Source organism: Arthrobacter sp. TMN-50, assembly GCF_054511125.1.
Map to the genome: position 1 here is coordinate 171,790 of NZ_JBTNDG010000003.1, position 57,671 is coordinate 229,460.

Annotated in this window: 52 protein-coding genes, 1 tRNA gene and 2 riboswitches (2 of these 55 only partly in view); of the genes, 19 read left to right on the plus strand and 34 right to left on the minus strand. The window is 64.5% G+C overall.

Features of this window, described 5'->3' with window-relative positions:
* The 4 genes from ACX80A_RS07090 to ACX80A_RS07105 all read left to right on the plus strand — a co-directional run.
* Nucleotides 1–216 carry the 3' end of an SRPBCC domain-containing protein gene (locus tag ACX80A_RS07090; RefSeq protein WP_459258985.1) on the plus strand. It extends 255 nt beyond the left edge of the window, so only the last 216 of its 471 coding nucleotides appear in the window; its start codon lies beyond the left edge, outside the window; its stop codon occupies nucleotides 214–216.
* Nucleotides 217–279: 63 nt separating this feature from the next.
* On the plus strand, nucleotides 280–1,410 hold the full coding sequence (locus tag ACX80A_RS07095) for a type III polyketide synthase (RefSeq protein ID WP_459258986.1): 1,131 nt from the start codon (nucleotides 280–282) through the stop codon (nucleotides 1,408–1,410).
* Nucleotides 1,411–2,130 carry a class I SAM-dependent methyltransferase gene (locus ACX80A_RS07100; RefSeq protein WP_459258987.1) on the plus strand — a complete coding sequence of 240 codons (720 nt, stop codon included), beginning with the start codon at nucleotides 1,411–1,413 and terminating at the stop codon, nucleotides 2,128–2,130.
* Entirely contained in the window at nucleotides 2,123–3,250 is a 1,128-nt protein-coding gene (locus ACX80A_RS07105) for an FAD-dependent oxidoreductase (RefSeq protein WP_459258988.1), read from the plus strand. The genes ACX80A_RS07100 and ACX80A_RS07105 overlap by 8 nt, the downstream gene beginning before the upstream one ends.
* Nucleotides 3,251–3,438: 188 nt before the next feature.
* Here the strand turns inward: ACX80A_RS07105 and ACX80A_RS07110 are convergent, their stop codons facing one another.
* The 4 genes from ACX80A_RS07110 to speB all read right to left on the minus strand — a co-directional run bounded on the left by ACX80A_RS07110 (nucleotide 3,439) and on the right by speB (nucleotide 7,993).
* A complete protein-coding gene (locus ACX80A_RS07110; protein WP_459258989.1) occupies nucleotides 3,439–3,579 on the minus strand; it encodes a hypothetical protein in 141 nt (46 codons plus the stop codon).
* 28 nt (nucleotides 3,580–3,607) lie between these two features.
* Complete coding sequence (locus tag ACX80A_RS07115) at nucleotides 3,608–5,158, minus strand: HNH endonuclease signature motif containing protein (protein ID WP_459258990.1); 1,551 nt, start codon at nucleotides 5,156–5,158, stop codon at nucleotides 3,608–3,610.
* Nucleotides 5,159–5,329: 171 nt separating this feature from the next.
* The gene (locus tag ACX80A_RS07120) at nucleotides 5,330–7,000 is read right to left on the minus strand and encodes a thiamine pyrophosphate-binding protein (RefSeq protein ID WP_459258991.1); all 1,671 of its coding nucleotides are present in this window, start codon (nucleotides 6,998–7,000) and stop codon (nucleotides 5,330–5,332) included.
* A complete protein-coding gene (speB, locus tag ACX80A_RS07125; protein WP_459258992.1) occupies nucleotides 7,001–7,993 on the minus strand; it encodes an agmatinase in 993 nt (330 codons plus the stop codon). It abuts the gene before it with no gap.
* 348 nt (nucleotides 7,994–8,341) lie between these two features.
* Between speB and ACX80A_RS07130 the strand changes: the two genes are divergently transcribed.
* Nucleotides 8,342–10,150, plus strand: coding sequence for an APC family permease (locus ACX80A_RS07130; RefSeq protein ID WP_459259046.1), 1,809 nt, complete (start codon nucleotides 8,342–8,344; stop codon nucleotides 10,148–10,150).
* Between the two features lie 28 nt (nucleotides 10,151–10,178).
* On the opposite strand, the gene ACX80A_RS07135 is transcribed toward ACX80A_RS07130, so the two are convergent.
* From ACX80A_RS07135 to ACX80A_RS07155, 5 genes are all read right to left on the minus strand, one after another.
* Complete coding sequence (locus ACX80A_RS07135) at nucleotides 10,179–10,757, minus strand: cupin domain-containing protein (protein WP_459259047.1); 579 nt, start codon at nucleotides 10,755–10,757, stop codon at nucleotides 10,179–10,181.
* A 151-nt stretch (nucleotides 10,758–10,908) separates the two neighbouring features.
* Entirely contained in the window at nucleotides 10,909–12,150 is a 1,242-nt protein-coding gene (locus ACX80A_RS07140) for an AI-2E family transporter (RefSeq protein ID WP_459258993.1), read from the minus strand.
* A 35-nt stretch (nucleotides 12,151–12,185) separates the two neighbouring features.
* A complete protein-coding gene (locus tag ACX80A_RS07145; RefSeq protein ID WP_459258994.1) occupies nucleotides 12,186–13,892 on the minus strand; it encodes a long-chain-fatty-acid--CoA ligase in 1,707 nt (568 codons plus the stop codon).
* An 83-nt stretch (nucleotides 13,893–13,975) separates the two neighbouring features.
* A complete protein-coding gene (locus tag ACX80A_RS07150) occupies nucleotides 13,976–14,311 on the minus strand; it encodes a DUF202 domain-containing protein (RefSeq protein WP_459258995.1) in 336 nt (111 codons plus the stop codon).
* A 9-nt stretch (nucleotides 14,312–14,320) separates the two neighbouring features.
* The gene (locus ACX80A_RS07155) at nucleotides 14,321–14,716 is read right to left on the minus strand and encodes a YidH family protein (RefSeq protein WP_459258996.1); all 396 of its coding nucleotides are present in this window, start codon (nucleotides 14,714–14,716) and stop codon (nucleotides 14,321–14,323) included.
* Between the two features lie 329 nt (nucleotides 14,717–15,045).
* Between ACX80A_RS07155 and ACX80A_RS07160 the strand changes: the two genes are divergently transcribed.
* Nucleotides 15,046–16,143: a VIT1/CCC1 transporter family protein gene (locus ACX80A_RS07160; RefSeq protein WP_459258997.1), complete on the plus strand. Its 1,098-nt coding sequence runs from the start codon at nucleotides 15,046–15,048 to the stop codon at nucleotides 16,141–16,143.
* Between the two features lie 22 nt (nucleotides 16,144–16,165).
* On the opposite strand, the gene ACX80A_RS07165 is transcribed toward ACX80A_RS07160, so the two are convergent.
* The 10 genes from ACX80A_RS07165 to ACX80A_RS07210 all read right to left on the minus strand — a co-directional run bounded on the left by ACX80A_RS07165 (nucleotide 16,166) and on the right by ACX80A_RS07210 (nucleotide 29,588).
* A complete protein-coding gene (locus ACX80A_RS07165; RefSeq protein WP_459258998.1) occupies nucleotides 16,166–16,603 on the minus strand; it encodes an SRPBCC family protein in 438 nt (145 codons plus the stop codon).
* Between the two features lie 42 nt (nucleotides 16,604–16,645).
* Nucleotides 16,646–17,908, minus strand: a complete 1,263-nt coding sequence (locus ACX80A_RS07170; RefSeq protein WP_459258999.1) for an alkaline phosphatase family protein — start codon at nucleotides 17,906–17,908, stop codon at nucleotides 16,646–16,648.
* The gene (locus ACX80A_RS07175; RefSeq protein ID WP_459259000.1) at nucleotides 17,905–19,566 is read right to left on the minus strand and encodes an alkaline phosphatase D family protein; all 1,662 of its coding nucleotides are present in this window, start codon (nucleotides 19,564–19,566) and stop codon (nucleotides 17,905–17,907) included. Before ACX80A_RS07175 ends, ACX80A_RS07170 begins: the two co-directional genes overlap by 4 nt.
* Before the next feature lie 61 nt (nucleotides 19,567–19,627).
* On the minus strand, nucleotides 19,628–21,259 hold the full coding sequence (locus tag ACX80A_RS07180) for an MDR family MFS transporter (RefSeq protein ID WP_459259001.1): 1,632 nt from the start codon (nucleotides 21,257–21,259) through the stop codon (nucleotides 19,628–19,630).
* Entirely contained in the window at nucleotides 21,256–21,744 is a 489-nt protein-coding gene (locus tag ACX80A_RS07185; protein ID WP_459259002.1) for a helix-turn-helix domain-containing protein, read from the minus strand. The genes ACX80A_RS07180 and ACX80A_RS07185 overlap by 4 nt, the downstream gene beginning before the upstream one ends.
* A 133-nt stretch (nucleotides 21,745–21,877) precedes the next feature.
* Nucleotides 21,878–22,933: a zinc-dependent alcohol dehydrogenase family protein gene (locus tag ACX80A_RS07190; RefSeq protein WP_459259003.1), complete on the minus strand. Its 1,056-nt coding sequence runs from the start codon at nucleotides 22,931–22,933 to the stop codon at nucleotides 21,878–21,880.
* Nucleotides 22,934–23,152: 219 nt separating this feature from the next.
* Entirely contained in the window at nucleotides 23,153–24,055 is a 903-nt protein-coding gene (gene sucD / locus ACX80A_RS07195) for a succinate--CoA ligase subunit alpha (protein ID WP_459259004.1), read from the minus strand.
* Between the two features lie 59 nt (nucleotides 24,056–24,114).
* Nucleotides 24,115–25,284, minus strand: coding sequence for an ADP-forming succinate--CoA ligase subunit beta (gene sucC / locus ACX80A_RS07200; RefSeq protein ID WP_459259005.1), 1,170 nt, complete (start codon nucleotides 25,282–25,284; stop codon nucleotides 24,115–24,117).
* 144 nt (nucleotides 25,285–25,428) lie between these two features.
* Entirely contained in the window at nucleotides 25,429–27,918 is a 2,490-nt protein-coding gene (pcrA, locus tag ACX80A_RS07205) for a DNA helicase PcrA (RefSeq protein ID WP_459259048.1), read from the minus strand.
* Between the two features lie 125 nt (nucleotides 27,919–28,043).
* The gene (locus ACX80A_RS07210; RefSeq protein WP_459259006.1) at nucleotides 28,044–29,588 is read right to left on the minus strand and encodes an alanine/glycine:cation symporter family protein; all 1,545 of its coding nucleotides are present in this window, start codon (nucleotides 29,586–29,588) and stop codon (nucleotides 28,044–28,046) included.
* Nucleotides 29,589–29,762: 174 nt separating this feature from the next.
* Between ACX80A_RS07210 and ACX80A_RS07215 the strand changes: the two genes are divergently transcribed.
* From ACX80A_RS07215 to ACX80A_RS07225, 3 genes are all read left to right on the plus strand, one after another.
* A complete protein-coding gene (locus ACX80A_RS07215) occupies nucleotides 29,763–30,380 on the plus strand; it encodes a hypothetical protein (protein ID WP_459259007.1) in 618 nt (205 codons plus the stop codon).
* A 45-nt stretch (nucleotides 30,381–30,425) separates the two neighbouring features.
* Nucleotides 30,426–30,502: transfer RNA gene (locus ACX80A_RS07220), tRNA-Arg, on the plus strand.
* Between the two features lie 15 nt (nucleotides 30,503–30,517).
* Nucleotides 30,518–30,988: a DUF6314 family protein gene (locus ACX80A_RS07225; RefSeq protein WP_459259008.1), complete on the plus strand. Its 471-nt coding sequence runs from the start codon at nucleotides 30,518–30,520 to the stop codon at nucleotides 30,986–30,988.
* Here ACX80A_RS07225 and yczR read toward each other — a convergent pair.
* The gene (gene yczR / locus ACX80A_RS07230; RefSeq protein ID WP_459259009.1) at nucleotides 30,985–32,397 is read right to left on the minus strand and encodes a MocR-like transcription factor YczR; all 1,413 of its coding nucleotides are present in this window, start codon (nucleotides 32,395–32,397) and stop codon (nucleotides 30,985–30,987) included. The genes ACX80A_RS07225 and yczR overlap by 4 nt on opposite strands.
* Before the next feature lie 62 nt (nucleotides 32,398–32,459).
* On the opposite strand from yczR, the gene yczE reads away from it, so the two are divergent.
* Entirely contained in the window at nucleotides 32,460–33,092 is a 633-nt protein-coding gene (gene yczE / locus ACX80A_RS07235; protein ID WP_459259010.1) for a membrane protein YczE, read from the plus strand.
* Between the two features lie 16 nt (nucleotides 33,093–33,108).
* On the opposite strand, the gene ACX80A_RS07240 is transcribed toward yczE, so the two are convergent.
* Nucleotides 33,109–34,992, minus strand: coding sequence for an ABC transporter ATP-binding protein (locus tag ACX80A_RS07240; RefSeq protein WP_459259011.1), 1,884 nt, complete (start codon nucleotides 34,990–34,992; stop codon nucleotides 33,109–33,111).
* 216 nt (nucleotides 34,993–35,208) lie between these two features.
* On the opposite strand from ACX80A_RS07240, the gene ACX80A_RS07245 reads away from it, so the two are divergent.
* The 4 genes from ACX80A_RS07245 to ACX80A_RS07260 are packed head-to-tail and all read left to right on the plus strand — an operon-like array spanning nucleotide 35,209 to nucleotide 38,353.
* On the plus strand, nucleotides 35,209–36,036 hold the full coding sequence (locus tag ACX80A_RS07245) for an amino acid ABC transporter substrate-binding protein (protein WP_459259012.1): 828 nt from the start codon (nucleotides 35,209–35,211) through the stop codon (nucleotides 36,034–36,036).
* A 27-nt stretch (nucleotides 36,037–36,063) separates the two neighbouring features.
* On the plus strand, nucleotides 36,064–36,723 hold the full coding sequence (locus ACX80A_RS07250; RefSeq protein ID WP_459259049.1) for an amino acid ABC transporter permease: 660 nt from the start codon (nucleotides 36,064–36,066) through the stop codon (nucleotides 36,721–36,723).
* Nucleotides 36,710–37,501, plus strand: coding sequence for an amino acid ABC transporter ATP-binding protein (locus tag ACX80A_RS07255; RefSeq protein ID WP_459259013.1), 792 nt, complete (start codon nucleotides 36,710–36,712; stop codon nucleotides 37,499–37,501). Before ACX80A_RS07250 ends, ACX80A_RS07255 begins: the two co-directional genes overlap by 14 nt.
* 36 nt (nucleotides 37,502–37,537) lie before the next feature.
* Nucleotides 37,538–38,353 (plus strand): DUF1684 domain-containing protein, encoded by an 816-nt coding sequence (locus ACX80A_RS07260; RefSeq protein WP_459259014.1) that lies wholly within the window; start codon nucleotides 37,538–37,540, stop codon nucleotides 38,351–38,353.
* Between the two features lie 137 nt (nucleotides 38,354–38,490).
* On the opposite strand, the gene ACX80A_RS07265 is transcribed toward ACX80A_RS07260, so the two are convergent.
* Together ACX80A_RS07265 and fdhD are read right to left on the minus strand one after the other, a co-directional pair.
* Entirely contained in the window at nucleotides 38,491–39,528 is a 1,038-nt protein-coding gene (locus ACX80A_RS07265; RefSeq protein ID WP_459259015.1) for an LLM class flavin-dependent oxidoreductase, read from the minus strand.
* A 33-nt stretch (nucleotides 39,529–39,561) separates the two neighbouring features.
* Nucleotides 39,562–40,401, minus strand: coding sequence for a formate dehydrogenase accessory sulfurtransferase FdhD (gene fdhD / locus ACX80A_RS07270; protein WP_459259016.1), 840 nt, complete (start codon nucleotides 40,399–40,401; stop codon nucleotides 39,562–39,564).
* A 64-nt stretch (nucleotides 40,402–40,465) separates the two neighbouring features.
* Between fdhD and ACX80A_RS07275 the strand changes: the two genes are divergently transcribed.
* Nucleotides 40,466–42,787 (plus strand): FdhF/YdeP family oxidoreductase, encoded by a 2,322-nt coding sequence (locus tag ACX80A_RS07275; protein WP_459259017.1) that lies wholly within the window; start codon nucleotides 40,466–40,468, stop codon nucleotides 42,785–42,787.
* A 76-nt stretch (nucleotides 42,788–42,863) separates the two neighbouring features.
* On the opposite strand, the gene ACX80A_RS07280 is transcribed toward ACX80A_RS07275, so the two are convergent.
* The 8 genes from ACX80A_RS07280 to ACX80A_RS07315 form a co-directional block, all read right to left on the minus strand.
* Complete coding sequence (locus ACX80A_RS07280) at nucleotides 42,864–44,186, minus strand: molybdopterin molybdotransferase MoeA (RefSeq protein WP_459259018.1); 1,323 nt, start codon at nucleotides 44,184–44,186, stop codon at nucleotides 42,864–42,866.
* The gene (locus tag ACX80A_RS07285; RefSeq protein WP_459259019.1) at nucleotides 44,183–44,479 is read right to left on the minus strand and encodes a DUF6457 domain-containing protein; all 297 of its coding nucleotides are present in this window, start codon (nucleotides 44,477–44,479) and stop codon (nucleotides 44,183–44,185) included. Before ACX80A_RS07285 ends, ACX80A_RS07280 begins: the two co-directional genes overlap by 4 nt.
* 15 nt (nucleotides 44,480–44,494) lie before the next feature.
* Entirely contained in the window at nucleotides 44,495–45,133 is a 639-nt protein-coding gene (gene mobA / locus ACX80A_RS07290; protein WP_459259020.1) for a molybdenum cofactor guanylyltransferase, read from the minus strand.
* Nucleotides 45,130–45,630 carry an HNH endonuclease gene (locus tag ACX80A_RS07295; RefSeq protein WP_459259021.1) on the minus strand — a complete coding sequence of 167 codons (501 nt, stop codon included), beginning with the start codon at nucleotides 45,628–45,630 and terminating at the stop codon, nucleotides 45,130–45,132. The genes mobA and ACX80A_RS07295 overlap by 4 nt, the downstream gene beginning before the upstream one ends.
* Before the next feature lie 231 nt (nucleotides 45,631–45,861).
* The gene (locus ACX80A_RS07300) at nucleotides 45,862–46,755 is read right to left on the minus strand and encodes an NlpC/P60 family protein (RefSeq protein WP_459259022.1); all 894 of its coding nucleotides are present in this window, start codon (nucleotides 46,753–46,755) and stop codon (nucleotides 45,862–45,864) included.
* Nucleotides 46,756–46,803: 48 nt separating this feature from the next.
* The gene (locus ACX80A_RS07305; RefSeq protein WP_459259023.1) at nucleotides 46,804–47,706 is read right to left on the minus strand and encodes an NlpC/P60 family protein; all 903 of its coding nucleotides are present in this window, start codon (nucleotides 47,704–47,706) and stop codon (nucleotides 46,804–46,806) included.
* Nucleotides 47,707–47,711: 5 nt separating this feature from the next.
* Nucleotides 47,712–47,876, minus strand: a riboswitch (cyclic di-AMP (ydaO/yuaA leader).
* Between the two features lie 124 nt (nucleotides 47,877–48,000).
* On the minus strand, nucleotides 48,001–48,801 hold the full coding sequence (locus ACX80A_RS07310; protein WP_459259024.1) for a M23 family metallopeptidase: 801 nt from the start codon (nucleotides 48,799–48,801) through the stop codon (nucleotides 48,001–48,003).
* 2 nt (nucleotides 48,802–48,803) lie between these two features.
* A riboswitch (cyclic di-AMP (ydaO/yuaA leader) is annotated at nucleotides 48,804–48,977 on the minus strand.
* Nucleotides 48,978–49,115: 138 nt separating this feature from the next.
* The gene (locus ACX80A_RS07315) at nucleotides 49,116–49,823 is read right to left on the minus strand and encodes a metal-dependent transcriptional regulator (protein WP_459259025.1); all 708 of its coding nucleotides are present in this window, start codon (nucleotides 49,821–49,823) and stop codon (nucleotides 49,116–49,118) included.
* A 246-nt stretch (nucleotides 49,824–50,069) separates the two neighbouring features.
* Here ACX80A_RS07315 and serC point away from each other — a divergent pair, with 246 nt between their 5' ends.
* A complete protein-coding gene (gene serC, locus ACX80A_RS07320) occupies nucleotides 50,070–51,194 on the plus strand; it encodes a phosphoserine transaminase (protein ID WP_459259026.1) in 1,125 nt (374 codons plus the stop codon).
* Between the two features lie 15 nt (nucleotides 51,195–51,209).
* On the opposite strand, the gene ACX80A_RS07325 is transcribed toward serC, so the two are convergent.
* The 3 genes from ACX80A_RS07325 to ACX80A_RS07335 are packed head-to-tail and all read right to left on the minus strand — an operon-like array spanning nucleotide 51,210 to nucleotide 53,418.
* Nucleotides 51,210–52,487 (minus strand): MFS transporter, encoded by a 1,278-nt coding sequence (locus ACX80A_RS07325; protein ID WP_459259027.1) that lies wholly within the window; start codon nucleotides 52,485–52,487, stop codon nucleotides 51,210–51,212.
* A gap of 48 nt (nucleotides 52,488–52,535) precedes the next feature.
* Nucleotides 52,536–53,027, minus strand: a complete 492-nt coding sequence (locus tag ACX80A_RS07330; protein ID WP_459259028.1) for a DUF3027 domain-containing protein — start codon at nucleotides 53,025–53,027, stop codon at nucleotides 52,536–52,538.
* A gap of 7 nt (nucleotides 53,028–53,034) precedes the next feature.
* Nucleotides 53,035–53,418 carry a cold-shock protein gene (locus tag ACX80A_RS07335; protein WP_459259029.1) on the minus strand — a complete coding sequence of 128 codons (384 nt, stop codon included), beginning with the start codon at nucleotides 53,416–53,418 and terminating at the stop codon, nucleotides 53,035–53,037.
* Between the two features lie 185 nt (nucleotides 53,419–53,603).
* On the opposite strand from ACX80A_RS07335, the gene ACX80A_RS07340 reads away from it, so the two are divergent.
* The 3 genes from ACX80A_RS07340 to ACX80A_RS07350 all read left to right on the plus strand — a co-directional run.
* A complete protein-coding gene (locus tag ACX80A_RS07340) occupies nucleotides 53,604–53,867 on the plus strand; it encodes a hypothetical protein (protein WP_459259030.1) in 264 nt (87 codons plus the stop codon).
* A gap of 75 nt (nucleotides 53,868–53,942) precedes the next feature.
* The gene (locus tag ACX80A_RS07345; protein WP_459259031.1) at nucleotides 53,943–56,441 is read left to right on the plus strand and encodes a helicase-associated domain-containing protein; all 2,499 of its coding nucleotides are present in this window, start codon (nucleotides 53,943–53,945) and stop codon (nucleotides 56,439–56,441) included.
* On the plus strand, nucleotides 56,434–57,671 hold the 5' portion of the coding sequence (locus ACX80A_RS07350; RefSeq protein WP_459259032.1) for a DNA repair helicase XPB. It continues 406 nt past the right edge of the window; only the first 1,238 of its 1,644 coding nucleotides appear in the window; it begins with the start codon at nucleotides 56,434–56,436; its stop codon lies beyond the right edge, outside the window. The genes ACX80A_RS07345 and ACX80A_RS07350 overlap by 8 nt, the downstream gene beginning before the upstream one ends.

Genomic DNA, 57,671 nt, shown 5'->3' on the forward strand with positions numbered 1-57,671 from the left:
GGGCTGACCGATCCGCAGGAGGACTCCGCCAGCCGTGTCACCGTCGATCTTGAAGAGATTAGCGGCGGCGGAATGCGTTTTCGTCTGGTGCACGACCGGCTCACGGCACCGTCCGATGTCGAGTTGGTCAGCGCTCAGTGGTCTCCCGTCCTCACAAACCTGCAGGCCCTTCTGGAGAACGACAACGCACAGTACCCGGCTCCCGGCAACAGCTAGGACTTGTTCGCCGGGGTAGCCGATCACATTGTCTTAACGGGCTCGCACCCCTAAGAATGAGCTATGACAGTAATCATGAGATCCCTCGAAACCGCCGTTCCCGAGACCGTCATGGTGCAGTCCGATGTGAGAGACGTCTTCGCCGCTCAACCCGGCCTGAGCCGGCTGGGCACGCGCCTGGTGGGTGCCGCGTTTGATTCGTCAGGAATCCAGACCCGGTATACGGCTGTCAAGGAAATGACCCTCGAAGCGCCGTCCGGGGATCCGGTGTTTTTCGACTCGACGGAACGGCGCATTCTGTCGCCCAGCACCAAGGTCCGCAACGAGGTGTACGCGGCGGAGGGCACCAAACTGTTTGTCGATGCAGCTAGCAGGGCACTCGCCGCCGCCGAGGGCATCGAGGCGTCCGACATCACTCATGTGATTACCGTTTCCTGTACCGGTTTTTTCAATCCCGGACCGGATTACAAGGTGGTTCGCGCACTTGGGCTGAGCCCCGCAACACAGCGCTACCACCTCGGCTTCATGGGCTGCTACGCTGCGTTCCCCGCATTGCGCGCCGCCAAATCCTTCTGCGAGGCCGAGCCGAACGCCGTCGTGCTGGTGGTGGCGGCCGAACTGTGCTCCCTCCACGTCAGATCGTCGAATAACCCGGACAGCATTGTGGGGTCGTCGCTGTTCGCCGATGGGGCGGCCGCTGCTGTCATCAGTGCCAGGGAATACACTGCCACGGCTCCCGCCCTCAGCCTTGACTTCTTCGAGACGGTCCTGACGCCGGTCGGAGAGGAGTCCATGGCGTGGAATATCGGCGATGAGGGTTTCGAGATGGTGCTTGGAACCTATGTGCCGCACATTATCGATGAGCACATCGTGGGGGCGCTGGAGCCGCTCCTGGCCCGGGATGAGACCCTCGCGGAGAAGCAGTACAAGGACATTGAGCATTGGGCCATCCACCCGGGCGGGCGCAGCATCCTGGACAAGGTGGAAGCCAAGCTGGATCTGAAAGAGGACCAGTTGGTGCCCGCCCGGGAAACCCTTCGCGACTACGGCAACATGAGCAGCGCTACGGTGATGTTCGTATTGAAGCACATTCTCGATCAGCCGTTCACGGGGCAAAATGAGCGGATTTGCTCGATGGCGTTCGGGCCTGGGCTGACCGTCGAAACCGCATTGTTCACCAAGGTGGGTCCCTGAGTGCAGTTCCTCGCGCATCGCGAGAATGGTTTCCTCGCGCACCGCGACGTTAACGCGGTTGAGGAAATGGACAAGCCGGATTGCGATCCGGTGCTGCTGGATCGAACGTACGCCCAGTTCGGCTTGATCAACGCGACGGTCGCCGGCTGGCGGCGCACCTGGGCGGCACAGATCCGCCCCCAGCTATCGGCCTCGGGCCCCTCGACCCTGCTCGACATCGGATCGGGCGGCGGCGACATGCCCCGGGCTTTCACCCGGTGGGCGGCGCGGGACGGCCTGCGGCTCTCCATCCTCGCCATTGACCCCGACGAGCGCGCACACGCATTCGCCACCTCCCGGCCGCCCCTGCCTGGGCTCACCTTCCGGCGGGCGTTCAGCGCCGAGTTGGTCGCCGAGGGCCAGCGGTTCGACGTCGTCACCTCCAACCATCTGTTGCACCATCTGACGCCGAGGCAACTCGGCGGGCTTCTGGCCGACTCGGAGCAGCTGAGCCGCGGTATCGCCGTCCACAACGACATTGAACGCAGCCGGCTAGCCTACCCGCTCTTCTCCCTGGGCACCCTCCCGCTCCGGCGGTCACTGATCCGCCAGGACGGGCTGACATCGATCCGGCGCAGCTACAGGGCAGCCGAACTCGGTGCGGTGGTCCCGCCAGGCTGGGAGGTCACGGGCAGGTTCCCGTTCCACAACCTGCTGATTCACCGCGCGTCCCGTGCCTGACCTGATTCTGGTGGGCGGCGGGCCAGTAGGCCTGTTTGCAGCGATCATGCTGTGTCAGGCGGGGATCGATGTGCTGGTGCTGGAGCAACGGACGTCGCGCAGCACTCATTCGCGCGCCATCGGCATCCATCCGCCCGCGCTGCAGGCGCTGGCTGGGGCCGGCGTCGCGGAGGACCTGATTGCCCAAGGCGTCACCATTCATCAGGGGGTGGCCCGCAGCGCTGGGCGGGAGGTAACCCGGCTATCCTTCGCCGGCCTGCCGTGCAACTACCCATTTGTCCTCGCCCTACCCCAGATTCAGACCGAGCAGGTGCTGGAAACCCGGCTCGCCGCCGTCGCGCCCTGTGCCCTCCGTCGAGGTGTGGCAGTGACCGATGTCCACGACGCTGGCGGGTCGATGCTGGTGACGACGTCGACGGGCGACGTACTGCAGGCGCAGCTGGTGATCGGGGCCGACGGCGGGAGGAGCACCGTGCGCACCAGTGCCGGCATCAGTGCGTCGTTGCGGCGGTACCCGGACACCTACCTCATGGGTGACTTCGCCGACGAGTCAGTGGACCGGTCGACGGCGGTGCTGTATCTCGAGCCCGATGGGATTGTCGAGTCCTTTCCGCTGCCTGACGGGGTGCGGCGCTGGGTGGTGCGGACACCGTCGTTGGTGTCAGCTCCCACTCCCGAGGTTCTGGCGGACCTCATCCGCGTGCGGACCGGCGTCGACGTAGAGGTTGCGAGCACCTCGATGCTGAGCGCGTTCGCGGTGCAGCGGCTGCTGGCCCGTCGCTTCGTTGCTGGCCGGACGGTCCTTATTGGCGACGCTGCCCACCAAGTCAGCCCGATCGGCGGGCAAGGGATGAATCTGGGCTGGCTGGATGCCACCGAGCTGGTGCCAATTGTCAAGGCTTCGCTGGTGGATGGCCGCGACGTCGGCCGGGATTTGGCTGCGTTCGACGCGCGCCGTCGTCGAGCGGCGGTGACGGCGGCCCGGCAGGCTCATCTGAATATGGCGTTGGGGCGGCCACTGCCGCAGCCTGTGCTGTCCGCACGCAATGCCTTGTTTGGTCGGGTCGCCGCTAGGCCAGCCGCCCACGACGCCATCGCCCGCGCCTTCACGATGCAGTAACCCATCCCGCACCCCTTTCCTTTCCGCTCACCCCTTCCGCTCATTTCCGCCGAGAAACGAGACCTGATGGGTCGGCCATGTTCTGGGTCACCAGATCCCGCACCTCGACGGCTGGGACCGGAACCGATTCTGGCTGTGCGGCTTCTGGCTATGCGGCGCATTGGAGCTGCGCCGGGCCACCGGGATGCTTAGAACGGTGGTGGGGTTTCCGGTGGTGGTGTTGGTGGTGGGTCTGGTTTGGTGAGGTAGGTTTCCCCGGCGGGGGAGATCGCGATGATGGTCCCGGGTTCGGGTTGGGTGTAGTGCCAGTAGCCTTCGGTTTTGAACATGTGGTGACGTTTACATAGGCAGGCGAGGTTACCGTAACTGGTTTTCCCGCCCCGCCCAGGGGATGGTGTGGTCGAGTTCGCAGAACACCGCCAACCGGTTACACCCCGGATGCCGGCACGTCCCATCCCGCACCCTCACCGCGTCCTGTAAGTCCTTCGGCACCCGATACGTGCCCGCATCAGCGCCGAGCCTGGCCCCGGTGAAGGGGTGAGTGAGGATCCTCGTGAACGAGGACGCATGCCCGGCAAGTTTCCGGGCGGTCTCCGGATCGATCGGCCCATACCCCTCCAACTCCCCCGGCGTATCCCCGCCCAACAGGGTAAGCACCGGGACGGTGACGAACACCCTCGCCTGAACACCCCAATACCCATCACCATCCCGCGACTGGACGGGTTCACCGTTCCCGCCGTTCGACCCGCTCGACCCGTGGCCGGCGTTCTTCCCGGCACCAGTACCCGCGTCGCCGTCGGACCCGCTAGCGGATTCCGACCCGGTGTCCCCGGCGGGTTCGGGTCCGTCTGTCAGGTGTCTGTCTGTCAGGTGTCCGCTGGTCATGTGGCCGGTGGTTCCGGCGCTGGTGAGGACGTCTACCAGGACGTCGGCGCGTAATTGGGTGAGGGTGCGGGGTTCGTCGGGGCCTTGCAGGTTCCGGGCCGCGGTATCGACCCGGTGGAAAATCCCTGCCGCCTGCTCGACGGGAAGATAGGCTTCGAACCAGGCCATCCCGTCGTGGACCGGGTTGAGGAAGACTCCGCGGTCCCTGACGGCCTTCCGGTGCCGGACCGTGATCGATTCCGGGTGGAGTTCCTCCCGTAACCGGAGGGCCTGGCGGCAGAACTTCGCCACCGTCGTCCGACCCGCCAACGTGATGGGCCTTTGTTCGTAGCCGGCGGCAAACTCGCCGGTCATGGTGTTGGGCATACTGCTGGTCTCTTCGGCGACCGCCCACGCGTGACGGCGTGAGAGCCTGCCCCGCTCCAGCGCGTTCAACGTCGTCGGGCAATGCCGGGTGAGCAGCACGCTGTGGTCCAGTAAGAACGCAGCGGTGCGTTCCGGCAGGTGCAGGGCGGCGCCGATCTCACTCGCGGCGAGGGTTTGTTCGTAGCCCAATTCTCCGCTGCCTGCGTGGCCCCGTTCAGTTTGAAGATCCAGGACCCGGGTGGCGAGCTTGGCTTCCTGCGCATCAAGCCAGGATCTGGCCTCGCCGATGTACTTCAACGCATCCAGTGCCTGGGCAGAGTCCAAACCGGCGACCGCCGCCAACCCGAGCCGACCAGTCAATGCTGGTGGTTCCTCACTGGAACGCGCCCGCTCATCCGGATCCGATCCGACCCTAAAGAAATTCAGAATGTCAGTCTGAGAATCAGTTAAATCCTTTTTCGGCAGGCGCTCCGGCGGCTTGACCACCGGCGCGGTCCATATGGCGTCGACGCTCAACGGGCCGCCGGGACCAAACACGCCAGATGTTCCGCCGGTAGTCCCAGCAGCCGTGTCCGTGGCCCCGCCGTCGTGGGCGGAACCCGGACCGGAATCGGCAGGGAATCCCGACCCGGCAGAAGAAGCGTTACTGCTTTCCATACCCCCATTCCATCATCGGGCTCTGACAAAATAAGGTCCCGGACCGGCCCTCCCCAAAAACTTTTTCAAGTTTTTTTTAGACGGAAACCGGGCCCCAGCACGCCTCAATCAGCCCCGCCGAACGTATTTGAAGATTCGAAAAAGGGTGGCAAGGACTGGAGGCATGCGGGCCTAGAGGTGCGTCGGGGCGAAGAGACGCAGCAAGGTTTCAACGACGACGACGTTGGGCCCCTCGGCCGCGAAACTGTCTTCCAGTGCCTGCCGCACATCGCCCGGGGCGACCTTGACCGCTGGCACGCCAAAGGCTTCGGCAAGCTTCACGAAGTCGGGCCGGGTCAGCTCGGTGGCAGTGGCCTTCCCGAACGCGCCCTCCATGTACTCGCGCAGGATCCCGTAGCCGCCGTCGTCGACAATCAGCCATGTGACCGGAAGGTTGTGTTGCTTGGCGGTGGCAAGCTCGGCAATCGAGTACATCGACGACCCGTCGCCGGACACGGCGAGCACGCGCTCCCCCAGCCCGACGGCGCCGCCAATCGCTCCAGGGAAGCCGTAGCCGAGGCCACCGGCACCCTGAGCGGAATGGAACTGGCCATCCTTGGCGTCCCAGCAGCTCCACGCCCAATACGCGGCGATTGTCATGTCCCAGAAGGTCTGCAACCCGGCGGGCGCAGCTGCCCGGATGTCGGCCATGAACGTTCGTTCCATGCCCAGATCCTGAGAATCCAGGCGGCCCTGCACCTTGGCGAGGGTCTCGGCGACCAGCGCGACGGCGTCGTACCCGGCGGTGCGATCGCGGGCCAGCACAGGCAGCGCCTCATCCAGGGCGGCGAGCGCCTGACCAGCGTCGGCACGGATGCCCAGGGCCGGACGGTTGGATTCGAGCACGCGAGGCTCGGCATCGATCTGGATGATCCGTCCACGCGGTTCCAGGGTGAAGTAGTTGCTCGTCACCTCGCCGAGGGATGATCCGATCACCAGGACCACGTCGGCGTCTTCAAGGACCTCAGTGATGTAGCGATCCTCCACCCACGCCTGAAGTGACAGCTCGTGGTTCCAAGGGAACGCCCCGTTTCCACCGGGTGAGCAGAGCACTGGCGCGCCGAGCTTCTCAGCGATGGACAGCAACCAGGCCTCGGCGTGGCCGCGACGGGTGCCGCCGCCGGCGACAATCGCGGGCCGCCTGGATTCGGTCAGCCATTTCACTGCCTCGCGGACCAGTTCGACCCTGGGCGGGTTGTCGAAGGGCTCGGCGAGAGCGTCCTCCACCTGAGGCACCATCACGGGGTCGAGCAGCACATTCTGCGGTACCTCAATCCAGACCGGCCCCTGGGGGGAGGACACAGCCTCGGTCCACGCGTCCTGAATGGCTGATGGTATACCTGAGGCGTGCTGGATGAGTCGCTGGCTCTTGGTGACGTTGGCCGCGGACGCCTTCTGGTCATCGAGCTGGTGCAGCATGCCCTTGCGGCGGGCACCAAGACCCTCCAGGGGAATCTGGCTGGCAATCACCACCATCGGCACTCCGGTGGCGTAGGCCTCCTGCAGTCCGGCGAGTGCCGTGAGCGCACCGGGTCCGGTGGACAGGAACAACACACCAACCTGCCCGGTCGCGCGGGAGAACCCGTCGGCGGCAAAAGCCGAATTGTTTTCCACCCGTGAGGACACAAAGCGCAGCTCCGACCGGGACAGCGCGTCAAACAATCCCAACGCGTGCTGACCTGGAATCCCGAAGACCGTGGTCGCCCCGAGGGCACTGAGGGTCTCGACGACGAGGTCCCCGCCATTACGCTCTCCGGTCAGGGGTTGTGGGGGTGCTGTTGCGACACTGTCACTGGTAACCATTTAACGTTCCTCTGTACGGGTGCTGGTAGTTGCCTGATCCGCCATCAGGCTCACCAGGTCGTAGGCGATGTGTGACGCGGCGACGCCGGTGATCTCCGCGTGATCATAGGCGGGGGCCACTTCGACAACGTCGGCGCCGATCAGGTTCATGCCGCGCATCCCGCGGAGAATCTCCAATAGCTCCCGGCTGGTGATGCCGCCGGCCTCGGGTGTCCCCGTCCCGGGGGCGTGCGCCGGGTCGAGGACGTCAATGTCGATGGAAATATAGAGCGGGCGGCTACCGATCCGGTCCCTCAGCTTGGCAATCACCTCGTCGACACCCTGTCGGAACACATCGGAGGAGGTGACAATGCCAAACCCGAACCGTCGGTCATCCTCTAGATCCTTCACCCCGTACAACGGTCCGCGGGTCCCCACGTGGGAGATCGCTTCGGTGTCGAGAATTCCCTCCTCGACGGCGCGGCGAAAGGGGGTCCCGTGCGTGTACTCGGCGCCGAAGTAGGTGTCCCAAGTGTCGAGGTGCGCATCGAAGTGCAGCATGGCCACGGGTGCGCCGGCGCGTTCGGAGGCAGCACGCAGCAGGGGCAGCGCGATGGTGTGGTCTCCGCCGAGCGTGACGAGTTTGGCGCCGTCGGCCGTCAGATCGAGTGCGTTCTGCTGGATGGTTTCAATCGCTTCGTTGATATTGAAGGGATTGACCGCCATGTCGCCGGCGTCGGCCACCTGCACCTGTTCGAACGGGGAGATATCCATGGCCGGGTTGTAAGGGCGGAGCAGGCGCGAGGACTCGCGGACGTGGTTCGCGCCGAACCGGGCGCCGGGGCGGTAGGACACCCCCGAGTCGAAGGGGACGCCGACGACGGCGATGTCCGCGCGGTCCACCTCGTCCAGCCGCGGTAACCGGGCGAAAGTCGCGACGCCAGCGTAGCGGGGGATCCGTGAGGAGTCGATGGGACCAACGTTTCCGTTGGCCGTGACGCGCGGCTGTTCCATGGGTACCTCCGGTTTGGGGCAGTGGCTGCCCACAGTGGTCGGTGAAGAATTAATAAGGAAGTTGCCATATAAGCATCAACTGTTTTTCACAAGGCTAATTGTGATGCTGATCCCGGTCAACACCGGCGGCAAAATATCCGCCGCAAGTGCCCCGTAAAGGATCCATAAAAACCACGCCATCCGCCACCCGCGCGGGCCTACAGTCAAGGCGTGACTACTACAACCTTGCGCAGCATCAAAGCCTCCCGTCGAGCCCGGCGGCTAGGCCATTGGCTGCTTGACGACGACAATCAGCGTAAACCCAAGCGGTCAAGCAGCAGCGCCGCAACCCACTCCTGGTGGAAGGTGATGTGCCTGACTGGCGTGGATTATTTCTCCACCCTGGGTTACCAGCCGGCCATTGCGGCCGTTGCCGCTGGAGTCTTGTCCCCCATCGCGACCATTGTCCTGGTCCTGGTCACCCTCCTCGGCGCGCTGCCCGTCTATAAGCGGGTGGCCGAGGAAAGCCCCAACGGGGAGGGATCCATCGCCATGCTTGAGCGACTCCTACCCCGTTGGAGCGGAAAAATGCTGGTACTCGTCCTCCTCGGATTCGCTGCCACCAGCTTCCTGATCACCATGACCCTGTCGGCCGCCGATGCCAGCGCCCATTTGATTGAAAACCCGTTTGCTCCCGGCTGGATGCACGGCCAGGAGGTCATCATCACCCTGATCTTCCTGGGTCTACTCTCGGTGGTGTTCCTGCGCGGCTTCCGCGAGGCGGTGGGCATCGCCGTCGCCCTGGTCGCCGTGTTCCTGGCACTGAACCTTGTGGTGATCGTGGTGGCACTCGGGCAGGTAGCCCTCCAGCCGCCGCTGGTCGAGGACTGGTGGACCGCACTGAACACCCAACACGGCAACCCCATGATGATGGTGGTCGTGGCCCTGCTGATCTTCCCCCGCCTGGCGTTGGGCCTGTCCGGGTTCGAAACCGGCGTCGTCGTCATGCCGCTGATTAAGGGGCACCCGGGAGACGAACGCGAGGACCTCGCCGGCCGCATCGCCGGCGCAAAGAAGCTGCTGACTTCCGCCGCTCTGATCATGAGCGGGTTTCTCATCACCTCAAGCATCGCCACTACCATCCTGATCCCTGCCAAAGAGTTCCAGGAAGGCGGCGAAGCCAACGGCAGGGCATTGGCTTATCTGGCACACAAGTACCTGGGCGACGGCTTTGGAACTGCCTACGACATCAGTACCATCGCCATCCTCTGGTTCGCCGGTGCCTCGGCCATGACCGGGCTCCTCAACCTGGTCCCCCGTTACCTTCCCCGCTACGGGATGGCACCCAACTGGTCCCGGGCGGTCCGCCCGCTGGTGATTGTCTTCACGGCCATCTCCTTCCTCGTCACCATTGCCTTCAAGGCCGACGTCGAGGCGCAGGGCGGCGCGTACGCCACCGGGGTGTTGGTGCTCATCACCTCGGCCTCGGCGGCGGTGACCCTTTCGGCGCGGCGCCGTAGCCAACCTCTGGCGACCCTGGGCTTCGGCCTGGTCACTGTGGTCCTAACGCTGACCACCATTATCAACATGGTGGAACGGCCCGACGGCGTCCGGATCGCTGGCCTGTTCATTCTCGGCATCGTGGTGGTCTCGCTCGCCTCTCGCTTCAGCCGTGCGTTTGAGCTACGCACCACCGGGATCCGCCTCGACGACGAAGCGCTCCGGTTCGTCGCTTCCACCAACGACGGCGACATTCTCCTCATCGCCCACGAGCCCGAGCGTCTCACCGCCGGTGCCTACCGCCGGAAACTCGAACATGCCTGCACAGTCAGCCACCTGACTCCGGCCGACAATCCGCTGTTCATTGAGGTGATCGTTGACGACTCCTCAGACTTTGAGACCGCGCTCCAGGTACACGGCGTGACCCGGCATGGCTATCAGATCCTGGAGGTCCACAGTTCCAACGTGCCCACCACCATCGCCGCAGTCATGCTGCATATCCGTGACATCACCGGACTCATGCCGCACGTCTACTTCCGCTGGACCGAAGGCCACCCGCTGACCAACCTGTTCAAGTTCCTTATCACCGGCGAGGGGGAGATTGCCCCGGTCACCCGGGAGGTACTTCGGGAGGCGGAGCCCGACGTGACCCGCCGACCATGGGTGCACGTCGGCTAGCTGTATCGACCTGAACTTTGCCGACGAATTAGCCGCCCGAGGCGGCAGGAACCAGGGTCCAGAGCACGACGGCCTGTTCATCGGTGGGATTCACCCAGGTGTGCGGCTCACGTCCGGGGAACGTCACGGTGTCTCCGGCTTCCAGCTCGTACCGGTCATTCGAAAAGATCAACACAAACTTGCCGGCCACCACATGGAGAGTCTCCACTTCGCAGTCAACCGAGTACAGCTCCGACTCACCGCGCCCATTGGGTTCGATGACGGCGCGAATCATCTGCAACCGGCGCTCCGAGCGGGCAGTCACCAGGCGCTCGTTGATCCCCTCGCCCCCCAGACTGATCCGGGGCGCCTCACCCAGCCGGGTGAGGTGGGTCTCCGGCACCAGGAACAGATCGCCAATCGACACCGACAGCACCTGGCAGAGCGTGACGAGGGAGGCGACCGACGGCGAGGTCAGATCCCGCTCGACCCGACTCAGGAAGCCCTTGGTCAGGGAAGTGGCAGCGGCGACCTGTTCGATGGTCATCCGCTGGGATTGCCGGGCAGCACGGATCCGTGATCCGATGGCTATCGGAGCGTTACTGGGTTCTACAGGCAGGGCCTTCACAGGGGTCCCATCTTTCTGTCCGGGGCACTCCCCCGGACGGACATCGGCTTTGAGCTTACCGAGAATTCCGCGGCCCTGGTCGGCAGCGCTAGCTCCCCGCAAGAACCCTCCCAGATCCGGGAGGGTTCCCCCTTGTCATACCGACGGAGACTTAGGGCTTGGCTATGGAGGCTCCGATTCGCCTGCCCGGCCTGCTGCTGCGGCCGCGGCCGACGGCGTCTGCCTTGGTATCCAGTTCGGCCTGCCTGATGTCCGCTGAAGTTATTGGGCCATCCTCTTCACCGGTCCAGGACTTGATGGCGCTCCAGGTAACCGCGGCGAGAGGCACCGACAGAATTGCTCCAACAATGCCCGCCAGAATGGTGCCGGCGGTCAACGCCACCAGGATCACCAGGGCATGCACGCTCAGCGACCGGCCCATCACCACCGGCTGCAGGAAGTTGCCTTCGATCTGGTTCACCGCGATGACGACGACGACGACGATCAGCGCCGTCGTCGGCCCTTCGGCGACGAGCGCCACCAACGCAGCAAGTGCTCCAGCTGCCGTCGCCCCAACGAGGGGAATGAACGCACCAACGAAGACGATGACCGCCAGTGGCAGAGCCAGTGGGATGCCCAGGAATAACAATGCAATTCCAATGAAGACCGAGTCCACCAGGGCGATGATCGCCGTTCCGCGCACGTATCCGCCCAGTACCTCCAGCCCATGGATACCCACCCGGCGGGCCTTGACGAGGCGTTCGCCCTTGAACGGGCGCAGCGTAAAGGCGAAGATCCTGTCGCCGTCCTTCAAGAAGAAGAACAGGATGACCACCATCAGCACTGCCCCAGTGAGGAACTCACCCGCAGCGGTGATACCGGTGACGGCGCCAGCGCCAACCGAGGCGCTGGTGGCAAAATCAACCAACGCCGCCTGCGCATCAGCGATCTGCTGCTCCTCGATTGGCAACGGGCCATTGAGAATAAACTCGTAAATCTGGTCGAAGCCGGTGGTCGCACTATCTACCAGTTCATCGGACTGGCTCTGGACGGCGAACACAATTCCGGTGGTCACACCGCCCAGCACCCCCAGCAGGAGGAAAAAGGAGAATGCTGTGGCGAGCGCGCTGGGCCAGCCCTTTCGCCGCAGCCAGTTCACTAGCGGGCCGATGGCCGCCGCGAGGATCAGGGCAATGATTAGTGGGATGACCACGAGTCGCACCTGGATCAGGCCGAAGATCACGATGACCGCCAGGATCAGGATCAGCAGGACCTGCGCGGCCCGGGTACTGCTGCGACCCAGCGAGTCCTTCCATGGGCTCCCGGTCCCTTGCTCGGTGTCGACGCTGGCGGTAACCGCGGGGCGTACTTCTCCGCGCGGCGCCTCCGCGGGACGCCTGAATATGCTAAACACAGTCACTATCTCCTTGTTTCCTCATGATGCCCAGCTCAGCTGTCGCCGGCAATCAGTCTGTCTCGGACCTGGCGACGCAGTACCTTGCCGATCAATGACCGTGGCAGTTCGTCTACCTCAACAATACGGCGCGGTATTTTGTAGGCCGCCAGCGAGCCCCGGCAGTGAGCCTTCAGCACGTCGTCGCTCAACTGGTGCCCCTCGCGTACGACGATGGCGGCCACCACCTCTTCGCCTCCCCCGGTCAGCGGCATCCCGACTACCGCCACGTCGGCGACGCTGTCATGGGTTAGCAGCGCTTCCTCCACCTCGGTGGGAGCCACGTTGAAGCCACCAGTCACAATAAGCTCTTTGATCCGGTCCACGATAGTGACGAACCAATCGGCGTCGACCCGAACAATGTCTCCGGTCCTGAACCAACCGTCGGTACTAAGGACCGCACGGGTGTCCTCAGCATTTCGCCAGTACCCCTTGAACACCTGGGGCCCGCGGATCAGCAGTTCACCGGCGTCACCGGGCTCGCGGTCCTGGTCCGAATCTTCCGGATTGACCACGCGAATCTCCGTGTTGGGGAACGGCACCCCCACAGTCCCCGGCTTCCGGCTGGGTCCGATCGGGTTGCCGAGGGAGATCGGTGACGTCTCGGTGAGCCCGTACCCCTCCACCAGATAGCCACCTGTCACGGATTCCCACAGCTCGATCGTTGCAGGCGGGAGATTCATCGCCCCGGAGATCGCGAAGCGAATGCTTTTCAGGCTGACCCCACGCTCTACAGCACGCTTCGCCAGGCGCTCGTAAATCGGTGGGACCGCGGGCAGGAACGTGGGCGGGCTGGTCTTCGCCGCGTCCAGCACCAGGTCTTCATCGAACTTCGGGAACAGCACCAGCCGGGCCCCAATGCTCATCGCGAAGGTCAGGCACAGGGTGAGCCCATAGGCATGGAACATCGGCAGGACCGCGTAGATGACCTCCTTGCCGTCGCCGAGACCCGGCACCCAGGCCCGTCCCTGAGCCGCGTTGACCAGTAGATTCCGATGCGTGAGGATTGCCCCCTTCGGGTGGCCGGTGGTGCCACTGGTGTACTGCAGTGCGGCGACGTCGGTGGCTACCGGGCCGGGATGGGCGGCCGTCAACGGCTTGTTGCCGACCAGGGATTCCCAAGAGGTGACGCTTCTGCTGCCGGACAGTTTGGCGCTGGTGGTCAGCGCACCCCGGGCCGTCCGTGCCTTCCGGAGGGGAAGCCGCAATGCAGCGCGTTTGGAGAACGGCATTGCCCGGGTCAGGTCGACGGTCACCATGGTGGTGACGGGAACGTCTGCCGGGAGATCCTGCACCCGCTGCGCGGCCTTGTCCCAAACGATCGCGACCCTCGCCCCGTGGTCCTCGAATTGGTGCCGCAACTCGCGGTCGGTGTAGAGGGGGTTATGTTCCACCACAATGGCTCCAAGCCGCAGGACAGCATAGAAGGCCACCACATGCTGCGGGCAATTGGGCAGCACCAGTGCCACCCGGTCGCCCGCAACCACACCGAGCCGGCGCAGCCCCTCGGCGGCCCGCTGGATCGCCTCACCGAGCTGACGGTACGTGGTCTCGGCCCCGAAGAACTCGAGGGCTATTTTCTTGCCGTACAGCCGCGCGGATTCCTCGACGAGGTTGACGAGGGAGCCATCAGGGATTGCGACGGCGGCTGCCACTCCTGGACCGTAGTTGCGCACCCAGGGGGCAGGGTTTTCAAAAGTCATCAGTCTACTTCCTGTCTAAGCCTGTTGAACTCTATCCTGATTGGCGGGGCAACCTGATCATGCACTGCCTACCAGATTACGTTTCACCCGTGAAGTGGCTGGAACAGGACCGCGTAGATTCCTGCGGCGCCCACTGCCATCACCACAGCCGATGTGACGATGATGGGTGCCACATCCGCTGTCAGGACCCCGCTACTCATGCCCTTCAGGCTGCGACGGTACCGGACCTGTTGGCTCACATAAATACCGAGGGCCGCCAGCAGCAACGCTGTGATGAGGATCAGTGCAAACCACCCGTATTGGGGCACCCAGCGCCCAAAGAGCACCCCGCAGACCACCAACGCCAGCAGGGTCCGCCCCCAGGCAAGGGTGGTGCGCTCGGGCTGCAAACCCGTATCGGTGGGCGTCGCGTGGCTCAATGGTTATCCTCAGGCCGGTCGGATGGCAACGACGACGACGACGGCGGCAGCCACCGCCGTCGCGCCAAGAGCCAGCAACGGAGCAACAAGCGGCAGCGGCAGCGGCGATCCGTGACGCATTGCCCGCTCAACGTTTAGCCACCGAAAGCAGGCTGTGGCGGCAATCAGCATGGCCAGCAACAACAGCAGGATAGCAATGGCTTTGCGGATCAACGGGTCAAACAGGTCGACGGCGAAGGCTTCGACGGCGATCCCCCCGGCCAGCAGCGCGAGGGACGTTCTGATCCAGGCGAGGAAGGTCCGCTCGTTGGCCAGCGTGAGCCTGGGATCTGGGTCAGTCCCACCACCCAGCAGCCGCTGTGTCAGGGACACACGGTGAGGCGACTTATCGGGTCTGGCGGTCATCCCCTCATCTTAGCGAGCGGCGCTCAGCCCTACCGCCCCTGCACCCCTTCCACCCCTTCCGCGCGTTCCTCCCTCCCGCCCGTTCCGCCGAAGGGTTGGTCTCGCTCCGGAACGCACTCGCGATAGGATTAAGTCTGCGAAGGGGAGTAGCTCCCGCTCAGCATCCTGTGCGCAGGGGGAACTGAGTAGCGGCCTGTCGACACACTGGCCATCGATGATGATGGCCCGGCAGTCCACCGGCGAAAGTTGCCGGCGAGCGAGACCTTCGGCCGCTTCAACGACGGCCGGAGCCCCGTCACGGCCCTGATCGCTACAGACCAGGAGACCCAGTGACACAACGGCAAGACAACCCTACAGCCGCTGATATTCGCCGTTGGCGGCAATATTTAGCGGACGAACGCGCCGAGGCAGCGACTTACCGCTATCTGGGCAGCCGCCGCGAGGGTGAGGAACGCGAAATTCTGCTCGCCCTTGCCAAAGCTGAGGGCCGGCACGAGGCGCACTGGCTGTCCCTGCTGGGCCCCGACGCCGGAAAACCGGCCCGCCCGTCCGTGCGTAACCTGGTGCTTGGATTTCTGGCCCGGCGTTTTGGCAGCGTGTTTGTGCTGGCCCTGGCCCAACGAGCCGAAAGCAGATCCCCCTATGCTGGGGATCCCACAGCAACGGACGCCATGGTGGCTGACGAACAGATCCATGAAGAGGTGATTCGTGGGCTGGCAACCCGGGGCCGCAACAGGCTATCCGGCAACTTCAGGGCTGCAGTCTTCGGTGCCAATGATGGGTTGGTCAGCAACCTGGCCCTCGTGCTCGGGGTCGGCGCCACCGGCGTCTCCGCCGGCTTTATCTTGTTCAGCGGCATCGCCGGCCTGCTGGCTGGCGCTCTATCCATGGGCGCTGGCGAGTATGTATCGGTGCGGTCGCAGCGTGAGCTACTGGCAGCGTCGCGGCCCACCCAGATCACCCTGACCGCTGCCAAAGAGCTCGATATCGATGCCAACGAGCTGGTGTTGGTGTACCGTGCCCGGGGGATGTCCCGCGAGGCGGCCGAGCACCGCGCCTCGGAGCGGCTGGGCCTGCTCGACTGCGATTGCGATCCGAGCCTGTCCCTCCAGCCGCAAAGCGCTGGCGAGCGGGATGAACACGAGCAGATTGGCACCGGGCTGGGCGCAGCCGCATCGAGCTTCTGCTTCTTCGCTTCCGGCGCGGTGATCCCCATCCTGCCGTACCTGGTCGGGCTCAGCGGGATGCCCGCCGTCATCCTCGCCTGCGTCCTGGTCGGTTTGGCACTGCTAGGAACCGGTGCCGTCGTCGGGCTCCTCTCGGGCGCCTCACCGCTGAAACTGGCATTGCGGCAGGTTGCGATTGGCCTTGGGGCGGCCGCCGCCACCTACCTGCTGGGGCTGGTGTTCGGCGTCGGGCTTCTCTGACCGGATCCCGCTCCGCCGGAAGTCATGCCTTGGTGACGTACCGTTCCAGTTTCACGAGGGTCTTCTCCATGGCAACGGGGTTCTTGCGAAGGAAGCCCATCGGCCGTAACACAATCCGCCCGGTCACCGAGCGGGCGTCCCACTGCTCGGTGACGAGGGTGCCGCCGTCGCGTGGTTCGAGGAGATAGCTCCAGGTGGCCTTGGTGAAGTGACGCCAGGTTATCCGTCGCCCCTCCTCGAACTCGGTGACCTGGTTGAGGATTTTGTACTTTGCCCCGATGCGCATGTCCATGCCGAACTTGGCGCCCTGGTAGAGGCGCTGCGGCCCGCCCGGCTGCTCTCCCCGGACGGTATCCGAGCCGTCGATCACGCTGTGCAACGCCGGGGTCGCCAGGACCTCGAAGATGTCGCTGGCGGGCGCGTTGATGAATCGTTCACGGGTGATCAGGTAAGAGTTCATGCATCTATTCTGCCTCGTCGGCTCGGGCTTGAACGGCTCACCCTAGCGAAACGCCAGGGTGCGAGCTGTCCCGTCATAACCCTGCTCCGGTGCTGCCAAGCCGAAGAGTGCCCCGACAGTGGGCGCAACGTCGATGGTGCGGGCCGGTTCGGATGAGACCCGACCGCGTTTCACCCGGGGGTTTCCACCGGAGATGAAGAACGGGATTGGTTCAGTTGCCGGGTGGCCGTGGTTTCCGGGGATGGGGTTGGACACCACCGCAGGATCCGAGAAGCGCCAACCGGCCCGACAGGTGGCAATCAGGTCCCCTGCTTCCGGCCCAAGCCTGAGTGTGGCGGGAACATCAACAGCAAGCACTCCCGGATGCGACACCACGAGACCCCGGATCTCCCTCAGCGCTGCATCCCGTACCACCGGATCGCCAATCCAGTACAGTAAGTCCGCGCCACCGTTCTGGGCAATCACCAGTTGCGAGCGCAGGTCTGGGCGGGTGCTGAGGATCGTGTTCACCGAGATGACGTTGGTGGGAATGGACCAGTCCATGGAGTGATCGGCCAGCACCAGAACCACGCTGGACTCCCATTTCCCCGTTTCTTTCAGACGTGCGATGAACCGACCCACCTGGAGGTCGGTCGATTTGAGGGCAGCCGTCCGTGCGGCCTTCACCGTGGTGCCACTCAGATCGCTGTGGCCCATCCGGTCCACATCACCCAGATTGGTGAAGACCAGGTCGGGATCCACCGAGTCCACCATGGCAATCAACGCGTCCATGGTTGCAACGTCCGGGGCATGGCCGCTTACGGGAATGATGGGTGTCGGCTCCCAGCGGTAGGTGGCCCGCTCGCCGAAAATACCGAACAGGTAGTCCTTACTAAGCACGGTACCGGTGGTGTGGCCCGCCGCATTCAGTCGTTCCAGCAGTGTGCTGAACCGTAGATCGGAGGGCCGGTCGAGATCGCGCAGCATCGACTCGGCGCGGTCATAGATCTTGTTCGCTGGCACGCCAGTCCGATCGGGCCGCGCACCGGTCATCATCATGACGTGATTGGGAATGGTTTCCATTACGGGCAGCGAGCGGGCGGCCGGGAAGTTGGTTCCCTGTGACCGCAACTGCGCCAACACCGGTGTGAGCGATGAGGAAATTTCGCTGGGTTTGCACCCATCTACCACCAGCACGTACACCCTGAGAGGATCGCTCACCGCGGTGGGCCGGGCCCAGGCCGCGCCGTTTGCCCCGGAGAGAACGACTGCGGTTCCACCAGCTGCGGCTATCCGCAGGAACTGTCGACGCGAGGACCCGCTCACAGGACACCGCCAGCAGCGGCGGTGACGCGTTGGGTGCCAGCGTCGACGCGCCACGAGGTGGAAATTCTACTGGTCGCTGCTTTGTCCGTTCGATCCGAGAGCACGTACCAATCCATTCGGGTACCAGCCGGGGTAACGTCCAGCACCGAGTAACCGTGGGAGTCAAAGTCGAGATACTTCACGTGCGGGTTGCTGGCCTTGAAGGACTCCTCCACCGCGATGGACGCTGTGCGAGGAGGAACGTTGAGGATGTCATCAAGGTTGTCGCTGGTCACCGAGGTGCAGACCAGTTCGGTGGCGACGGAATTCCCCGAAACCGGGTAGGTGAGGGGATCTGCCGGAAGATCACAGGCCCAACCCGAGTGGATGTCTCCGGTCAGAAATACCGTGTCGTTCACGGCGTTGTCACGCAGATGCCGAAGAACCCTCGACCGGTCAGCCGTGTAGCCGTCCCACTGATCGACGTTGTAAGGGATGCCGTCAATTGTGGTCGCGCCGAGCAGTTCCTGGACGGCACCCACCTCCGACGCGCTGAGCGTTGAAGGGAAGCGGACCGGGGTGATCATCACCGGATTACCCACCAGCTTCCACTGAGCTTCCGGTGCGGTCAATCCGTCCAGCAGCCACGACATTTGAGCTTCTCCGGTGATGGTGCGGTCTGGCCTGTTGACGGCGGGATCCACCACCGAGGATGCCTGCTCGCTGCGGTAGCTACGCAAATCCAGCATCGAGATGCTAGCCAGTGCCCCGAAGGTTAGCCGGCGGTATAGGTTGCCACCCGGTTCATAACGCACGGGCATCCACTCGGCGTAGGCCTGCTGCGAGGCGCCGAACCGATCCCGCCAGGCCCCCTCGACTCCCTCGGTATGGTTCTCCGCGCCATCCGACCAAGCGTCGTTAGCGGACTCATGATCATCCCAGGTCACCACAAACGGCGCAGCGGCATGAAGCACCTGGAGGTCGGGGTCCGTTTTGTACTGGGCGTGGCGCCGACGGTAATGCTCAAGGACCGTCATCTCCACCGGCGGGTCATGCGGCCGGACCACCACGTCACGCGCCTGATACTCACCAGGCGCATATTCGTAGAGGTAGTCGCCCAGATGCAGCACCAGATCCAGGTCACCGCGGGCGGCTAGATGCCGGTAGGAAGAGAACCATCCCGCCTGCAGATTAGCGCAGGACACAACGCCGATGCGCAGCTTTTCCACCGGCGCACCCACGGCGGGTGCTGTCCGGGTCCGGCCAACCGGCGAGACAACCTTTCCGAAGCTGAAGCGGTACCAGTAGGTCGTTGCTGAAGCCAACCCCCTGGGCTCAGCCTTGACGGTGTGGTCACGGGAAGCTCCCGTGGGTGTGGCTCCACGGGCCACCACGCGCCGAAAAGCTGGGTCCAATGCCACCTCCCACCTAACGGTCACGTCCACCCCTTTACCTGAACCGGGCGTCGCCGCAGCTTCCGGTGTCACCCGCGTCCACAGCAGTACGCCGTTCGGCAGGGGGTCACCGGACGCCACCCCGTACTGGAACTGAGGGTTGACCGCGGGGCGGTCCACACGGGCAGCCCAAGCCGAAGGGAGCACTGCCGGCCAGGCGACTGTCCCGGCAATAGCGGTTACACCAGCAGAGCGCAGCAGGGTTCGTCGAGTCAGGGGCGTCATGTCTCAATTAGATAACGAGGGTCAGGTTTTGCCGACCAATTGTGCTGCCTCTCCGGCAACGTTATCGCAATGTTTGAGTATTCGAAGCCGAATGTTCGCCGGAAGTTGGTTCCGGGTCCATAGCCCCGGTGTTGTCCTTTCCCGGGTGTGCGGATGAAAGCGGATCTGGCTCGATCACCGTGGACAGAGGGGTTTCCTTCACAAAATACAACAGCACGGCAGCCATCACTCCCAGCGGCGCGAGGTAGAGGAACAGCGGAGTGAGGGCGTCGTTGTAGGACTCGATCACCGCGCTCCGGGCGGCGTCCGGCAGCGTGTAGACCAGTTGGGGGGTGAGCGAGTTGGTGCCGCCCTCGGTGCTCACCGCACCGGCCGGGAGACGTTCGGTCAACAGGTCAGCGACCCGCGCGGTGAAGAGGCTGCCGACGATTGCCGAGCCCAGGGTCGCACCGATCTGGCGGAAGTAGTTGTTGGAGGCGGTGGCCGTTCCCACCATCCGGTTGGGGAACGTGTTCTGCACAATCAGCACCAGGATCTGCATGCTGAGGCCCAGCCCGGCGCCGAGCAGGCCGATGTAGGTGCAGATGATCCACAGCGCGGTGGCCGGCTGGATGGTCGAGAGCAGGAAGAGTGCGACGGCGACCATGAGGGCCCCCACGATGGGCATCCACTTATAGCGCCCGGTCCGGCTGACGACGATCCCCGATGCCGTGGAGGTGAGCAGGAGCGCACCCATCATCGGAATCATCAGCAGACCCGCGTTGGTGGCACTGGCTCCGGTGACCATCTGCAGGTAGGTCGGCAGGTAGCCGATGGCACCGAACATGGTGACGCCGATCAGCAGGCCACCCACGGTGGTGAGGTTGAAGTTGCGTTCCTGGAAAAGATGCATCGGCAGGATCGGCTCGGCAGCGCGTCGCTCCACCATGACGAAGGCGACACTGCTGATGATCGTTGCAGCGATGAGACCGAGGACGACCGACGAGGTCCAGTCGTACTGGGTTCCGCCCCACGTACCGACCAGCACTACCGAGGTGGTGGCGATGGCCAGCAGCATCATGCCGCCGATATCGAGCCGTGAGCTGTTGATCTTGCGGCTCGGCAGGTGCAGGAAGAACGCCACCACGAGGAGCGCAAGGACGCCGAGCGGCATGTTGATCCAGAACATCCAGCGCCAGCCGGGGCCCTCAGTGAAGAAGCCGCCGAGCAGGGGTCCAGCCACCGACGCGAACGCAAACACGCCACCCATAACGCCCATGTACTTGCCGCGTTCGCGGGCGGGGACAACGTCGGCGATGATCGCCTGGGAGAGGATCATCAGCCCGCCGCCGCCAAGACCCTGGATGGCGCGGCCCGTGATCAGCCATGGCATGTCCGGGGCGAGGCCGCCGACAATCGAGCCGACCATGAAGATGCCTATCGCGATGAGCAGCAGGTTCTTGCGGCCCATCAGGTCACCGAGTTTGCCGTAGATCGGCATCACGATAGTGGCGGTCAGAATGTAGGCGGTGATTACCCAGAGCATCTGGTCAACCCCGTTGAGCTCGCCGACAATCGTGGGGAGCGCCGTGCTGAGGATCATCTGGCTGAGGGCCGCCAGCAGCATGGAGAGCATCAGGCCGATGAACAGCAGGGGCATGCTGGTGGGTTTCCCGGCGACGGCAGCGGGAGTGGTTTTGGTAGTGGTACTCATTGGATTTCCGGGAGGACCTCTCTGAGGAGTGCGTTGGCGATGGTGAGGGCCGCGAACTGATGATCAAGGGTGGGGGCGTGTGCGGACTCCTGCATCGCGTAGCGCAGGGGTGCTCCGGCGATCAGCACGATCATCCGGGAAATGTCTTCGGACCGGTGCTGGTGAGCGACGTCGGCCCATTTTGCCGAGTCGGTGATGCCCGCGGTGACCACGTCGCGGACCAGCTGTTCCACCTTCAGGAAGTAGGCGAGGCGACGCTGCAGCCAGGTGTCGTCGGTGAATGGGTCCTGCAGGCCGAGGATCGCGTCCTCTTTGGTGCCGAAGTAGTTGAAGAAGGTGCGGGCCGAAACGTTGGCCTGGGCGGCGATCGTCTCGGTGGTGACCCGGTCCGGGCCGTTCTCGAGGGTGAGCCGGGCGGCGGCCTCACGCAACGCAGCCCAGGTCTCGGTTCGTTTTCGGTCCCGCAGGGAAAGTAGTTGACTCACCGAACCATTGTGGCACTGGAGCGCGTTTTACACGACTGCAAAATTGCGGCGCTGCACTTTTGTGAGGTGATGTTAAATGCCGAACGCGCCGACCCCTGTGTACACCACAGCGCCGACGCGTTCACGGATGAACCTAAGGCTTCAGGAGCACCTTGATGGCGCGCCGCTCGTCCATGGCTTTGTAGGCTTCGGCAGCGTCCTCGAGGGGCATCTCGACGTCGAAAACCCTGCCCGGGTTGATCTTGCCGGCAAGCACGTCTGCCAGCAGTTCCGGGATATAGGTGTGGGCCGGTGCCATGCCGCCGCCAACGGTGATGTTCTTGGCGAACAGCAAGCCGATGGGGAGTTCCGCGCCGCCGGCGGGAACGCCGACGAAACCGAGGTTCCCACCGGGACGGGTGCTGGCCAGGGCCTGTTCCATCGATTCCTTGGTGCCCACGCATTCGAGTACCGAATCCGCGAGCACTCCCCCAAGCAGTTCACGAACCTTCTTCACACCGGCATCTCCGCGCTCGGCAACAATGTCGGTGGCGCCGAACTCGCGGGCCAGCGCCTGCCGGTCCTCGTGCCGGGACATGGCGATGATTCGCTCTGCACCGAGGCGCTTCGCGGCGAGCACACCACAGAGCCCGACGGCGCCGTCGCCGACCACCACCACGGTCCGGCCGGGGCCGACCTGCGCGCTGACCGCCGCGTGGTGCCCGGTGGACATCACATCCGAGAGGGTCAGCAGGCTCGCCGTCAGTTCCTTATCCGGATTGGTGACGCCATCAACCCGGCGCAGGGTGCCATCGGCCTGCGGTACCCGAACCGCTTCGCCCTGGGCTCCCTCAACGTAGTGGCCAAACTCATCGTCGCCACCCCAGGAGGTGAGGTGGTCGCAGGCCACGGTCACACCGTTAAGGCACTGGGGACACGTACCGCAGCTGTCCACGAAAGGGGAAATCACAAAGTCGCCGACGGCCAGGTTTTTCACCTCGGGGCCGACTTCCGCTATTACGCCCACAAATTCGTGCCCGATCGCCCGGGTACCGCGGTTCTTGCTGATCCCGCGGTACGGCCAGAGATCCGATCCACAAACGCAGGAGGCAGTGACCTTCACGATCGCGTCGGTCGGGCGCTTGATCGTGGGGTAGTCGCGGTCCTCAACCCGAATATCGCCGGGACCGTGAATGATGGTGGCACGCATACATACTCCTCATACTGGGGGTGTGGGTGTTTAGTAAGCCTAACGCGGGCCTCCCAGCACGGGTTCCGGCACGGCTGCCCACTAACATGGGCTCCCTGGTGAGCATTGACGTCCATGCCCGACGACGCCCCTCGCCCCGCGGGCGGGTGTGCGCCGAGGGCACAAAGAAGGCCCCGGCTGCTGGACAAATCCAGCAGCCGGGGCCATTCAGTCAAGGAATTACAGTCCTGCGTACACTTCGCGGAGCAACGTAGCGGTCTCGGAGGGAGTCTTGCCCACCTTGACCCCGGCAGCCTCGAGGGCTTCCTTCTTGGCCTGGGCCGTTCCCGCGGAGCCGGAGACGATGGCGCCGGCGTGGCCCATGGTCTTGCCCTCAGGAGCGGTGAAGCCCGCCACGTAGCCGACAACGGGCTTGGTGACGTTGGCCTTGATGTACTCGGCGGCACGTTCTTCAGCGTCGCCCCCGATTTCGCCGATCATGACGATGGCCTTCGTTTCGGGGTCCGCCTCGAACGCAGCGAGTGCGTCGATGTGGGTGGTCCCCACGATGGGGTCTCCGCCGATCCCGATGGCGGTCGAGAAGCCCAGATCGCGCAGCTCGAACATCATCTGGTACGTCAGGGTGCCCGATTTAGAGACGAGGCCCACGCCACCCTTGCCGGTGATGTTCGCCGGGGTGATGCCGACCAGGGACTCGCCCGGCGTGATGATACCGGGGCAGTTGGGTCCGATGATCCGGGTGACCTGGTTGCCGTCGGCGTCGACCTTGGACTGGGCAAGTGCCCAGAACTCGGCCGAATCCTGCACGGGGACGCCCTCGGTGATGATGACGACGAGGCCGATGCCGGCCTCGATCGCCTCAACGACGGCGTCCTTGGTGAAGGCTGGTGGCACGAACACGATGGAGACGTCGGCGCCGGTTTCCGTCATGGCTTCGCTGACCTTGCCGAAGACCGGCAGGGTAACGTCGCCGTGGGTGACGGTGGTGCCAGCCTTGCGGGCGTTGACTCCCCCGACCACCTGGGTACCTGCAGCGAGCATCAGAGCGGTGTGCTTGGTGCCTTCGCCGCCAGTGATGCCCTGCACAATGACCTTAGAGTCTTTGTTGAGAAAAATTGACATACGTTATTCCTTAATCCTTTGGACCCGGCAGGTTCGTTGGCCGGGAAGTGCAGGCTCGATCAGCGGGCGGCGTAAGCCAGTTCGGCAGCCTTGTCGGCGCCTTCATCCATGGTGTCGGCGAGGGTGACCATCGGGTGGTTTGCCTCAGCGAGGATGCGGCGGCCTTCTTCAACGTTGTTGCCGTCGAGACGGACCACCAGGGGCTTGTTTTCCTTGTCGCCCAGGATCTGTAGCGCCTCAACAATGCCGTTGGCGACGGCGTCACACGCGGTGATGCCACCGAAGACGTTCACGAACACACTCTTGACCTGGGGGTCGTTCAGGATGACGTCGAGCCCTGCGGCCATGACGGCCGCTGATGCTCCACCGCCGATGTCCAGGAAGTTGGCTGGCCGCACGTTGCCGTGGGCTTCGCCGGCGTAAGCGACGACGTCGAGCGTCGACATGACCAGACCGGCGCCGTTGCCGATGATGCCCACTTCGCCGTCGAGCTTGACGTAGTTAAGGTCGTTGGCCTTGGCCTTGGCCTCGAGGGGATCGGCTTCGTCCTGATCCTCAAGGGCGGCGTGGCCCGCCTGACGGAACCCTGCGTTCTCGTCTATGGTGACCTTGCCGTCGAGGGCGATGATGTCGCCGTTTCCGGTCTTGACCAGCGGGTTGACCTCCACCAGGGTGGCATCTTCCTTGACGAAGACGTCCCACAGCTTGATGATCGCGTTGATGACGCCGTCGTGCAGTTCGGGGGCGAACCCTGCCGTCTCGACGATTTCCCGGGCCTTCGACCGGTCGATCCCGACGGCGGGGTCGACGGCGATGCGGGCCAGCGCCTCGGGACGCTCCACGGCCAGCTGCTCGATCTCCACTCCGCCTTCTACCGAGCACATTGCCAGGTAGTTGCGGTTGGACCGGTCCAGCAGTACCGAGAAGTAGTACTCCTCGGCGATGTCAGCGCCCTGCGCAATCATCACCTTGTGAACGGTGTGGCCCTTGATGTCCATGCCGAGGATGTCCGAGGCGTACTTGAATGCCTCATCGGGGGTCTTCGCGACCTTGACGCCGCCCGCTTTGCCGCGGCCACCAACCTTGACTTGAGCCTTGACGACGACGACACCGCCAATCTTCTCGGCTGCCGCCTTTGCTTCTTCGGGGGTATGCGCCACGATGCCGGCGAGCACGGGTACTCCGTGTGCCTCAAAAAGATCGCGCGCCTGATATTCGAACAGATCCACAGGCCAGTGTCCTTCTACGTCGAAGTAGGTTTACACAGGGAACTTTAGTCCCTTGGCGTTCAGCGCCCTTCACAGACTACCGGTTTAGTGACCAAGGGCACACTTCTATGGTTTGTAGAAAAGACTTGCGATGAGCTAGAGGAGCTACCCGGTTTTGGTCAGCGGCGCGTACCGCAGCAGCAAACGCTTCTCGCCGACGTCGAACGACACCTTCGCCACTGTTTTATCTCCGGCACCCTCGACGGCCAGGATGGTCCCGTTGCCGAAGCTGGTGTGGTTGACCTTGTCCCCCACAGCGACCGAGAGGACTTCTTTCTGCGGTTGGACCCGCCCGACGACGGTCGCCGACCGGGTGGGCAGCCCCCGCCCAGTGTCGCCACTCGCAGTCCCGGCTCCCCAGTGGGATCCGCTGAACCGATTGTTCCCTCCGATGGCTGCGCCTCCGGACCAGATCGGCCCCGAGGCACCCTCCCGTTTCCAGTTGATGAGTTCACTGGGTACTTCACCGACAAACTGCGAGGCCGGGTTGTATTGGCTTTGTCCCCACATGCTGCGGACCTCGGACCGGGTGATGTAGAGGCGTTTCCGGGCGCGGGTCAGCCCTACATAGGCGAGCCGGCGTTCCTCAGCCAGCTCCTTCGGGTCGGTGGCCGAACGCTGGTGCGGGAAGATTCCCTGCTCCATGCCGGTCAGGAACACCACGGGGAATTCGAGCCCTTTGGCTGTGTGCAGGGTCATCAGGGTGACCACGCCCAGGCGCTTGGCTTCGGCCACCGCCTGTTCCACCTCCGCTGCGGAACCTTCGGGTGCATCGGGGATCTGGTCGGCGTCGGCCACCAGGGAGACCTGCTCAAGGAAGTCGCCCAGCGTTCCATCCGGGTTTTCCTGTTCGTATTCCCGGACCACCGCCACAAGTTCCGCAAGGTTCTCCACCCGCGACTCGTCCTGCGGGTCGTTGCTCAACCGCAGCTGCGCCAGATAGCCAGTCTGTTCCAGGACCGCTTCCAGCGCCGCGGATGCACCCGATCCGTCGGCCACCTCGGCGAGGTCATCGATCAGTTTCACGAAACCGTTGACTGCGTTCATTGACCGGGTGGCCAGTCCCGGCGCCTCATCCGCCCGGCGGAGCGCCGCCATAAAGGACATGCGTTCCCGTTCGGCGAGCGCGGCCACGGCGTATTCGGCCCGGTCGCCAATCCCGCGCTTGGGTTCGTTGAGAATCCGGCGGAGGTTGACGACGTCGTCCTGGTTCACCAGGACCCGCAGATACGCGAGCGCGTCCTTGATTTCCTTGCGCTCGTAGAAGCGGGTGCCGCCCACCACCTTGTACGGCAAGCCCACCCGCATCAGAATTTCCTCGATGGAGCGGGACTGGGCGTTGGTGCGGTAGAAAATCGCGACGTCACCGGGGCGGAGATCGTCCTCGTCCTGAAGCCGGTCAATTTCCTCTGCGATGAACCGGGCTTCCTCGTGTTCGTTTTCACCCACATAGCCAACGATCAGCTCGCCGTCACCCTCTGCGGTCCACAGCTTCTTGTCGGGGCGGTCGGGGTTGCGGGAAATCACGGCGTTGGCAGCGCTGAGGATGGTTTGGGTGGAACGGTAGTTCTGCTCCAGCAGGATGGTGCGGGCGCTGGGATAGTCGTTTTCGAACTCGACAATGTTCCGGACATCGGCGCCCCGGAACGCATAAATCGACTGGTCCGAGTCGCCCACCACTGTCAGCTCGGCGAGTGGGATCACTTCGCTGTCGTCGCTCGGGTCCTGGGTAATACCGACAATCTCCCGCACCAGGGCGTACTGGGCGTGGTTGGTGTCCTGGTATTCATCCACCAGGACGTGGCGGAACCGGCGGCGGTAGTAGTCGGCTACCCCGGGGAAGGCCCTGAACATGTAGACGGTCTGAGCGATCAGGTCGTCGAAGTCCATCGCGTTGGCCTGGCGCATCCGCTGCGCGTACCCCTTGTAGACCTCGGCGACTGCCTGCTCGAACGGGTCGGAGTAGTTGGCGGCGCTGGCGTAGCTTTCCTCGTCGATCAACTCATTTTTGAGCGCCGAGATTTTGTGTTGGATGGTTTTAGGGGTGAACCGTTTGGGGTCCAGGTCCAGCCCCTTGGCAACTAGGGTGACGAGCCGCAGGGTGTCGGCTGAATCGTAAATGGAGAAGTTGGAGTTCAGGCCCACCGATGCGGCCTCGCGCCGCAGAATCCTGACGCAGGAGGAGTGGAAGGTGGAGATCCACATGCGCTTGGCAACGTCTCCGACCAGGGCTTCGATGCGTTCGCGCATTTCGGCGGCAGCCTTGTTAGTGAAGGTGATCGCCAGGATGCCGCCGTGGTGGGCGCGGCCCGTTGCCATCAGGTAGGCAATGCGGTGGCTGAGCACCCGGGTCTTGCCCGAGCCGGCACCGGCCACGATCAGCAGCGGCGACCCACTGTGGCGAACGGCTTCTTCCTGCTGCGGGTTCAGGCCCATCAACAGTTCCCGCGCGCGGGCACTATCCCGGCGCCCGACGCCGTGCGGTGCTTCGGGCGAACCGTCAGCAGAGCTGGAGGCGGCCGAGGGCCGCGCTGACGATGTCGCGCGCCGCCCTGAACTGGCGGGAGTGGAGCCGAGGTGTGGGTCGAAAAGCATATCCATGGTGCCATCAAGTCTAGTTGCTGGCACTGACGAAGCCGGTTTGGCAAGTCCACCTCACGCAAACGCCCACCGGTTCAAAGGAAGCCGGTGGGCGTTTGTGCTCTAGATCGGGGTGGTGATTATGGTTTGGCTTCTTCGATATCGTCAGCGTCGATACCCAGTTGCAGGAGTTTGCCGCTCTTACGATCCGCCAGATAGGCCTTCATCTCGCGTTTGATGACCGGCAGCAGCAAGTACACGCCGAGCAGGTTCACGAAAGCACAAATGAACAGTGCCGCGTCAGCGAAGTTCAGCACCTGGGTGAAGGTCAGAACGGTTCCGACAACGGTGAAGAAGAGGAATACGCACTTGTAGATGATTTCGGATACCTTGCTGCGTCCGAAGAGATATTCCCAGGCCTTGAGCCCGTAGTAGGACCAGGTAATCAGCGTGGAGAAGGCGAAGAGAGCAACAGCGATAGCCAGGACAATCGGGAACCAGGAAATGACGGTGGCGAAAGCGTCGGACGTGAGGATGACGCCGTCGGGAGCACCGTCGCCGGCCTGGACCTGGTCAATGCCCGCTTGCAGGCTGGGAGCGCCGGCAATGATGATGGTCAGGGCTGTCATGGTACAGATGACCACCGTGTCGATGAGTGGTTCGAACATCGCTACGAAGCCCTCGCTGACGGGGCGGCGGGTTTTGACAGCCGAGTGGGCGATGGCGGCGGAGCCGAGGCCAGCCTCGTTGGAGAACGCAGCACGCTGGAAGCCGACGATCATGACGCCGATGAACCCGCCCGCCATTCCGGCCGGGGCAAACGCACCCTCGATGATGGAGGCGAACGCCGCTGGGACATTGCCGATATTGACGATGATCACGAAAAGGCAGGCTGTGATGTAGACGGCGGCCATGGCCGGCACCAGCCGGCTGGTGGTGGCACCGATTGACTTGATGCCGCCGAGGATCACGGCACCCACCAGGGCTGCGAGCACCAGGCCGAAGATGAGGGCCGCCCCAGCACTGCCGAGGAACCCGTCGGCGCCGCCGGTGACGTTCTGCACCTGGGCGAAGGTTTGGTTGGCCTGGAACATGTTGCCGCCGGCCACGCCGAAGATGAGGATGGCGACGGCAAAGATCCCGGTCAGAATTTTGGCTGGCAACTTACCGAACTTGGCGAACGCAATCGGAAGGTATTTGAACGGGCCACCACTAACAGTGCCGTCGGCATGGACCTCGCGGTACTTCACGCCGAGGGTACATTCAGCGAACTTGGTGGCCATGCCCAGCAGACCTGCAAGGATCATCCAGAACGTGGCACCCGGGCCACCGAGGGCCATCGCAGCACCGACGCCGGCAATGTTGCCAAGCCCCACGGTGCCGGACAGCGCCGAGGTGAGCGCCTGGAAATGAGGCACCTCCCCGGGGTCGTCCTTGGAGGAGTATCGGCCCCGGACCACTTCGTAAGAAACCTTGAGGTGTCGGAACTGGGCGAACCCAAAGTAGATCGTGAAGATGATGCCGGCGGCGATCAGCCACGCGACAACAACGGGAAAGCTGATGTCCCCAATGGTGATGGGGAAAAAGACGATGTCGGAGAACACTTTGGTGACGGGCGCGAAGACCGAATCAATCGCGTCCTCGACCGCTGCGAGCCATCCGACTTCATCCGCGACGCTGGTCATAGGTAGTGCTTGGTTAATTGCCATTCATCTAAACAACCGCAAATCAGGCTGTGTTTGCAATCACAGATGCCTCAAATAGCATATTTGTCACCAAAACGTAACGTGATTCACAGTTATTCCTCAGTTCCACGTGTATGGGGAGGATTTTGGTCGCACTGCTGGGATAATCGCTCCATGTCCAAGACCCGAGCACAGATCGCCAGGAAGCATGGACCCGCCGCTGCGGGTGATCCCAATGCAACTCCAGCCGTTGTTCCACCCCGCAGCAACGGAAACATGCTCCTGATCGCCGCCGCTGCCACGGCCGTCCTCCTCTTCGGGTACTACCACCTCCTTGCCCTGGGCCAGATGAACCAGCTCGCCGATGGACTGACAATGCCGGACATGATGTTCGGTGGCTACGGATCAGGCTACGTCGCGGACTTGCAGGCGGCCATGGACGACGACGCCCGCGGCCAACTCAGCTACCTCCACAAGACTGCGGGAACCTTGTTCCCGCTCATCTTCGGCATTGCCTGGCTACTCCTGATCCAGCTGAACGTAGATCGCCGCTGGCTGCGCTGGGTACTCTGGGGTCCGCCGCTGCTGTTCGCCGTGGTGGATCTGTGGGAAAACGTGGCCATCGATTCACTGCTGGCCGCAGGGGCGCCCGACGACGGGCAGGTCACCCTCGCCTCGGCGCTCACGATAGCGCGCTGGTTACTGCTGGGCTTGTCCTGTGTCGCGGGCCTGCTGGCTGTGCTGCTCCCGGCCGGCGTGCGCGGCAAGGTTCTCGCACCGCCCCCCACCTAGGCTGGGGCACTGCCGGAAAGCAGGTAAGCTGATACCGCTGTACCCGCCTCTGTAGCTCAGTAGGATAGAGCGTCCCTCTCCTAAAGGGAAGGTCGTCGGTTCGATTCCGGCCAGGGGCACCAACGTGACGGGTGGCCATGAGTAAATTTGCACCGCATCGCCTCGGCTCCGCCGACACGCTCCTCGGCTACCTCAGGGGAGCCTGGTCAGTTGACCGCACCCTGCAAGACCTCACCTCCGGTCTGACCGGTACCTTCAGCGGCACTGCTGCCTTCACTCCCGACGACGGCGGTGCCCTGCACCACGGCGAGCACGGCACCCTGATCTGGGCCGGATCCCCACCCACACCTGCGACCCGCGAACTGCTCTGGCGACAAGCCGGGGGGCCACAGTCTGCGGAGGTGCTCTTCCCGGACGGCCGTTTCTTCCACGCCCTTGACCTCTCTACGGGCCAGGACTCGCCGGTGCACCCCTGCTCCCCCGACGTCTACCGGGGGGAGTTCCTTCTGGTGGATCAGGATCACTGGCAGTATCACTGGCGGGTCAGCGGCCCGGAGAAGGATCTGACGTTGATAACGCGCCTAATCCGGACGGCTAGCCGCACCTAGACGACGTCGGCGAGCAGACCCTGGTCGAGAATGCGGCCCTGCCCCATCAGTACCCACGCGCGTTGCAGCATTCCCACAGCCTGATCAGTATCCTCGATCGAATAACTGAAGGGGAGACGCAGAAACCGCTCGAAAGCACCGTCCATACCGAACCGTGGACCTGCCCCAAGTAGGAGCCCTTCCTGCCGTGCTGCGAGTGCCAGCTGCGAGCTGACACTTCGACCGAGGTTCACCCACAGCGAGAGTCCACCCGCGGTAGCTGGCACCGTCCAGTCGGGGATCTTGTCACGGAGTGCAGCCATCAGGTGGTCCCGCCCCGCACGGATCTGCTTCTGCCGATCCGCGAGAATCTGATCGTAGCTACCCAAAAGATCCGAGGCGATCAGCTGTTCAAGAATGGGAGTCCCCAAGTCGGAGGCTGACCGTGCGCGGGCGAGTTGCTCAATGAGCGGAGCCTCTGCCCTGATCCAGCCGATCCGTAAGCCACCCCAAATGGTCTTACCAATGGATCCGATCAGGACCGCCAGCCCGTAGGCAGCCAGTGGGAGAGGGACTTCCAGAGGGTCAATCGCCAGCTCTGCCATGGTCTCATCCGCGATCACCACTGTCCCCTGACGTTGCGCCGCAGCAAGGAGTCTGACCCGTTGCTCCGCACCCATAACCCGACCGGTCGGGTTATGGAAATCGGGCATGAGGTAGGCGATGGCCGGACTCGTTCGCCGGAACGCCTGCTGCAGGGCGTCATCGTCCCACCCCGCCTCGGTGCTGACGTTAACCGGCACCAGGCGTCGCCCGGCAGCCCGGATCGCCTCATAGGCGTGCGGATAGCTGGGTGATTCGACGATGGCGGTGTCGCTACGATCCATCAGGTGGCGGGTAAGCAGGGAAATGGCGTGCTGGGCGCCCATCGTGATCAGTATCTGCTCAGGCTCCGTCGGTAACCCGCGTTTCCGGTAGCGGGCCGCGACGGCTTCACGCAGTTGAGGCAGACCGACAGAGTCGTAGCCGGAGCCGCCGAGGTAGTGCTGCAGGTCCCGAGCGGCCCGCAGGGCTGCGTCGGCGAGGAGCGGAGTCGCGGGCATCGCGGCCTTGCTGAAGTCCAGCAGCCCACCGCCGCCACTGTCGGCCACCCCACCCTGCGCCCCGGGCAATCGAGCGACGCTGCCTGATCCTCGGGCACTACTCAGGTAGCCGGAATCACGCAATCGAGAATAGGTTGACGACACGGTGGTCCGACTCACCGCCAACCGCGCCGCAAGTTCACGTTCTGCCGGCAGCCGGGCACCCACGGGGATCCGGCCATCGAGCACCAGCAGCCGAATCCGGTCGGCCAGCGCAATATAAGCAGCTGCCCCGGTCCGCCATTCCGTCAGCAACAAGTCCAATCTTGCCGCCGATATCACTTGCATCGGACCAGTTTAGATCAATTGGCTTCTTGTGAGAAGGCCAATAACGGTATTGACTGGTTCGTATGAGCCATCTCCTCCTCCGACGTATCCCCCAGCTCCTGATTGGCCTGTTCTGTTATGGCTTTGCCATCGCCATGATGATCCAGGCCGGGATCGGGGTGTCACCGTGGGACGTCCTCGGTCAGGGCGTCGCACTGCAGTCGGGGCTGCCCTTCGGCATCGCCACCAACATTATTGGACTACTGGTACTGCTGCTCTGGATTCCTATTCGGCAAAAGCCGGGCATCGGCACGGTGCTCAATGTGGCCCTGGTTGGTCCCAGCGCCGAAGTGGGCCTGGCCATACTTCCGATGCCGACCGAACTGTGGGCACAGATCCTGCTGTTCGCCGGTGGACTTACCCTTCTGGCGCTCGCCACCGGACTGTACATCGGCGCACGGATGGGCCCCGGCCCGCGGGACGGGCTGATGACCGGGATCAACCGGAAGTGGGGCTGGAAGATCTGGAAGGTCCGCACCGTGATCGAGCTGTCAGTTTTGGCCATCGGATGGGTCCTTGGCGGCACCGTCGGGCTCGGAACTGTCGCCTTTGCCCTCCTCATAGGGCCAATGGTCAACGCAGCGCTCCCGTTGCTTCACATCCCGGACCCGCGTCCCCGCGGTGGCGCGGCAGGCACTGCCGCAACCGCCACCTGACCCGGCCCGCAGGGAATTACACCCCCGGCGCCACGTTCTTCCGAACCGCGAACTGGGTGCGGTGCAGCTCCGCATACCGACCTCCGCGCTCCAGCAGTTCGTCATGGTTTCCGCGTTCCGCAATCTGGCCGTCCTCGATCACCAGGATCTGGTCCGCGGTGCGGATGGTCGAGAGCCGGTGGGCAATGACGATGGCGGTTCGCCCCTCCAGCGCTTCACTGAGCGCCGCCTGCACTGCTGCCTCGGATGTGGAGTCGAGGGCCGCCGTCGCCTCGTCAAGGATGACCACGCGCGGCTGGGCGAGCAGGAGGCGGGCGATCGTCATCCGCTGACGCTCACCGCCGGAAAGCCGGTAGCCCCGTTCTCCCACCATGGTGTCCAGCTGGTCAGGAAGGGACCGGATCAGCGACTCCAACCGGGCCCGCCGGATGGCATCCCAGATCTCATCCGTCGTGGCTCCGGGCCGGGCCAACAGCAGGTTGGATTTGATGGTTTCGTGGAAGAGGTGGCCGTCCTGGGTGACCATGCCCATGGTGTGCCGGAGCGATTCGAACGTCACGTCCCGGACATCGGTGCCAGCCAGGCGGACCGCACCACTGTCGACGTCGTATAGTCGCGCCAGCAGTTGGGCGATCGTCGACTTCCCGGCACCCGATGAACCCACCAGGGCGATCGTCTGTCCCGGCTCCACCCGGAACGACACCCCATGCAGCACCTCTTCGCCACCGCGGGTATCCAGGGTGGCCACCTCCTCCAATGAGGCGAGTGAGACCTTGTCCGCCGAGGGGTAGGCAAACCTGACGTCGTCGAACTCCACCGACACCGGGCCGTCGGGGATGGTACCGGCCTGCGGCTTTTCCTTGATCAGCGGGTCAAGGTCCAGGACCTCAAACACCCGCTCGAAGCTCACCAGCGCGCTCATGATCTCCACCCGGGCGTTCGCGAGGTTGGTCAAGGGTGCGTACAGGCGGGTCAGCAGCAGCGCAAGTGTCACCACCTCGCCGGTGTTCAACGCCCCGCCGAGGGCGAGGGCACCACCCAGACCGTAGACCAGAGCAAGGGCGAGCGCCGATACCAGCATCAGCGCCGTGACGAAGACCCACTGCAGCATGGCCATGCGCACACCGATGTCGCGGACCCGCGCTGCACGTACAACGAACTCGTGCGATTCCTCCTGCGGGCGGCCGAACAGCTTGACCAGGGTGGCGCCGGGGGCCGAGAAGCGCTCGGTCATCTGCGTGCTCATGGCCGAGTTGTGGTCGGCTGCTTCGCGGCGCAGGGCAGCGAGGCGGTTGCCCATCCGGCGGGCCGGGAGCAGGAAGATCGGCAGCATCACCATGGCCAGCACCGTGACCAGCACCGACGTCGTCAGCATCACTACCAGGGTCAGCACCAGGGCCACGATGTTGCTGACCACGCCGGAAAGGGTGCCACTGAAGGCTTGCTGTGCCCCGATCACGTCGTTATTCAGCCTGCTGACCAGGGCGCCAGTCCTGGTGCGGGTGAAAAACGCTATCGGCATTTTCTGCACATGATCGAACACCCGGGTGCGCAGGTCGAGGATGACCCCCTCACCGATGCGGGAGGAGTACCAGCGGGTGGCCATGCTCACCACTGCGTCGGCAACCGCCACCAGCGCGATGACGACGGCGAGCCACACCACCGTCTCCAGACCGGTTCCAGCGATGATCTCGTTGACCACCTGCCCGGCGAGGACCGGTGTCGCTACGGCAAGGAATGCCGAGACCACCGACAGCGCAATGAAGAAGATCAGTGTGGTCCGGTAGGGCACAGCGAACGCGAGGATCCGCTTTAGCGTTTCCTTCGAGAATTTGTTGTTGCTGTCCTTGGCAGTGGAAATCCGGTAAAGGGAGTTCCAGGCAGCGCCTTCCATGCTCATGTACTAGCCTCCATTGCTCAGGTCTTCAGCTTATGCCCGCAACCCCGGCGGTGCGGGGCGCGGGGGTCGCGGGGTCGGCTGGATCACACGGGTCCGGGGAACTAATTTCGCTGAGGGCTTTGTTGCACTATGTGGCTCCCCGCGTTGTGCCCCGCAACCCGGCACTGTACAACGGCAGAAGACCTCTCACCACCACTCAGTCATTAAGGACCCGCAATGAAGACCCGTCGATTTTCAATCCTTGGCGCAGCCGCTGCTCTTACCCTCGCCCTCGCCGCCTGCGGCGGCGGGGAACCATCCTCCGGGGGGTCCACCGACAACGCCGCGTCCGCAGGCCCCACCACGCTCCAGGAAATCCAGGACGCGGGAGTCATCACCGTCGGCACCGAAGGCACCTACCGTCCCTTCACCTTTCACGAGGACGGCGCCGGTGACCTGACCGGGTTCGACGTCGAAGTGATCACCGCCGTCGCCGCTGAACTCGGTGTTGAGGCGCAGTTCGAGGAAACCCAGTGGGATGCCATCTTCGCCGGCCTCGATGCCGGCCGGTTCGACGTCATCGCCAACCAGGTGTCCATCACCGAGGAACGGCTCGAAACCTACGACTTTTCGGACCCGTACACGGTGAGCACCGGCGTCATCGTGACCACCGCCGACAACACCGAGATCACCTCCTTTGAGGACCTTGAGGGCAAGACCACTGCCCAGTCGCTGACCAGCAACTGGCACGCGCTCGCGCAGGAAAGCGGCGCCGAGATCGAGGCAGTGGAAGGGTGGGCGCAGTCGGTGGCGCTGCTGGAGCAGGGACGGGTCGACGCCACGATCAACGACACACTGACCTACCTGGACTACCAGCAGACCAACCCCACCGATGCGATCAAGATTGCCGCCGAGACCGATGAGGAGTCGCTGAGCGCCTTCGCCTTCACCAAGGGCAGCGACGACCTGATTGCCGCCGTCGACGAGGCGCTCGCCTCTCTGCGCGCAGACGGTACGCTTGCCGAGATCTCGGAGAAGTACTTCGGCTCCGACGTCACCGGATAGCACCGGCTAGGTACACGGAGGAACACCATCGACTGGACACTGTTCTGGGATTCGCTCGGCCCGCTGGTCCTGGCTGGGCTGACAGGCACCATCCCACTGTCCCTGGCGTCGTTTGTCCTCGGCCTGCTCCTGGCGCTGCTCATCGCGCTAATGCGGTTGAGCAGCAACCGGTTCGCGTCGGGAGTGGCCAGGACGTACGTGTCGATCATCAGGGGTACCCCCCTGTTGGTGCAGCTGTTTGTGATTTTCTATGGGCTGCCGTCGATCGGCGTAGTGATTGATCCCTGGCCGAGCGCCATCATCGCGTTCTCCCTGAATGTGGCGGGCTACGCGGCCGAGATTATCCGCGCAGCGATCCTGTCGGTGCCCAAAGGCCAGTGGGAGGCGGGGCACACCATCGGGATGTCACGCACCCGCACGATGCGCCGCATCATTCTGCCCCAGGCCGCCCGCGTCTCGGTACCGCCGCTGTCCAACACCTTTATCAGCCTGGTGAAGGACACCTCCCTGGCGTCCCTGATCCTGGTGACCGAGCTGTTCCGGCAGGCGGAGGAGATCGCCGCGTTCAGCCAGCAATTCATGATGTTGTATCTGGAGGCCGCACTGGTCTACTGGGTGTTCTGCCTCGTCCTTTCCAGCGGGCAGTCCTACCTGGAGAAGAGGTTGGATCGCTATGTCGCACACTGAACCCACCAGCGCCGCCGGCCAGCAGGGCAACCTGCTGACGGTCACCGGCCTGAGCAAGGCCTTCGGCGAGAACGTGGTGCTGAAGTCGATTGACCTTGCCGTCCAGCCGGGGCGGGTGACGGCGCTGATCGGCCCGTCCGGCTCCGGCAAAACCACTGTGCTGAGGTGCCTCAACGGGCTTGAGACCCCCGACGGCGGTGTGGTCTCGATCTCGAACGGCCCCGCATTGAACTTCGGCGGCAAGGTCAAGGCGAAGGACCTGTCGGCGCTGCGTGACCAAAGCGCCATGGTTTTTCAGCACTACAACCTGTTTCCCCACCTGACCGTCCTCGAGAATGTGATCGAGGGACCGGTGCAGGTGAAGAAAACCCGCCGGGCCGACGCCATCCGGGACGCCGAGTCGCTGCTGGCACGGGTGGGACTGGCCGACAAGAAAGACCAGTACCCGTTCGAGCTCTCCGGCGGACAGCAACAGCGGGTGGGTATTGTCCGCGCCCTGGCTCTCAAACCCGCGCTACTGCTGTTCGACGAGCCCACCTCGGCGCTCGACCCCGAGTTGGTGGGTGAGGTGCTGACGGTGATTAAGGAACTCGCCGACGAACGGTGGACTATGGTAATCGTCACCCATGAGCTCGCCTTCGCCCGCGAAGTCGCCGATGAGGTGGTCTTCATGGATGGCGGCGTGGTGATTGAACGCGGGCACCCCGACACTGTCCTCCGCGATCCTCAGCAGGAGCGCACCAAACGATTTGTGCAGCGCCTCCTTCACCCGTTCTGACCCGATTTTGTTGCCGTCCCCGTCAGGAGATCGAGTATGTCCCACCCCACCGCTGCCCAACAGGACCATGTCCAGCAGTGGCGCAGCTTCCGCGAGCGCCGGGACGCTTCCCTGGCCGTAGGGCATGGCTGGCTGACCCTCACTTCTTTACAATGGCTCCCGGACCAGCCCGCACCCCTTGACCTGGTGCCAGGGCGCTGGAGCGCCAGCGAGCCTGGCACCGGTCCGGGAGCCACCCTCACTGCTGCGGGACGGGACGGGTTGACGATGGCCAGCACCGGCCTGCCTGTCGACGGAACAGTCACTCTGGCATTGGTCGACGGTGATTCCGTCAACTGGGTGCGGCATCGCGACACCGTGGTTGAACTCGCAGTCCGCGGCAACCGCTACGTGGTGCGCACGCGAGACAACACTTCGCCCACGTACACCGGGTTCGACGGCGTACCGGTCTACGAGTACAACTCCGGCGCCGTCATTGAGGGCAGGTACCTGCCCTACCCGACGCCCCGTGAGACGCCGATCCTCACCGCCCACCCCGCGGTCCCTGACATGATTCGGGCGGCCGGGACTGTTTCGTTTACCCTCGGCGGAGTTGCCCATACCCTCATCGTGGAGGAGCAGCAGGATGGGTCCCTGAAGCTAGCCTTCCACGACGAGACGAACAAACTGACCACCGCCGAGTGGCGCTTCCTCACCACCGATCGGGTGTCCCCCGGTGGGTTGGTCACCCTCGACTTCAACCGGTCGCTGAACTATCCGAGCGCGTTCACTCCGTTTGGCACCTGCCCCCGGCCACCTGCGGGAAACCGGCTCAGCGTCCCAGTGGAAGCCGGGGAACGGCTCCCCGCCTGACCCGGCCCGCCGTCGTCGTCGTCGTCGTCGCTGACCTGGCCCGCGCTGACCTGCTCCGGTGATCAACCTGGACATCGGTGGCCAACATTTCTCTCACCAATGTCCAGGTTGACCCGGCCTGTCCAGGTTGCTCACCACTACGGCGCCGCCACACCGAGCGCCCGGCGCACCAAAGGCAGCACCTCGGTGCCCAGCAGCTCAATCGACTCCAGCACCTGCGCCTGCGGCACAGAGGACCAGTCGAGCTGCAGGATGTGCCGGTCGTGTTGCATCTGTGAGTGGGCCAGCACGATCTTCTCCGCCACTTCCTCAGGGTTTCCCACAAACACAGCCCCCGAACGTGCGGCCTGCATGTTATAGGTGACCTCGCTGGGCATCGGGAAGCCCCGCTCCGATGAGATCCGCTTCATCGTGTCCAGCCAATACGGCTTGAAAGTGGGCTGCGCGTCCTTCTTCAGCACCAGCCCGACGCCGCTCAGACCCACCTTCAGCGTTGCGGGATCGTGCCCAGCGTTGGCAGCCGTCTCGCGGTACAGCTGCGCGTGCTGGGCGAAGTTCCCCACCGTTCCACCGAGCAACGCAAAAATTACGGGTGTGCCTAGCCGGGCGGCGCGCACCGACGACGCCGGTGTGCCTCCCGTGGCAATCCAGATGTCCAGCTGACCCGAGGTAGGCCGGGGCAGGATTAGTGCATCGTCCAACGCCGCCCGGAACTTTCCGCTCCAGGTGATGCGCTCCGCAGCGTCAAGCTGCAGCAGCAACCCGATCTTCTCCTCGTACAGCTCCTCGTAATCGCCAAGTTCCGCTCCGAAGAGTGGGTATGACTCGATGAAGGATCCCCGCCCGGCGGTCAGCTCGGCCCGGCCACCCGAGAGCAGGTCGAGGGTAGCGAACTGCTGGTACACCCGCACCGGGTCCTCGGTGCTCAAAACGGTCACCGCCGAGCCGACATGGATAGAGGTGGTCTGCGCCGCCGCGGCGGCGAGCACGGGCACCACCGACGAGACCGCATAGTCCGGCCGATGGTGCTCACCGATGCCAAAATAGTCCAGTCCCACCTGGTCAGCGAGCCGGGCCCGCTCCAGCAGGTCTGCCATGCGTTGCTGCGGTGAGACCCGCTCCCCCGTCACCGGGTTGGGGTGAATATCGCCGAAGCTGTAGATGCCCAGTTCCATCGTGCGTGCAACCCCTGACGTCGGCTGGTTGGGTTAGGCGGCGATCCGCTGCGGGTGCGTGTAGCAGTTCAGTGACACGCCTCGACTGAAGCCCACCAGGGTGATGCCGGTGTCTTCGGCGAGGTCGGCAGCCAACGACGACGGCGCGCTGACCGCTGACAACACGGGTATCCCAGCGAGCTGCGCCTTCTGCACGAGTTCAAACGAGGCACGGCCTGATACCTGCAGGATGGTCCCCTTCAACGGCAGCATTCCTTCGCGCAACGCCCAGCCCACCACCTTGTCAACGGCGTTATGGCGGCCCACGTCCTCACGAAGGCATAACAATTCGCCCTCCCGGGTGAACAGCCCCGCCGCGTGCACGCCACCGGTCGAGTCGAACAGTTTCTGCGACTCCCGCAGCCGGTCGGGCAATCCGGCGAGCGCCGGGAGCGAGACCTGGGCGGCGTCGTCATGCACGTCGAAGCGCGAGGATTTACGCACCGCGTCGATTGAGGCGGTGCCGCAAATACCGCAGGAACTGGACGTGTACACGTGGCGTTCCATCGCAGTATCCGGCAGCACCACATCGGGCCTGAGCTGGGACTCCACCACGTTGAACGTTTGTTGTCCGGCATCATCCACCCCTGCGCAGTACCGGAGGCTGACCAGCTGTCCGGGCTCCCAGATGATGCCCTCGGACACCAGGAAACCAGCGACCAGGTCGAAGTCGTCCCCGGGTGTGCGCATGGTCACGGAGAAGGACCGGGAGCCTAGCCGAATCTCCAACGGTTCCTCGCCCGCGAGGATATCCTCGCGTCGGCTGGTCCCATTTTCTGTTGCGCCAACACGGAATCGGGTAATTTGGCGGCGCTGACTCACGCGCTTTTTCAATTTGCACTCCTGCCATTGTCTTAGGATGAGACTAGTGGACTTCTGACCCGAGGATGTGATGGCGATGGCGACTCGTGCGCCCAAAGATGGAATTAACGAAGCCGAGATTAAGGTCGGCAAGCCGAAGAGACAGGCGGTGGGACTTCCCGCCGTCCTCAACTCCCTGAAAATTTCTCTGGACCAGATGGGTCCGGTACGCAGCGCGCAGACCCTGCTGGCGGTCAACCAGGTCAAGGGATTCGACTGCATGGGCTGTGCCTGGCCCGAGGGTGACAAAAGACATACTGCGGAGTTCTGCGAAAACGGCGCCAAGGCTGTCGCCGAAGAAGCGACCCGCCGCACCGTGACGCCGTCGTTCTTCGAAAAGTATTCAATTGAACAGCTCAACGAGCGTGACGAGTACTGGCTCGGTCAGCAGGGGCGTATTACCCACCCGATGCTCCTGGACGAAGGCGGCACCCATTACCGTCCGGTGTCCTGGGACACGGCGTACGACATCATCGTCGAGGAGCTCGCTGCGCTCGACAGTCCCGACGAGGCAGTGTTCTACACCTCGGGGCGAACCTCCAACGAGGCGGCGTTCCTGTACCAGTTGATGGTGCGCGGTATCGGCACCAACAACCTCCCTGACTGCTCCAACATGTGCCACGAGTCCTCGGGCTCCGCGCTGACCCAGACCATCGGCATTGGCAAGGGGACCGTCTCCCTGGAGGACGTCGACAAGGCCCCGCTGATCCTCGTGGCCGGCCAGAACCCGGGCACCAACCACCCGCGCATGCTCACCTCGCTGGAGAAGGCCAAGAAGAACGGCGGCCAGATCGTTGCGATCAACCCGCTGCCTGAGGCCGGGTTGCTGCGCTTCGAGAATCCGCAGAAGATCTCCGGAATCCTCGGCACCAAGTTCGGCGGCGGCACCCAGCTCGCCGACGACTTCCTGCAGATCCGCCTCGGCGGGGACCAGGCCCTCTTCCAGGGTCTCGGCAAGTACCTGCTGGAGCAGGAGGAGAAGACCGGGGCGGTCTTCGATCACGAGTTCATCAAGGAGCACACCTCCGGCCTGGAGGAGTACCTGCAGGAGCTCCGTGAGGTCTCCTGGGACGAAATTGTCGAGGCCAGCGGGATCCCACAGTCGCAGATCACTTCGGTGGGCGACCGGATGATCGCTTCTCCCGGCACCGTGGTGTGCTGGGCGATGGGTTTGACCCAGCACAAGCACTCCGTGGCAACGCTGCGCGATGTGGTCAACGTGCTGCTGCTGCAGGGCAACATCGGCAAGCCGGGCGCTGGCGTTTGCCCAGTGCGCGGCCATTCCAACGTGCAGGGCGACCGCACCATGGGTATTTTCGAGCGGATGCCCGACGGATTCCACGACTCCCTGGACTCCCACTTCAGCTTCACTTCGCCCCGGAAACACGGCTTCGACGTTGTCGCAGCCATCCGATCAATGCGCGACGGCGGGGCTAAGGTCTTCATGGCGATGGGCGGCAACTTTGTCCGGGCCACGCCCGACTCGGACGTTACCGACAGGGCGCTGCGCAGTACGCGTCTGACGGTGCAGGTATCCACGAAGATGAACCGCTCCCACCTGATCACCGGCCGCCGCGCCCTGATCCTCCCGGCCCTGGGCCGGACAGACAAGGACACCCAGGCCGGCGGGGACCAGCGCGTCACCGTCGAAGACTCGATGAGCGCTGTCCACGCGTCGCGCGGGCGGCTTCGCCCACCGGGGCCGGATGTGCGCTCGGAGATCGCGATTGTGTGTGAGCTCAGTGACCGGCTGTTCGCCCGGCCGGAAAGCCCGTTCCGCGACAACGCCCCTCAGCTCGACTGGGTTGCCGCGCAGGCTGACTACTCGGTGATCCGGAACCACATCGAAGCAGTCATCCCGGGCTTCGAGAACTACAACACCCGGATCGAGACCGGCGGCTTTGTGCTGCCGAACGGACCCCGTGATGGCCGGAAGTTCACCACTCCGTCCGGTAAGGCAGTCTTCACCGGCAACACCCTTGAGTATCCGAAGATCCCCGAGGGCAGGCTCCTGCTGCAGACGCTGCGGTCGCACGACCAGTACAACACCACCATCTACGGCAAGGATGACCGCTACCGCGGCATCCACGGCGGACGGCGTGTAGTACTGGTCCACGAAGATGATCTGGCCGAGGCTGGAATCGCTGAAGGGGAAATAGTGCACCTGGTGTCCCAGTTCTCCGACGGTGTGGAACGGCGGGCCGAGAACTTCAGGGCCGTCACCTACCCCACACCGCGGGGCTGCGCCGCCGCGTACTACCCGGAAACCAACGTCCTGGTCCCGTTGGACTCAACAGCCGACGTCAGCGGCACTCCAACCTCCAAGTCGGTCATTATCCGCCTCGAAAAGATCGCCTGAACTGGATCCGAGCTGATTTAGACACACTGAAGCCCCCGCTCAGACGAACGGGGGCTTCAGTGTGTGCGGAGCAGCACTAGCTGATCCAGGGCAGCTTCAGCGCCTGCAGTCGGTCTCCGGCAACACACCCCTCGGCTGGCACCACCATCACCCCGCTCGCGGCAGCCAGGCCGCGGAGCATGCCCGAGCGTTGGTGTGTTGCGGCGACAGCCCTGCCTGAGTCCAGCCGGTACGGCACCAAGCGACTCCGTCCTGGGAGCTCGTCGAAGTCCTCCCCCACCGTTGTATCCTCGGTATCGGGGAACGGGGCGCCGCGCAGCCCCGCCAGTAGTGGCCCGACCACAGTGAACATAGCCATCATTGCCGCCAGCGGGTTGCCGGGCAGGCCCACCAGGAAACGTCCATCTTTGAGCCGGGCAAGCAGCGTCGGGTGTCCAGGGCGCATGGCGATGCCGTCAATGATGAACTCCGCCTCAAGAGTTTCCAGGGCACGCCTGATGTGATCTGCCGACGAGCTGCCCGTACCGCCGGTGGTGATCAGGACGTCGCCGGAAGCGCGGGCCAGCGACAGCTCGTCGAGGGCCTCGGCGCTGATGGCGGCGACGACGTCGTCGAGATCGTCCTTGGCGCGGCCCGCGGTGTCAACATGCCCGCCCATCATCTGGACGAGGCCCGGGAGTTGCGGTCCGAAGGTGTCGCGGACCTGCCCCGGCTCGGGCAGACCCGCCTCAATGACCTCGTCTCCCGTGAGAAGCAGTGATACGCGGGGGGCACGCAGGACCGGGAGCGTGTCATAACCACAGACAGCGGCGAGCGCGATCTGCGCCGGGTTTAACGTCACGCTGGCGGGGATGGTTTCGATTCCCTCGGGTGCCTCTTCCCCGGCGGGGCGAATGTGTTCCTGTGGTCGGGGCTCGTCGGGGCGCGCCCGGTCGTTGCGGTCCAGAATCTCACCCCGCACGGCCCCGTGCTCCATCCGCAGCACCCCGGTGGTTCCGTCAGGCACCACGCCTCCGGTGAGAATGAACGTCGCCTCCCCAGGGGACAGCGGCCCGGCACCCGAGTCGCGGTGTGGTGCGGGGCGCTGCCAGGAATGCTCTTCCTTTGGGGCGTGGCTGACCAGCTGCCAGGGCGGGTTGCCGCTGACCGCCCACCCGTCCATGGCCGACGAGGCGTAATGAGGAATGGCCTGCAAAGCCCGGACCGGTTCGGCAAGCGTCTGGCCCAGGGCCTCGGACAAGGGAACCGTCTGGTTCGCCAGCGGCGTTCCCGCGTGGTACGCCGCCCGGCGCGCCGCCTCCCAACCGAGGTTCCGTCCTGTGGGGCGGGTCGTTGTGGCGTCTGCGTCGTCTTGCGTTGTTTCACTAGCCGGGGACTCGTTCATGGGAGCTTCGCTCACGAGGCGTCGGTCGACACGGTCTCGACCGTGTCGCCAGTGGGACACTGCCGGCGCGCAGCCTCGATGGCCGACTCCATGGCCACGGCCTCAGTGGCCTGCTGGCTGCCCACCGCAAGACCTGCGGCGTAGCCCGCGATGAAGGTGGTCAACGGTGCGGCGGGCCGCACAATCGAGTGCGCCGCATCCCCGGCGAGGGACAGGATGGCATCGATGTCGATGGTGGTGCCCTCAAGCTCGAAGGCCGCAATCAACTGGGCGCTCCACTCCTGAAGGATCTGGTCCTGCTTTTTCATCGCTGCTCCTGAAATTTAGGTCGGTGCCGTGCCTGAGACACCGAGTGATTGGGCATCGGCCCAGGTGTCCACGTCCGCTGTGCTTCCCGGCGGAACGTCAATTGCTCTCCATTGCACCCTAGCAAGGAGTGCCTTCATCGATAGATTCTGGGTCCCCCCGCTGGTCTGGACCGCCGCGACGGCGGTCCGCAGGCTGGCCAGCCGGTACACCGCGGCCAGCGGCTGGTCCCGCCCCCCGTCGTGGGCCACCACCGAGGACTCAGGACGCTTCGCTGCCGCTGCCAGCAGTGCGGGAATGGCAGGGGCGATTCGCGGCATGTCGCAGGCGAGGACCAGAACCCACGGGGTGACGTCGCCACGCAGGTGGTCGACGGCAGCGGCCAACGCGGCGGCCGGCCCGCCGAACGGCGGGGACTCACGGAGGAACTCGCAGTCCAGGGGCAGCGGGGTGCCCGCTGCGGGGCGCCCATGGAACGCTTCGTCGTCGGGCCCCACCACGACGATGCGGTGTGCGGCTGCAGCGGCCTCACAAGTGAGGCTCAGGAGCGTGCGCCCTTTGACCTGCAGATACGCCTTGGGGACGCCACCGAGGCGCGACGACCTCCCCCCGGACAGCACGACCGCATTGAAGTCGAGGGGTGCTGTAGGGCTCAAGCGGCGGACTCCGACCGGAGGAACGCACTCCATTGCGGTGCGGGCTTCTCAATTTCGCGGATCTGCCACGACGCGCCGCGCGGTGGCTGGGGGGTGACCAGCAGGTGCCAGCCTAGGGCGGCAAGAGTCTTGTCGCTCTTGTCATTGTTACACCGGAGGCAGCATGCCACCAGGTTCTCCCAACTGGAGGCGCCGCCGCGGGAGCGCGGGAAGACATGATCGATAGTCGAGGCACTCTTCCCGCAATAGGCGCACTGGTGGTTGTCGCGCCGCAGCACTCCCCGGCGGGTGACCATCACGCTGTGGCGGTAGGGGATCTTCACGTAGCGGTTCAGCAGGATGACCGAGGGCCGACCCAGAACGTCGGTAGGTCCGACCACCGGGTCCTCCCCTTCCGCGACCACACTCGCCTTTCCCGCCAGCACAAGCACCAGCGCCCGGCGGAAGGTCACTACCGCCAGTGGCTCATATCCAGCATTCAGAACGAGAGTGCGCATGCACATTCCTCTTTGCCGACTTCGGGCCTGCGTCCCTGTGGTCCGGGAGAACAGGACGACAACTGACTTATTCAGAGTAAGAGTAGTTCGGCGGACGCCCGGTTTGCTAATCCACCGACCAGGGACAGTGCGTGGCGTCGGCGGACCACGGTGGGCCAGCATCAGGTTTATACGCGAGGAGGACCCGGGGATCGAAATCCTCGGGTCCTCCAGGCTGAAGCGTTGTGTGTCTTAGCCGCCAACGCGGATGTAGACGGGACCTGAGCCCAGGTCAGCTGGTGCAACAACTGTCTGGTTGCCGTTAAATCCCCCGTGGACGGCCTGGCCACCACCAATGTAAACGGCGATGTGAGCCACTCCGGCGCCACCATCCGCATAGTAAAGTAAGTCGCCCGGAATAGCTTCGCCAGCGCTGACGGTGCGTCCGAGGGACAGGTAACCGGCTGGCCAGCCGTGGAAGTTGATCCCTGCGGCTGCGAGGGCGTTGCTGACGAGGCGGGTGCAGTCCTGGGTGACCCCAAGCTGTCCCTGCGCTGCAGCAGCGATGGTGGCAGCTACCCCGGAGGAAGCGGCTGGCTTTTGCTGTGCGGCCGGAGCCTCGGCTGCTGGCGCAGACTGAGCGGGTACAACCTGAGCGGGCACTGCCTGAGCGGGCGCTACCTGGGTGGGCGCTGCCTGCTTCAGTTCTGCAACAGGTGTGACGGGTGTTGGTTCAACGGGTGCTACTTCGGCGGCCGGGGCCACGACGGGAGCTTCGGCTACCTCGGCGACGGTTTCCACCTGTGCGGTCACTGTGGGGGCTTCGACGATGGTCGGAGCCGCAACGGCCTTGACCGGGGTGCGGTTGAAGGCGATCTCGGCGTCCGCTGGTGCCTCGACAACTGCTGGTGCTGCCTGAATCTCCAACGCCGAGGCGAGGGCGACGCGTTCCACCGACTCGAGCGAAAGGTCGGCGGCGTTGGCCGACACCCCGCCAGTCAGAACAAGGCCGGATGCTGCGGCGATGACGGCAGCCTGCCGACCCATGCCACCGGCGTTTTCGGTGACTGCCTTGGCCAGGGCCGAGAAATTGGTGGTCTGGCGTCTATCGGCGCGGTGACGTGCAATAGCGGCGCGTGTTGTCATTCTGAGATTCTCCAGTTTGATTCTTGGGCTTTAGCGGACACGGAAGCTTTAGCGGACACGGACGAAACTGGAGCCAGCGAGGTCAGCTAACGGGTGCAAAATGGTCGCGTTGACCCCGTTCATTCCGCTGCTGATGACTTGTCCGTTGCCGACGTAAATCGCAACGTGTCCCGGGCGGATGACGAGGTCCCCTGGCTGAGGCGAACCGACCACGTCGCCGTACGCATAGAACTGCTCGGGCCCCAGGTCACCGACCGTCTTACCAACCGAACGCAAGGCCACCTCGACGAGAACCGTGCAATCCTGCACTGCGCCGATCTGCGAGTAGGCACTAGCTACGAGAGCCGCACCGATACCACTCGAAGAAACACTGGCGGGCTGTGGCTTCGGGGCCACCTCTTTAGCGGCAGGCTCCGGAGCCGCAACGGCTGGAGCAGGCGCGGCGGCTGCAGGCGTTGCGGCGGCTGCAGGCGTTGCGGCGGGACCCTGCGCCGGTGCTGTAGCGGGACCCTGCGCCGGTGCTGTAGCGGGACCCTGCGCCGGTGCTGATTCCTGAACGGCGGGCTCGACGACGGCGGTCGGAGCGAGGACCTCAGCTACAGGCGCGACGGCGTCGGCCTGGACCTCAACTACTGGTGCGATTTCCACCACAGCGGGCGTTGCCGTGACGGCGGTGCGCTCGAAGGTGATGTCTGCGGTGGCGGCCGCGCTAACGGAGTCAGCGGTAACCGCAACGGGATTCAAGGGGGTGGAGAGTGCAACGCGCTCAGACTGGCCGATCCCGTGGGCTGGCAGTCCGGCTGTCAGGACCAGTCCCGAAGCTGCGACGATGACCGCGGCCTGGCGGCCTACTGATCCAGCGTTCGACGAGACAGCGCTGGAGATGGCTGTCAAGGGGCTGGTGTGCGTGCGGACGGCCCGGTGGCGGCCCAGAGAAGAGCTAGTTGACACGTTTGATTGCCTCTCCCAATTGCCTGCGAGGTGAGCTGTCGGATTCGGATGGGAGTCACCCGGCCACATGATTTCCTACTGGAAACACGCGACTTAACCCCAAGGATTTCCTGCGAAATCCAGTAATTGGTTCCCCCGCCTCTGCCATGCGAATTGTGCGATCGGACCCCGGGCAGTGGCAGAGCTAGGCGATCTGCTCGGGAGTGCCAAATTGACTAGAATTTGGCACGAGGTTGACGGTACATCAGATTGATCACAATGTCACATTCCGGTCACGGAACGATATGTCCTTGGTTACAGCCAGCCCATGGGGTCCACTGTTTGACCGTCAACCATCACCTCGAAGTGCAGGTGGCAACCGGTTGACGCGCCGGTACTGCCGCTCTGTGCGACCACCTGAGCGCGGTCAACTTTCTGCCCCTCATTGACGCTACTGAGGGAAAGATGGTTATAGGAGGATTCGAGCCCGTTGCCGTGGTCGATGACTACACGGTTCCCGCCGCCATAGGGGTGCCACCCAGCAAAGGTGACGGTGCCGGCCGCTGCGGCGAAGACTTCAGAACCGCAGGAGCTGCTGAAGTCCTGTCCGGAATGCAGCTCGCCGCTCATCCCTGTGATCGGACTTACCCGGTAGCCGAAGGGTGAGGTGAGGACCAGCTCTTTCATTGGCGCTGACAGGGACCCTCGGGCCGCGGCCGGCACGGCGGTCGATCCTGCGGCGGTCATGATCTCACTGAGCTTGACGTCGGCATCGAACGTGCTCTGCAGCGCGGTGCGACTGAAGTCGACCGGAGCAGCGGCCGGGACCTTGATGTCGCGGGGTACTGCCGTTTCGATGACGGCGGCGGCAGCGCCGGCGGCGTCCGGCATGTCCTCGGCCGGAATGGATGCGGCGGTGGTGGGCAACGCGATGGTCAGCACCAGGCCTGAGGCGGCGGCGGCGATCGCGATCTTCTGGCTCAGCCCGGTCACTGAGAGGTCGTTCCTGACGCGGGTGGCCCGACGTCGTCGATCGAGACGCTGGGCGTCTCGGGGACGCGCGGTAGGTACCGGGGCACCGGCACGGCGGCGTCCCGAAGCATGCTGCTTCGACAAAGGGTCCCTTTCGTATATGCCTGCGAAGTTAGCTGTCGGATTCGAGTCGGGAAGTAACTCGGCCCAGATCTGATCCGCTGACACGGCACCGGATCCGGGCTTCACCCCAAGGCGGCAGATCGGCCGCCGTCGATGGGTCCTCCGCCCCTGTCACGGGTTCTCAGCATCCTGATCCGCTGACAGGGTTAGGCGTGCGGATCAGGTAACGCTGATGTATCAACGCCAGTTTTCCATTATCCGCGACCAGACGCAAAAGAGATACGTTCGTTATCTTTTCCTGTGGATAACTTGCGGCAACAGTGCGCTTTACTACCTTAAGGCACTGTCGTGCTGACCGAGACAAATACGTGCGCGGCGACGTCGGGCGGCAGTTCGAGCGCCCCGTCGATCCCCTCGACCCGGACCGACACGTAATCGCCGACCGTCTGCGCGCTGATGACTGTTCCTGGCCGCAATCCGCCCTCATCAAGCTGCGAGAGCAACTCGGGATCCACCTGGATGGGCTCCGCCAGCCGGACAAGGGTGACCACCGACCCCGAGGGGTTGGTTCCGACTACTGAGAGGAGACTGCGCACACCGGCAGCGAAGTTTTCGGTCGGCGGGCCGCCCAGCGCTTCGAGCCCGGGGATGGGGTTGCCGTAGGGCGACTCGGTGGGCTTTCCCAGCAGCTCGTACAGGCGCTGTTCAACCCGTTCGCTCATCACATGCTCCCAGCGACACGCCTCCTCATGGACGTACGCCCAATCGAGACCGATCACATCGGAAAGCAGCCGTTCAGCGAGGCGGTGTTTACGCATCACACCGATGGCGCGACGTCGACCGAGGTCAGTGAATTCCAGGTGGCGGTCGCCGGAAACCACCACCAATCCATCACGCTCCATCCGGCCGATGGTCTGCGACACAGTCGGACCCGAATGGCGGAGCCGTTCGGCGATCCGGGCGCGGAGGGCAACTATGTTCTCCTCCTCCAGTTCCAGGATCGTCCGCAGATACATCTCAGTGGTATCGATGAGGTCCGTCATACGGTTCAGCTCCTAGGCACTGGTGCGGGATGGAACAGCGGGCAGCTTTCGCGGTGGGAACGCGGCACGTAACGCCAGCGCCGAACGTGAGTCCTACGCCTCCCAAGGTTAACTCATTTCCCGCTGGCCCGGGCAATCAGGCGTCGCCGTGCGCACCACGTGGTCTGTTCACAAATGCCAGCGGAGGCAGGCAGTGCGGCAGAATGAAACCCGTCCCACGTTGCGCGCTTACCCCTTGGAGAAACCATGAGCATTTCCCCGGACCACACGATCCCCGCTGGGCTCCTCCCCGCGGACGGGCGCTTCGGCGCTGGCCCCTCGAAGGTGCGCGATGAGCAACTGGAAGCACTCACCCAGGCCGGGCGTACCCTGCTGGGGACGTCCCACCGCCAGGCGCCGGTGCGCAATCTTGTCGGGTCCATCCGGGAGGGTCTGACCCAGCTGTTCAGCGCGCCGGATGGCTACGAAGTGATCCTGGGCGTCGGCGGGTCCACCGCGTTCTGGGATGTAGCCTCCTTCGGGTTGGTTGACACCAAGGCCCAGCACCTGTCCTTCGGCGAGTTTGGGTCGAAGTTCGCGTCAGCGACCAGCCGGGCCCCGTTCCTTGAAGCGTCGACGGTGATCACGTCGGCCCCTGGGACCCGACCCACACCGGTGGCGGAGGCCGGCGTCGACGTCTACGCCTGGCCGCAGAACGAGACATCCACCGGTGTCGCCGCTCCGGTCCATCGGGTGGATGGTGCCGCACCGGATGCGCTGGTCCTCATTGACGCGACCTCGGCCGCTGGCGGACTGGACGTTGACATCAGCGCTTCCGACGTCTACTACTTCGCGCCGCAGAAGAACTTCGCGTCCGACGGCGGTCTGTGGCTGGGCATGTTCTCCCCCGCCGCGCTGGAACGCGCGGAGCGGATCGCTGCGAGCGGCCGTTGGGTCCCCGATTTCCTGAGCCTCAGGACGGCCATCGACAATTCCCTCCTGAACCAGACCTACAACACTCCGTCGCTGGCCACCCTGGTGACTCTCAACGCCCAGGTCGAGTGGCTGAACACCAGCGGCGGGCTAGGGTTCGCTGCTGCCCGGACGGCAGAGTCGGCGGGCAGGGTGTACCGGTGGGCCGAAGCGTCCGACGTCGCAACCCCTTTCGTGGCCCGCGTCGAGGACCGGTCCAATGTCATTACGACGATCGATTTCGACGAGTCGGTCGATGCAGCACTGCTGGCGAAGGTGCTGCGCGCCAACGGGATTGTCGACGTCGAACCGTACCGGAAACTGGGCCGCAACCAGTTGCGCATCGCCACGTTCGTTTCGATCGAACCGGACGACGTTTCGGCCCTGCTGACATGTATCGATCACGTCATCGGCGGCTGACCGAGCCGAACAACTTCACGGCTCGGTGACGGGGTCCCCAAAGTCGGTTTCGATCCGCAACCGACGTCGGGGTGCCCGGTCGTAGCGCAGTCGCAGGTGGTGGGCCCGCCAGGCCCAGATCGTCCCGGCGAGGGCCGCGATAATTCCCGCCGCGGCAGCGACGGCGAGGCTCCACCGCGGGCCGAAGGTGTTGGAGACCAGGCCGACGATCGGCGCACCCAGCGGAGTGCCGCCAAGGAAGATGGCGAAGTACAGGGCCATCACCCGACCACGCATCACCTGCTCGGTGGTGGTCTGGACGTAGGCGTTGGCGCTGGTCATCAGGGTGAGCGCGAACAGGCCCACGGGAACCAGGGCAAGACCGAACAGCCAGACGGTAGGTGCCAGCGCCGCCGCGGCACAGGCGACGCCGAACGCCGCCGCCGCCCCGTAGATGAACCGTAGCCTGGGCTTGCTGCGCCGTGCGGAGAGCAGCGCCCCGGCCACTGACCCCACAGCCAGCACCGAGGACAGCACCCCAAACACGCCCGCGCCACTGTCGAATTCGGTGCGGGCCATGGCCGCAATGTAGACGGCAAAGTTCAAGCCGAACGTACCCACGATGAAGATGGCGAGCAACACCATCATCAGGTCCGGCCGGTTGCGGACGTATCTGAAGCCCTCACGGATCCGGCCCTTGCCGGGCGGTGACTTTTCCAGGACCCGCAGCTCCGACCGTCTGATGGTCACCAGCACAAAGATCATGGCGCCGAAGGTCAGGGCGTTGATCATGAACACCCAGCCCGGGCCAACCGCGACGGTCAGCAATCCCGCCACCGCTGGGCCAACCATCCGTGCCCCGTTAAAGGAGGCGCTGTTCAGTGCGACGGCGTTGGGCAGGTAATCATCGCGGACCAGCTCCGAGACAAAGGTCTGACGGGCTGGCGCGTCAACAGCCGAGACAAACCCGAGGGCGAGGGCGAACGCGTAGACGTGCCACAGTTCGGCAACTCCCACGACCACCAGCAGGCCCAGCCCGACGCCCAGCGCCGCCATGGACAGTTGGGTGATAATGAGCAGCTTGCGCCGGTCCACCGAATCCGCGATCAGGCCGGCCCAAGGGGCAATGAGTAGCTGCGGCCCGAGCTGGAGTGCCATCACAATGCCCATGGCCGCGGCATCCTGATCGGTGAGGATGTCATACACCAGCCAGTCCTGGGCGGTGCGCTGCATCCAGGTGCCGATGTTGGAGACTAGGGCTCCGAAGAACCAGACCCGGTAGTTATGGATATGGAACGAGCGGAACATTCCCATTAGGTGAATGCCGCTCGTCGCGCTCCACGCCTACCGTGAGTCAACTGGTTATCCGCCTCCGGCAGCGTCGGGGGACTCTGATTCGTCCTTGGCGGAATCCTCGGGGCGCACCCGTTCCGCCCAGGGAACCCAGGGCGGTGAGAGCAGGGAGGTTTCCGACGGGAGCAGACCTACCTCGGAGATGGTGGGCTCCTTGCCGCGTGGCACCCGGGCCAGGGTGGCGAACCAATGCCAGCCGCCATAGCCGGGCAGATGGGCTTCGAACCGGTGGGTGACCACCCGTTCGGCGTCCGGGTATGCACCCACGTGGGCGCCGAGCTGTCCGGGCTCTGTCACCTGGCTGATGCCGTTCCGCGCGTACTCCACGGCGTCGGCCAGCACGGCGTCGGGCTTGGACGGCTTCCGGGGCGCGCGGCGCTTCACCGGAGCGGCGGCGGCTTCCTCCCGGACCTCGGCGTCGGCCGCCGGGGCACTGTTGAGTGCAGCATCGCCTGCCGTTGAAACAGGTGTGTGCGCGATAATTTCGAGGTCTGTGTCCACAGTGGGCCTACGCGTCCAGGTCGTCGGCAACCGCGCGGAGGACAGCTGCCACCTTGCCGGCGTGTGACTTGTCGGGGTACCTCCCACGGCGCAGGCCGTTGGAGACGTCGTCAAGCAACCTGATCAGATCTTCCGTGATGACCGCCATGTCGTCGGCGCTCTTGCGTGTTGACTTAGCAACTGACGGCGGGGCCTCAAGGATGCGGGCGGAGAGCGCCTGCTGTCCCTTACGCCCGGCGGCGACGCCGAATTCCATCTTGGTGCCGACCTTCACCTCGGTCACGCCGGCGGGCAACGCCGAGGCGTGAAGAAAGACCTCCTGGCCATCGTCGGTAGCCAAAAAACCAAATCCCTTTTCAGCGTCAAACCACTTGACCTTGCCAATAGGCACGTCGTTACCTCGTTCTGTCGGTGCTGCAACGGACCCCTGATACCCGTGCCGATCCTTGGGGAAGGATCCGGTGCCCATGGTTCGTGCGGCGGGCCGGCGTCTCGTCGGAGAAGTCTCTAACTCCCAAGAATATCCCCTGGCACAGCGTGCTCGGTGAAGGGGGCACTGTGTACGCTGTTAGCGTTATGGCGAATACCTCCCCACACCCCCTCCCAGACCATGCTTCCCGCACCCCGGGGCGGAATCTCCCACGGCTGGTCCTGATGGTGGCTGCAGTGGCGCTGGCCGGCGTCGGGCTGCTGTGCCTGGCCGCTGTACTGATCACTGCTTTCCTGCAGGGCACAGTGTGGCCGGGATTCGTCGCGGGCGCCTACGTGTGTCTCCCGGTTGCCTTCGTCCTCATGATGCTGATGGTGATCCTGGGTGTCCGGGCTCGCAAACGGGCCTGACCACCCTTTATCCCGGATGCTCTCGGCTGAATTGCCCGGGGTGCCTCAGCGGGCGGACGGGGTAACGTTGTCATAATGTCCGCTATCCGCGATCTAGCCACCGATTTGGCTGCCCGCAGCGACGCCCGGCTCCGTGACCTTCTCACGGCGCGCCCAGATCTGGTCCTCCCGCCAGTCCCCGATTTTGCGGCACTCGCCGCCCGCGCCTCGACCCGGGTCAGTGTGCAACGGGCATTGGAAAACCTCAGCGAACCCGAGCTTGACGTACTGACCGCCGTCCAGCTGTCCACTCACGCCGACACCGGGCAGAGCACCACCGCCGCCTGGCTCCGTTCGGAGATCAAGGGTGCAACGGTCAAGGTACTGGACGGGCTGCTTGCGCGTTTACATGCGCTAGCGCTGCTCCGGCGCGTACCAGCGCCCGCTGATGCTCCGGCGGCCGACCGGAACCGGCGTTTTTATCTTCCGGTGGCGTCCCTCGCCGAAGCCCTGGGACCCTACCCGGCAGGTCTGGGCAGGGAGCTCACACTGCTCGTGCGACTACTGCCCGATTACGCGAACCAGTTGCCTGCCGCCGTCGACAGGCTGCGTGACCTCGGTCTTCAGATCCCGGGCCTTGAGGTCTCGGGCCCTGAGACCCCGGGTCTACCGATCCAGCGGCCCAGTTCCACCGACGCCGCAACCGCAGCGCAAGCCCTGAACCGGGCGGTGTCTTCCCGTGCTGGCTGGGAGGCTCTCCTGGCGCTGGCGCCGGCGAGGACCAGCGATCTCCTGGGCAGGTTCAGCGTCTCTGCCATTGGTGCGTCACCGGCTAGCACAGCGGATGACTCCTCTCCCATTCAATGGCTGCTTCGGCATGGCCTTCTGGCTCGTCTTGACGCGAGCCATGTTGAACTGCCTCGCTCCGTGGGGCGGGCGGCCCGCGGCCACTTCATCATCGAACAGTTGCGGATCGATCCCCCCGCGCCCGAGTTGCACACCATCCGGAATAGCCTGCGGGACAACGCTGCCCACAGCGCCGTGGCGGAGACCCTGCGGCTGGTCACCGACCTCGTGGCAGCGGTCGATGCTTCACCCATCGCCACTTTGCGTTCCGGCGGGGCAGGGGTCAGGGAGATCCGGCGGATCGCCGAGTCGCTCCGGGTCGAGACTGACGAGGCAGCGTGGCTGGTGGAGCTCGGCGCCCTCGCGGGCCTGCTGGTGCTCGACGTGGATACCTCCCGTTGGCGGGTCGAACCGGGCACACTCTGGCTGACCCAGGACCGGGTGGAACAGTGGCATCGGCTGGTGACCTCGTGGCTCGACGCACAACGCGCCCCCTCCCTGGTGGGAACCCAATTGACCGCCGGCACCACCGTCAACGCGCTGGCCGCCGAAGCGGGCCGCGCCGACGCGCCGCACATCAGGACCCGGATGCTGGCGGCCCTGGCGGCGCTTGGCACCACCGTCGGGCAGCCCGATGACGGCACCCTTTCCCCCGTGCTGCAGGTCCGCGATGTCATCGAACGGCTCACCTGGAGCCAGCCCCGGCTGCAGCGGCGCTTTGCCAGACTGGTTCCTGGCATGCTGTCCGAGGCCTCACGGTTCGGGCTGGCGGGCTCGGGTGCATTGACCGAACTCGGCGCGCTGATCGCTGCTGGTAAGCACGACGACGCCGCCGCCGTCCTCCGCGGGGCCTTGCCGGCACCGCTGCGCCACTTCATGCTGCAGGCCGATCTGACCGCCGTCGCACCTGGGTATCTGGAGCCCGAGGTGGCCACCGAGCTGGCGCTCCTCTCCAACCCCGAGGGGCGGGGCCCGGCGAGCATTTACCGGTTTTCGGCCGAGTCGCTGCGCCGCGCGTTCGACGCCGGCCAGGATGCCGCGTCGATTCTGGCGTTTCTGGCACGCCACTCCGCCACCGACGTCCCGCAGCCCCTGAAGTATCTAGTCGATGACACGGCGTCGCGCTATGGTCGACTTCGCGTCGGGCGGGCCAACAGCTACGTTCGCAGCGACGACGACGCCGCACTGTCAGCGCTCCTGACCGATCCCCGGGCCACCGCACTCGGTCTGGTGCAGCTGGCACCGACGGTTGTGATCTCCCAAGCGTCCGGACCGGAACTCGCAGCGGTCCTCCGCGAGCTGGGGTACGCCCCCGCCCTCGAAGGTGCAGCCTTTCCGTCCGGCCCTGGGCGATCCGGTTCCACAGGCGGCGCGGGTAGTGTGACGGCGTCGTCGTCCCGGGTGGTGCTCAACCCGTGGACGCTGTCGGCCGAAGATATTGCCAACCAGGTGGCAGTGCTGCGCGGCGCCGGCGTCGCGGCAGCGGACGGCATGTCGACCACCGAGAGTGACACCCTATTGGGGCTCGAAACCCTGCGGAAGGCGATCCGATTGCGCAGCCCGGTGCGGCTCGGGTTCGCTGACAGCCAGGGGAATTCCACCCGCCAAATCCTTGTTCCACTATCAGTATCCGGCGGCCGGGTAAGGGTCATCGACCCCGCCAACGAAGTAGAGAAGGTCGTCTCGATCCACCGGATCATGGACGTAGAACTCGTTTCAATCGATGAAGGGGCAGCAACTGATGCCTGACGGCCCACTGATCGTCCAGAGCGACAAGACCATTCTCCTCGAGGTGGATCACGAACAGTCCACCGAGGCACGGCACGCCATCGCCGCCTTCGCCGAGCTGGAGCGCGCCCCCGAACACGTCCACAGCTACCGGCTGACCCCGCTGGGGCTGTGGAACGCCCGCGCCGCGGGGCTCGACGCGGAACACGTCCTCGATACGCTCCTCAAATACTCACGCTTCCCTGTTCCGCATGCCCTGCTGGTCGACATTGAAGAGACCATGTCGCGGTATGGTCGGCTACGCCTGGAAAAAGACGACCAGCACGGACTGGTCCTGCGTACCAACGATTACCCGGTGCTCGAGGAAGTGCTCCACGCGAAGAAGATCCAGCCACTGTTGGGCCCCCGGATCGACGGGGAGACCGTCGTCGTGCATTCCTCCCAGCGCGGGCAGCTCAAACAGCTGCTCCTGAAGCTGGGCTGGCCAGCCGAGGACTTCGCCGGCTACGTGGATGGCAAGCCGCACCCGATCGCCCTGCTTGAGGACGGCTGGACGCTGCGGCCCTACCAGAAACTGGCGACAGAGAACTTCTGGGCGGGCGGGTCCGGCGTCGTCGTCCTGCCCTGTGGCGCGGGCAAGACCCTGGTGGGTGCCGCAGCGATGGCCACCTCCCAGACCACCACACTGATCCTGGTCACCAACACCGTCTCCGCCCGCCAGTGGAAAGACGAACTCCTGAAGCGGACCACCCTCACCGAGGATGAGATCGGCGAGTACTCGGGCGCGGTCAAAGAGATCCGGCCGGTCACCATCGCCACCTACCAGGTGCTGACGCTGCGACGCGGTGGGCTCTATCCGCACCTTGAGCTCCTGGACGCCAACGACTGGGGGCTGATCGTCTATGACGAGGTCCATCTGCTGCCCGCGCCCATCTTCCGGATGACCGCCGACCTGCAGGCACGACGGCGACTCGGCCTGACTGCCACCCTCGTCAGAGAGGATGGCAGGGAGGGAGAAGTGTTCTCGTTGATCGGGCCCAAACGCTACGACGCGCCCTGGAAAGATATCGAGGCGCAGGGCTACATTGCGCCAGCCGACTGCGTCGAGGTACGGGTGGACCTGCCCCGCGACGAGCGGGTTGCCTACGCCATGGCCGAGGACGGCGACAAGTACCGCCTCTGCGCCACCTCGGAGACCAAGTCCGGTGTGGTCGAGAAACTGGTTGCCCAGCATCAGGGCGAGCAGCTTCT

Coding starts and splice junctions, on each gene's coding strand:
- serC (WP_459259026.1), top strand. CDS start 50,070: ATGAGCATTTCCCCGGACCACACGATCCCCGCTGGGCTCCTCCCCGCG.
- ACX80A_RS07210 (WP_459259006.1), bottom strand. CDS start 29,588: ATGACCAGCGTCGCGGATGAAGTCGGATGGCTCGCAGCGGTCGAGGAC.
- ACX80A_RS07225 (WP_459259008.1), top strand. CDS start 30,518: ATGAGTAAATTTGCACCGCATCGCCTCGGCTCCGCCGACACGCTCCTC.
- pcrA (WP_459259048.1), bottom strand. CDS start 27,918: ATGCTTTTCGACCCACACCTCGGCTCCACTCCCGCCAGTTCAGGGCGG.
- ACX80A_RS07285 (WP_459259019.1), bottom strand. CDS start 44,479: ATGAAAAAGCAGGACCAGATCCTTCAGGAGTGGAGCGCCCAGTTGATT.
- ACX80A_RS07255 (WP_459259013.1), top strand. CDS start 36,710: ATGTCGCACACTGAACCCACCAGCGCCGCCGGCCAGCAGGGCAACCTG.
- ACX80A_RS07340 (WP_459259030.1), top strand. CDS start 53,604: ATGGCGAATACCTCCCCACACCCCCTCCCAGACCATGCTTCCCGCACC.
- sucD (WP_459259004.1), bottom strand. CDS start 24,055: ATGTCAATTTTTCTCAACAAAGACTCTAAGGTCATTGTGCAGGGCATC.
- ACX80A_RS07120 (WP_459258991.1), bottom strand. CDS start 7,000: ATGGTTACCAGTGACAGTGTCGCAACAGCACCCCCACAACCCCTGACC.
- yczE (WP_459259010.1), top strand. CDS start 32,460: ATGAGCCATCTCCTCCTCCGACGTATCCCCCAGCTCCTGATTGGCCTG.
- ACX80A_RS07345 (WP_459259031.1), top strand. CDS start 53,943: ATGTCCGCTATCCGCGATCTAGCCACCGATTTGGCTGCCCGCAGCGAC.
- ACX80A_RS07295 (WP_459259021.1), bottom strand. CDS start 45,630: ATGCGCACTCTCGTTCTGAATGCTGGATATGAGCCACTGGCGGTAGTG.
- ACX80A_RS07155 (WP_459258996.1), bottom strand. CDS start 14,716: ATGACCGCCAGACCCGATAAGTCGCCTCACCGTGTGTCCCTGACACAG.
- ACX80A_RS07095 (WP_459258986.1), top strand. CDS start 280: ATGACAGTAATCATGAGATCCCTCGAAACCGCCGTTCCCGAGACCGTC.
- ACX80A_RS07315 (WP_459259025.1), bottom strand. CDS start 49,823: ATGACGGACCTCATCGATACCACTGAGATGTATCTGCGGACGATCCTG.
- ACX80A_RS07130 (WP_459259046.1), top strand. CDS start 8,342: ATGTGCCTGACTGGCGTGGATTATTTCTCCACCCTGGGTTACCAGCCG.
- yczR (WP_459259009.1), bottom strand. CDS start 32,397: ATGCAAGTGATATCGGCGGCAAGATTGGACTTGTTGCTGACGGAATGG.
- ACX80A_RS07180 (WP_459259001.1), bottom strand. CDS start 21,259: ATGAGTACCACTACCAAAACCACTCCCGCTGCCGTCGCCGGGAAACCC.
- ACX80A_RS07260 (WP_459259014.1), top strand. CDS start 37,538: ATGTCCCACCCCACCGCTGCCCAACAGGACCATGTCCAGCAGTGGCGC.
- ACX80A_RS07215 (WP_459259007.1), top strand. CDS start 29,763: ATGTCCAAGACCCGAGCACAGATCGCCAGGAAGCATGGACCCGCCGCT.
- ACX80A_RS07300 (WP_459259022.1), bottom strand. CDS start 46,755: ATGACAACACGCGCCGCTATTGCACGTCACCGCGCCGATAGACGCCAG.
- ACX80A_RS07115 (WP_459258990.1), bottom strand. CDS start 5,158: ATGGAAAGCAGTAACGCTTCTTCTGCCGGGTCGGGATTCCCTGCCGAT.
- ACX80A_RS07145 (WP_459258994.1), bottom strand. CDS start 13,892: ATGACTTTTGAAAACCCTGCCCCCTGGGTGCGCAACTACGGTCCAGGA.
- ACX80A_RS07275 (WP_459259017.1), top strand. CDS start 40,466: ATGGCGACTCGTGCGCCCAAAGATGGAATTAACGAAGCCGAGATTAAG.
- ACX80A_RS07175 (WP_459259000.1), bottom strand. CDS start 19,566: ATGACGCCCCTGACTCGACGAACCCTGCTGCGCTCTGCTGGTGTAACC.
- ACX80A_RS07325 (WP_459259027.1), bottom strand. CDS start 52,487: ATGGGAATGTTCCGCTCGTTCCATATCCATAACTACCGGGTCTGGTTC.
- ACX80A_RS07265 (WP_459259015.1), bottom strand. CDS start 39,528: ATGGAACTGGGCATCTACAGCTTCGGCGATATTCACCCCAACCCGGTG.
- ACX80A_RS07165 (WP_459258998.1), bottom strand. CDS start 16,603: ATGAACTCTTACCTGATCACCCGTGAACGATTCATCAACGCGCCCGCC.
- ACX80A_RS07245 (WP_459259012.1), top strand. CDS start 35,209: ATGAAGACCCGTCGATTTTCAATCCTTGGCGCAGCCGCTGCTCTTACC.
- ACX80A_RS07240 (WP_459259011.1), bottom strand. CDS start 34,992: ATGAGCATGGAAGGCGCTGCCTGGAACTCCCTTTACCGGATTTCCACT.
- speB (WP_459258992.1), bottom strand. CDS start 7,993: ATGGAACAGCCGCGCGTCACGGCCAACGGAAACGTTGGTCCCATCGAC.
- ACX80A_RS07190 (WP_459259003.1), bottom strand. CDS start 22,933: ATGCGTGCCACCATCATTCACGGTCCCGGCGATATTCGGGTTGAGGAC.
- ACX80A_RS07110 (WP_459258989.1), bottom strand. CDS start 3,579: ATGTTCAAAACCGAAGGCTACTGGCACTACACCCAACCCGAACCCGGG.